Raw genomic sequence first — 46,936 nt, 5'->3', positions numbered from 1 at the left:
ACTTGGCTCTTCTTGGTCGTTGAACCAACTACCGGAGACCTCGTCGGTTATCGATCACCGCCACGCCGCAAGTTTCAAAGATCCTTTTGAAACGCGGCCTAGGCGCGAAAGGGACCACGGCTGGTGGGTCCAGCCATGGGCCCACCAGCCGTGGCCCTTTCACCACGCGAAGGTCTCACGGCTGAGACCATCCGGACCTGGAAGACCGCACAAACCGCCCTGTGGCACCATCCTGTTCGGGTAGTCTCATCAGTGAGACTATCGGAGCGGACATGGAACCTTTCATCGGCAGGACACGGGAACTGGCTGTGCTGAAGCGCGCCCTGGAGAAGACGGGCGCCAGCCGCTTCCAACGCCCCGGACGTGCGCTGCTCATCCGGGGGCGTCGGCGCGTGGGGAAATCGAGACTCGCGGAGGAGTTCATCAGGCGAGCCCGGCTCCCCCACGTCTACTACACGGCGACAGGCCAGACACTGGGCGAGGAGCTCCGCACTTTCAGCGAAGAAGTGCGCACGTCCGACCTGCCTGACGCGGCCACCTTCGGCACACAGCCGCAGCCAAGATCGTGGCTCGACGCGCTCACCCTCCTGGCGCGCACCCTGCCCGAGGACTCGCCCAGCATCGTGGTGATCGACGAGCTGCCTTATCTGATCAAGATAGATCCATCCTTCGAGAGCGTCCTTCAGAAGGTCTTCGACAAGGAGTTCTCGAAGCGGCCCGTGCTGTTGCTGCTCATTGGCTCGGATCTGTCCATGATGGAGGCGATCAATACCTACGACCGGCCCTTCTACCAGCGTGCCGTAGATTTCGTGGTCAATCCCCTCACGCCTCATGACCTCGGTCAGGCACTGAGCCTGCCGGCGGTGGAAGCGTTCGACGCCCACCTGGTCTCCGGCGGGCTGCCGATGATCTGCGAGGAGTGGCCCGTAGGCGGCTCGCTCTGGGACTACCTGGAGCAGGCGGTCGCAAACCCGCTGTCGGCCCTGATCGTCAGCGGGGAGCGAGGGCTGGCCGCGGAATTTCCCCCCGAGGCCCTGGCCCGCCAGGTCCTCACCGCGGTCGGATCGGGTCAGCGCACGCATGCCAATATCGCCGCCGCCACGCGGGACATCTCACGTGCGACGATGAACCGCGCGCTCCAGCTTCTGGTGGAGAAGCGGATGATCGCAGTAGAAAGACCGCTGTCGACCCGGCCGTCTCGGGAGACGCGCTACCACGTCATCGACACGCACCTCCGCTTCTGGATCCCGTTCATCGGCGCCCGCCTGACCGATGTCGAGCGTGGGCGTGGAGACCGGATCCTGGAACGCATCCGCAAATCGTGGACGTCGTGGCGGGGGATGGCCGTGGAGCCGCTCATCCGCGAGTCGCTGCGGCGGATGGACGGGATGCCCGAGGGCACCGGCGCCGTGGGCGGCTACTGGACCAGGACCAACGATCCTGAGATCGACCTCGTTGGCACCGACCGGGAGCCGGTGGCCAAGAAGATCACGATGGTCGGGTCGATCAAGTGGCTGGAGAACCGGCCGTTCGACCACCATGACCTGAGCGAGCTGATCGTCCACCGGTCCAAGATGCCCGGGGCCGACACCTCCACGCCGCTCTACGCGGTCTCGCGCAGCGGGTGCGACGTGGAGGGGGTCAGGCACGTGACGCCCGAGGAGTTGCTGGACGCCTGGCGCTAGGCGACGCGGACTCCTGGTCGATGACGCCGACGAGCTGGTCCGGGTGGCCGTGGCGGGTCACGGTCGTCGGGCATTGTCGTCCTCCTTCACTCACCTGTACGACGCGGATGCCCAGAACTCGTCGGCAGGCCGAAGAACGGGAACAACCGGGTGTCCAGGTAGGTCGTCGTCCCGGTGACGAAACCCCGCTCGACCTCGAGCACCACCAGGGCGAACGGCTCCTCTCGTACGTACTGGCCGAAGGCGGGCGAGCCGTTGGCCCGGACCGGGACCAGCCGGGAGCCACCGCAGGGCGCGTCGGCGCCGAGCATGGCCTTGCGGATCTCCTCGCGCCCACGCAGCCACCACGCGAACGGCGGCATCGACATCGTCGCGTCCTCGTGCAGCAACGAGACGAGCGCGTCGACGTCGTAGCGTTCGAACGCGTCCACGTAGCGGGCCAGCAACCGCTCGTCCACCTCCTGCCGCGGCTCCGGAGAGGCGGGCAGAGCGGCCCTGGCCCGCTGCAACGCGCTGTTGACCGCGGCGACGCTGCCGCCGAGCAGTCCGGCCACCTCGGCCGCGCTCCAGCGCAACACGTCGCGCAGGATCAGGACGGCCCGCTGACGAGGCGGCAGGCACTGCAGCGCGGCGACGAACGCCAGCCGTACCGTCTCCTTCGCGACGGCGAGCTCGGCGGGGTCGGCGGGCAGCACCCGGCCGTCGGGCACCGGCTGGACCCACCTGTGGTCCGGCAGCGGCGCGCCGAGGTCGGCGCCGGGCGACGAGGCGGGGCCGAGGTCCATCGCCCGCGCCCGGCGCTGGGCGCCGCGCAGCATGTCGAGGCAGACGTTCGTGGCGATGCGGAACAGCCACGGACGCAGCGGCGCACGGGCGGGGTCGTAGCCGCCGCGCCAGGCCTTGACCAGCGTCTCCTGCACGGCGTCCTCGGCCTCGAACCCGGAGCCGAGCATGCGGTAGCAGTAGCCGGTCAGCTCGGTCCGGTGCGCCTCCAGCTCGGTGGCGTCCACTAGGCCGGGACCACCTCGATCTGGAGCTCGGTCACCCACTCGTCGAGGTCGTCCGGGCAGTGCAGGGAGATCTCCCTGGCCAGGGCGACCGACCGGTAGCCGTTCTCCTCGATCCAGTGGGCCAGCGTCTGGAACGTCGTCCCGACCCCGTCCATGGAGCCGTGGTGGATGATCGTGGCCGCGGTCTCGACGCCGGGCAGGACGACCACCTCGAAGTCCTCGTCGTCGTGCGGGCCGGCGGAGACGGGGAACGCGGTGTGCACGCGCACGGTGCCGTCGTCCTCCGGGACGTAGTAGGCGATGCCGGGTCCTGTGATCGGCACGCCGGCGGACTCCAGCCGCGCGCAGATCTCGGCGAAGAGCGGCTTGATGACCGGGCCGATGTCCTCGGGCTGGTAACTCGCCGCGGTGGCGCTGAGCTGGGCGACCGTGATCGGGTCAAGCTTCTTGACCATGACTTCCTCGGGGTGCATGTATCCCTCTGTCTCGATGGTGCGGAGTCTCGCCTCGACCACGCGCAACCTGGCCAGGTCGGCGCTGATCTGCGCTTCCAGCTGGGCGCGGCGCAGCCGTACCATCCCGTGGAGCTCTGCCGCGGTCACCTTGTCGTCGAGGATCGCCCTGACCTGCTCCAGCGTGAAGCCGAGGTTCTTGATCGCGACGATGCGGTTGAGCCGGGACAGCTGCGTGGCCTGGTAGGAGCGGTACCCCGTGGCGGGGTCCACGTGCGCGGGTCGCAACAGCCCGATCGCGTCGTAGTGGCGCAGCATGCGCACCGACACGAGCCCGAGCCTGGCGAAATCTCCGATGCTGAACATGACCTCTCCAGGTGTACGGGCTCACACGGTGTCAGGGTCAACACTAGGCAGGTTCCCTTTGATGGGTTATGTTCCATTTTGTGATGACCGAACGTTCGGTAGGTACGACCCTGGAGGGTTACCTCACCGACCGCGACGCCGACGCGCGCGTGCGGATCAGGACGGCCGCCGTGCTGCTGTTCGCGCGGCAGGGCTATGCCGCGACGACCATCAGGGACCTCGCGCGGGCCATCAACATGACCAACGCCGGGATCTACCACCACGTGTCGAGCAAGGAGGCCCTCCTCGCCGACCTGATGCGGGCCGGGCACCGCGGGCTGATCGACTCGACCGACCGGATGCTGGACGGCGCCCGGCGGCCGGTGGACCGGCTCGCCCTGCTGATCAGCTCACTGACCGCCATCCACGCGCTGAATCCGATGCTCACCCGGGTGATGGACGGCGAACTCCGCTCCCTCACCCCCGGATCGACCGCCCAGGACGAGATCATCGCGCTGCGCGACGCCTACGAGGACCACTGGCGACGCGCCCTCGACGACGGGGTCTCGGCGGGCGCCTTCCGCGTCACCGACCGGAGGCTGACCCGCCTCGCCCTGATGTCCATGTGCACCGGCACCAGCGAGTGGTATCGCCCCGACGGCGACTCCACGCTGGAGCAGGTGTGCGCCGAATTCGTGGCGATCGGCCTGGCCGCGGTCCGCGCGCCCGCCCAGGCGGTCGCGACGTGCGACTTCTCCCTGCTGCCGGCCTTTCCGTGGGAGCCGCCGAATGTCTGACACGATCCCCGACTTACTCAGATACGCCGCCAGAACGTACGGGCAGCGCGAGTTCCTCCGCTTCCCGAACACGTCGCTGAGCTTCGCCGAGACCGACGAGCGGAGCGACCGGCTGGCCGGGGCGCTGGCCGCCAAGGGCGTGCGGCCGGGCGACCGGGTGGCCGTCATGATGGAGAACGTCCACGAATGGCCGCTGAGCTGGCTGGCCATCCTCAAGGCCGGAGCGGTCACGGTGCCGGTGAATGCCCGCTATCGCGCGGCCGACCTGGAGCACGTGCTGCGCGACTCGGGGGCCGTGGCCACCCTGACCACCTCCGAGCACGTCGCCCACATCCCGGGCACGGTCCACGACGTGCGGGACCTCGCCGCCGGCCGGTGGAGTCCGCCCGAAATTTCCACCGAACCGAACGATGTAGCGAATTTTCAGTACACGTCGGGGACCACGGGATTCCCCAAAGCGTGCATGCTCACCCACGACTACTGGCTCAGAACCGCCCGGATCGTCGCCGACCAGATCAGACTCCGCGACGACGACGTCATGCTGATCGCCCAGGCCTACTCCTACATGGACCCGCAGTGGACCATGCTCCTCTGCCTGCTCGGCGGCATCCCCCAGGTAGTGCTCCCCCGCTTCTCCGCCTCGGGCTTCTGGCCGTCGGTCCGCGAGCACGGCGCGACCCTGACCTACGTGCTGGGGACGATGCCGATGCTGATGTTCAAGCAGCCGCCGCACCCCCTGGACCGCGACAACCGGATGCGGCTCGTGCTCTGCTCCGGTATCGCCCTCGACCTGCACGCCACCTTCGAGGAACGCTGGGGCGCGCCCTGGCGCGAGCTCTACGGCTCCACCGAGTCCGGCGCCGACCTGCTGGTCGCCCCGGAGGCCGCCGAAACGGTCGACACCGGCGCCATGGGCCTGCCACCCGCCGGCAAGGAGGTCATGATCGCCCGGCCGGGCAGCGTCCCGCCCGAAGAGGTCCCCCACGGGCGGCAGGGCGAGATCGTGGTGCGGGGCACACCGATGATGAAGGGCTACTGGAACCATCCCGAGGCCACCGCCCAGGCCTTCCAGGGCGGCTGGTACCACACCGGTGACCTGGGCTTCCGCGACGACGACGGCTACATCCACCACTCGGGGCGGATCAAGGACATGGTCCGCAGGGGCGGCGAGAACATCTCCTGCGCCGAGGTGGAGCGGGTGCTCGGCCAGCATCCGGCGGTGCTGTCCGCCGCCCTGGTGCCCATCCCCGACGAACTCTTCGGCGAGTTGCCGAAGGCCTTCATCCAGCTTCGCCCCGGTCACGCCGCCGACCGTGACACGGCCCTGAGCGTGATCCGCCTGGCCAGGGAACGCCTGGCCAGATTCAAGATCCCGGCGTACGTCGAGTTCGTCGACGAGTTCTCGCTGACGCCGTCGGCCCGCATCGAGAAGCGCCACCTGCTGCATCCCGTACGCGACCAGCGCGCCGGAGCCATCGCCGTGGAACAGGAGACCCAATGATCGACGTGACCGTACGCGACGAGGTGGCCGTGATCACCCTGCGGCGGCCGGACAAGCTCAACGCTCTCACCGCCGACATGCGCAGGCGGCTCGCCGCCGCCGTCCGCGGCCACGGGGACGGCACGGCGGCCAGGGGCATCGTCGTCACCGGCACCGGGCGGGCGTTCTCGGCCGGCGAGGACATCCACGAGGCCGCCGGACAGTCGCTGCTCGACGAGGTCGAGCTCTTCCACGACCTGACCAGGGCGGTGCTCGAAACCCAGGTGCCGGTCGTCGGGGCGGTCAACGGCCTGGCCGTGGGCGGCGCGGCCGAGTGGACGCTCTGCTTCGACTCCCGCATCGGGACACCGTCGGCCGAGTACTTCCTGCCGGAGAACCACATCGGGCTGTCGGTCTCCAACGCCTCCAGCCAACTGCTGCGCAGGCTGGTGGGCGGCCGGGCACTGCGGCTCGTGCTCGACTCGGCCCGGCTGAGCGCGGCCGAGGCGCTGTCGGCCGGGCTCCTGGACGAGATCGTCGAGCCGGACACGCTCGTGGCGACCGCGATCGGGCTCGTCCACCGGTGGACGCTGCCCGGCACGGCCACCGCCGTCCATCTGAAACTGCTCCGGCCGTCACTGGAGGAGGTCGAACGGGCCTTCGCGGCCGAGACGGAGGCGGCCAGGCAGGTGGAGGAGGCCGGGATCGCCCAGGCGGGCATGGATCGCTTCATCAACCGGCGGACGGCCTGACGGCGGTCACCGCCGCGAGGTCAGGGCACGTCAGGGCACGACGAGCGCGGCGATCACCAGCGCGAGCGCCACGGCGAGGACCACGAACGAGTCGATCGCCCATTTCTCCCGGACCGGCGCGGCCTGCTCTCCGCGCCGGTCGGCCGCCTCGGCGCGCTCGGTGATCTGCTCGCCCAGCCAGTCGGCGTGCGTCTTGCCGGCGAACGCCTCGGCCGCGGCCTGCTCGCCCTTGGACAGGGTGGGCTCGGTCGGGAACCTGCCTCGCTGGGGCCTCGCCCCGACCCGGCGCCGCGCCTTGGCCCGCTCTCTGGCCGAACTGGTCGGGGTCCACAGGCGCAGGGTCCGGTCGCCGGCCAGGTGCACGTTGATCGAGTGCGACACGGTCGCGTCCGTCACCGAGGCCCACGGCGCGTACGTGGTGCGCAGCGGGTTGCGGACGACCAGCTCGTCCTCGGCGAGCACGGTGGCGGGCCGCAGCGCGGTCGTGTAGACGATCGTGGTCAGCACCCCGAGCACGGCCAGCGCCACCATCGACGACTTGCCGGTGAAGCGGAGGATCAGGTCGACCGTGTTGAGCGCGACGAACGCCACCCACACCCAGCCGAGGACGAAGGCGAACCGGGACCGGTAAATCTGCTTCACGACTGCCACTTGATCTGCGCGAACCCCGGCTTGATCACCCCATTGATCAGCGCCAGCCGCTCGTCGAACGGGATGAACGCCGACTTCATCGCGTTGACCGTGAACCACTGCAGGTCGTCCCACCCGTAGCCGAACGCCTCGACCAGCTTGGCGAACTCCAGCGACAGGCCGGTCGAGCTCATCAGCCGGTTGTCGGTGTTGACCGTGACCCGGAAGTAGAGGCGGCGCAGCAGCCCGATGGGGTGGTCGGCGATCGAGGAGGCGGCCCCGGTCTGCAGGTTGGACGTCGGGCACATCTCCAGCGGGATGCGCTTGTCACGCACGTAGGCGGCCAGCCGGCCCAGCTTGGCGGAGCCGTCGTCGGCCACGGAGATGTCGTCGATGATGCGCACCCCGTGGCCCAGCCGGTCGGCCCCGCACCACTGGATGGCCTGCCAGATCGACGGCAGCCCGAACGCCTCGCCCGCGTGGATCGTGAAGTGCGCGTTCTCCCTCTGGAGGTACTCGAACGCGTCGAGGTGCCGGGTGGGAGGGTAGCCGGCCTCGGCCCCGGCGATGTCGAAGCCCACCACGCCGACGTCGCGGTAGCGCACGGCCAGCTCGGCGATCTCCATCGAGCGCGCCTTGTGCCGCATCGCGGTCAGCAGGGTGCCGACCCGGATGCCGCGCCCCTCGGAGCCCCTGGCGAAGCCCTCCAGCACGGCCTCGACCACCTCGTCGAGGCTGAGCCCGGTCGTGGTGTGCTGCTCGGGCGCGAACCGTACCTCGGCGTAGACGACGCCGTCGGCGGCCAGGTCCTCGGCGCACTCGGCGGCGACCCGCACGAGGCTCTCCCGCGTCTGCATCACGCCGACCGTGTGCTCGAACGTCTCCAGGTAGCGCTCCAGCGACCCGGAGTCGGACGCCTCCTCGAACCAGGTGCGGAGGTTGTCGGGGTCGGTGGTGGGCAGCGCGCCGTAGCCGGTCTCCCGTGCCAGGTCCACGATGGTGCCGGCCCGGAGGCCGCCGTCGAGGTGGTCGTGCAGCAGCACCTTCGGCGCCCGCCGAATCTGGTCAATCGTGGGGCTCATCTCGCCATGATACGAGCCCGCCGCCGCCCTGGGGCTACGCGCGGTTGGCGGTCTCGGGAGTGAAGGCCGGGAGGCAGACGGCGATGTACTCGGCGCCTTCCGGGCCCGCGCTGTAACGGACCTTCTCGCCCGGCTCGGTGACCAGGCTCTGGCCGGCCCCGACCTCGGTGGCGCCGCCGGCGTGTTCGACGATGACCGTGCCGCGCAGGACGACGGTGTATTCGGTGAACGACGGCGTCTGGGCGGGCTCCTCCCAGCCGGGCGGCGCGACCATGTGGGCGATGGAGACCGCCTCGTCGCCACTGTTGACGCGGCCGACGTGCTCGTCGATGACCTTGCCGCCTGGCACCGGAATCCGGGTGGGCCCCTCGATCTTTCTCACCCGGTCAGTGTGCCACGTCGATGACCAGGCGGTCGGGGCCGGTGTATTCGCGGATCCGGAACGGCCTGCGCTCGGTGGCGAGCAGCGCGATGCCGACCCGGCCCTCGAAGTCGCCGGTCTTGACCACGTCCTTGATGGTCGTCAGGGAGGCCGGCACCGGGCCGCCCGTCCAGGTGGGGACGCCCTGCCCGGTGTGGGCGTCGGCGGGGGTCAGCACGAGGTGGAGGCAGGCGCGGCCATGGAGGTCGACGGGGTCGCCCGAGCCCTCCTGTAGCACCTTGTTCACCCAGCGGGCGGTGTAGCCGGGGGTCCCGTCCCGGAAGTCGATCACGACGCGGTCGAACGTGTCGTGGTGGCCGTAGCGGACTCCCGTCAGCAGGGCGGGCTCGCGGCCGTCACGCGGGACCTCCACGGCCGCGGTGCTCGTGGGAGCGGGGACCTGTCCGGCCGTCTCCCTGGCCGTCTCCCCGGGCGTCCGCGGCGCGGGGGTGCCGGGTGCCGAGCTCGTCGTGCCGGTGTCCGGCGTACCGGTGACCTGCGCACCGGTGTCCTGCGCAGCGCCGTTCTGTACGCCGCAGGCGGCCTGTGTCAGGCAGCAGATCAGCACGGCGACGCGAAGCGGCCACGCCCTGCCCGGCCTGGAGACGGGTGTCGGAGTCATGCCTGGTTGATGCCCGGCGGGCGATCGGGTGAAGCGGCGACAGATCAACGTGTGCCGCGGGCTTCCACTCCGGGTGTGCGGCGGCCCGCGCATTCCGGCGATCACGGTCGAGCTCACCGGTGCCATGCGAGACCTGGAGTTTCATGCAATGGCATTTAATGTAATCACATTAGATGCCATTGCATGAACTTTTGGGAGGTGGTAATCTCCGGCCATGGACGAGGAGGTTGTGGTCGGGACCTGGCAGTACGTCCTGTCCACGCATGCGAAGGCGATGTGCGCGCTCGAACGCGCGCTCGGCGAGCGGCACGGGCTCGGCCCCAGTGAGTTCGAGGTGCTCGACCGCATCGTCCGTCACGACCGGCAGCTACGGCTGCAGGAGCTCTGCGACGGGGTGCACCTGAGTCAGAGCGCCCTGTCGCGCGTGGTGGCCCGGCTGGAGAAGGCCGGTCTCGTCGTCCGCCACGTCTGCGACTCCGACCGGCGCGGCGTCTTCGTCTCCATCACCGACGCCGGCCGCGTCCGCCACCACGAGGCCCTGCCGACGCAGCGCGCCGTGCTCGCCGAGGTGTTCGGCGACACCCCCGCACGCATCTAGCGACCGCGACGGTGTTCCGGCCCTGCCGTTCGGGCCGGCTCAGCAGTGCTTGCTCAGCGACATGCGCTTGACCAGGTCGAACAAGTCGGGGTCGAATCGCCCCTTGGCGATCCAGCGATAGGTCCGCCGATCGTGCAGGTTCTTGACGAACTTGGTGCTGGTGCTCCCGTACACGCGTATGTCGCCCAGCAGGGCGCCGGCGCCGTCCTTCAGGTGCGCCCACATCAGCCAGGCGTCCTCGTCGCCGAGGCTGGAGACCGTGGCGTCCAGACGCGCCGTCCCGTTGGAATACAGCGTCCAGGTCGCGCCGGGCTCGATCGTGCAGTAACCCGCCGACAGGGGGCCACGCCAGATGAACCTCTTCTGTTCGAGTGCGGACGCGCCGGCCGTCGCAGTGGCGGGAAGTGCCAGCGCCAGGGCGGCCACGAGCACGCTCGCGGCCTTGCGGATGCCTCTCACGAAATTCTCCTCGAAGACTTGGCCTGAGGTCGGGGAGGTGGGGGCTCCTGGTGTACGCGGAGCGCACCCACGAGGTGAGTGCCGCGATCAGCCGCACTCTTTGTAGTCTCACTCTAGAGTCGTACTCTAAACAGGTGATGACGTCAAGACCCCGAAGCCGCGCTCGGCACAGCCCAGAAGCCAGAGGACTCCCCCTCAGCTGTGCCTTGCTCTCAACCGTCTAGGCGGTGACGCGCTCGATGACGAGGGGCAGGAGCTCCTGGCCGGTCGGGCCGACCTCGTAGCCGCCCTCCAGCGCGGCCAGCGCACGCTCGAACCTGACCGTCTCGTCGGCGTGCAGCGTCATCAGCGGCTGCCCCTCACGCACCAGGTCACCCGGCTTGGCGTGCAGCGTGATGCCCGCGCCGAACGAGACCGGGTCCTCCTTGCGGGCGCGGCCCGCCCCCAGCCGCCAGGCCGCCAGGCCGACGGCGTAGGCGTCGAGCCGGCCGAGCACGCCGGACAACGGCGCCTCGACCGTCATGGTCTCGGCGGCCCGGGGCAGGACCGCGTCGGGGTCGCCGCCCTGGGCGCCGATCATGCGGCGCCAGCTGTCCATGGCCGAGCCGTCCCTGAGGGCGTCGGCGGGGTCCTTGCCGGAGATCCCGGCCGCCTCCAGCATCTCGCGCGCCAGCCGTACGGTCAGGTCGACCACGTCGGACGGGCCGCCGCCGGCCAGGACCTCGACCGACTCCTCGACCTCCAGGGCGTTGCCCACGGCCCGGCCGAGCGGCCGGTCCATCGCGGTGAGCAGCGCGACCGTGCGCACGCCCGCGTCGGTGCCGAGCGCGACCATGGTCTCGGCCAGCTCGCGGGCCCGCTCCACGGTCTTCATGAAGGCCCCGGAGCCGACCTTGACGTCGAGCACCAGCGAGCCGGTGCCCTCAGCGATCTTCTTCGACATGATGGACGAGGCGATCAGCGGGATCGACTCGACCGTGCCGGTCACGTCGCGCAGCGCGTACAGCTTCTTGTCGGCGGGCGCGAGGCCCGAGCCGGCCGCGCAGACGACCGCGCCGGCCGAGCGGAGCACCGCCAGCATCTCGTCGTTGGACAGCGACGCCCGCCAGCCGGGGATCGACTCCAGCTTGTCGAGCGTGCCGCCGGTGTGGCCGAGGCCGCGACCCGACAACTGCGGCACGTACGCGCCGCAGGCGGCCACCAGCGGTGCGAGCGGCAGCGTGATCTTGTCACCGACACCGCCCGTGGAGTGCTTGTCGGCCGTGGGCCGGTCGAGCGCGGACCAGTCCATGCGCTCGCCCGAGCGGATCATCGCCTGGGTCCAGCCGGCGATCTCGCGCCGGTTCATGCCGTTGAGCAGGATCGCCATGGCTAGGGCGGACATCTGCTCGTCGGCGACCTCGCCGCGCGTGTAGGCGTCGATCACCCAGTCGATCTGGGCGGCCGTCAGCTCGTGACCGTCGCGCTTGGCGACGATGACCTCGATGACGTCCATCAGGTGGTCTTGGACAGGTCGTCGGGGCCGAACGCGTAGGGCAGGATCTCGGTCATCCGCCTGGGCCCGTCGACGGTCTCGACCAGCAGGTCGTCACCGCCGAACTCGAAGAGCAGCTGGCGGCAGCGCCCGCACGGCATCAGCAGCTCGCCATGGCCGTCGACGCAGGTGAAGGCCACCAGCCGGCCGCCGCCGGACGCCTGGAGCGCGGAGACGAGGCCGCACTCGGCGCACAGGCCCAGCCCGTAGGAGGCGTTCTCGACGTTGCAGCCGGTGACGATCCGGCCGTCGTCCACCAGGGCGGCGGCGCCGACGGGGAACTTGGAGTAGGGGGCGTAGGCGTGGTGCATGGCCTCGGCGGCCTGCGCCCGCAGGGCGTCCCAGTCGATGCTCATCAGTGTTGTTCCCCCCTGCGATAGCGCACGCCGTCGGCCTTGGGCATCCGCAGTCGCTGCGAAGCCACCAGCAGGACGAGCAGCGTGAGCACGTGCGGCGTGACGTTGACGAATTCGTCCGGCAGCTTGTCGACGGTCAGCCAGAGCCAGATCAGCACGATCGAGCCACCGGCGGCCGCGGCCATGAGAGTGTATTCTCTCGCGCCCCTGGTCACGGCCTCGGCGGGCTGGCCGGACGACAGCATCGCGCGCAGCTTGATGCCGATGTAGATGAGCAGCAGCACCGCCCCGAGCAGCAGGAACGACGTGACGGCGCCAGTGCTGCGCAGCCGCAGACCGTCGGCGTAACCGAACAGCGCCGCGCCCGCCGCCAGCCCACCGGGGCGCCAGTTGCCGAAGATCATGGCCGCCAGGCCGATGAACCCGCGTCCCGCCGTCTGCCCCTCGACGTACTTCGTGGTGACGAAGACCAGGAACACGCCGCCCAGCCCGGCGAAGGCGCCGGAGATGACGACCGCGACGTACTTGATCAGGGGAACGTTCACGCCCAGCGACTCGGCCGCCCACGGGTTCTCACCGGCCGAGCGGAGCCGTAGCCCGAAGGCCGTGTGCCAGAGCACGAAGAACGTCAGCGGCAGCAGCAGCACGGCCAGGATGACCAGCATGTTCACGTCGTGGGTGAGGCCGCGCAGGATGCCCGCGAGGTCGGAGAGCAGGAACCAGTGGGTTTGCTCCAGGCTGCCGAGCCAGTCCGGCCCCGAGGACAACAGCGGCAGGCTGACCTCCGGCGCCTCCGATTTCAGCGCGGGCGAGGTGGTGATGCCGGCGCCCGCCTCGCCGGCGGCGGAGCCCTCCTTGTAGAACACCTCCGACAGGAAACGGGTGACGCCGGGGCCGAGCAGGTTGATCGCGACGCCGCTGATGATGTGGTCGACGCCGAACGTCACGGTCGCGACGGCGTGGATCAGCCCGCCCAGCGCGCCCGCGATCAGCCCGGCCAGCAGCGCGGCCATGGCTCCCCACTGGTAGCCGGCCCATCCGGCGAACCAGGTGCCGAGCACCATCATGCCTTCGAGGCCGATGTTGACCACGCCGGCCCGTTCGGCCCACAGGCCGCCGAGACCGGCCAGGCCGATCGGCACCGCCAGCATCAGCGCGGCGGCGAACGTGCCGGAGGAGGTGATGTCGTTCTGCCCGGACACGATTCGCACCAGCGACATCAGCAGGATCAGCAGGGCGACGCCGATGAGCGCCAGGTGGTACTTGCGCACCTTGGTCGATGCGACGGTCGTCATGCTGCCACCTCAACGGGAGTGTTCCTGCCGAGCTGCTGCGCGGCCCGCCGTTCCTCGTGCCGCACCGCGATCCTGCTGGTGATCTCGTTGGCGATGACCACCAGGAGAACGATCGCGCCTTGCATGATCATGATGACCGAGGGGGGCACGCTGGCGAACTGCAGCGGCCCCTGCGCGCGGTCGAGGAAGCCGAAGAGCAGGGCGGCGACCGCGATGCCGGCGGGCTTGTTGCGGCCCAGCAGCGCGACCGCGATGCCCAGGAAGCCCAGGCCGGGAGTGAAGTTGGAGCCGAAGGTGTGCTTGTCGCCGAGGATCTCGGGCAGCCCGATCAGTCCCGCGACCGCGCCGGACAGCACCATCGCCGAGATGACCATCTTCTTCGGGTTGACGCCCGAGGCCAGCGCGGCCGACGGGTTGAGGCCGCTGGCCTTGACGTCGAAGCCGAACCTGGTGCGCTCCAGCAGCACCCAGATGCCCATGCCCAGCAGGATCGCCACCGCCAGGAACCCCCACAGCCCGCCGCCACGGGGCGCGGGCAGCCCGAACAGCTCGAACAGCACGTTGAGGTTGGGGAACCAGGCCGACTCGGGCAGCAGCGGCGTGTTGGTGGTGAGCTGGCCCTCGGTCCGCTGGCCGGTGAAGGGACCACGGACGAGGAAAGCGGCCAGCTGGATCGCGATGAAGTTGAGCATGATCGTGGAGATGACCTCGTTCACCCCCCGCGTCACCTTCATCACGGCCGGGATGAGCGCGTACAGGCCGCCCACTGCCGCGGCCACCACGATGATCACCAGGATCTGGATCGGGGCGGGCGCCACGAACAGCGAGCCGACGTAGGCGGCGCAGACGGCCGCGATCTTGTACTGTCCCTCGACGCCGATGTTGAAGAGGTTCATCCGGAACCCGATGGCCACCGCCAGGCCGGCGATGAACAGCGGCACCGACCGATTGAGCATGGTCGCGATGCCGTTGACCACCGAGCGCTCGGTCTCGCCGAAGTCGAAGAACGCGGCGAACGCCTGCGTCGGGCTGGCGCCCGCCGCCAGGATCGCCACGCTGGAGATGGCGATGGCCACCACGATGGCGGCGACGGCGCCTGCGACGGTCAGCAGCGCCCGGAAGAGCCCTGCGGGCATCACGTCTCCTCAGTGCCGGTGATGGCACCGGTCATGTAGCCGCCAAGCCGCTCGGGCGTGACATCGGAAGGGTCGAGCCGGGCGACGAGCCGCCCCTTGTAGATCACGTGCAGGGTGTCGGACAGGCCGATCAGCTCGTCGAGGTCCGCCGAGATCAGCAGCACGGCCAGGCCGGCGGCCCGGGCGTTGCGCAGGTGGTCCCAGATGGCGGCCTGCGCGCCCACGTCGACGCCCCGGGTGGGGTGGGCGGCGATGAGGAACGTCGGCTCGCTGCTCATCTCGCGGCCGACGATCAGCTTCTGCTGGTTGCCGCCCGACAGGGCCAGGGCCAGGGTGTCGACACTCGGTGTGCGCACGTCGTAGTCCTTGACGATGCGCTCGGTGTCGGCCTTGGAGGCGCGCCGGTTGATCCAGATGCCGCTGCGCGCGGGTGGCCTGGTCTGGTGGCCGAGCACGCGGTTCTCCCAGAGCGACGCCTCCAGCAGCAGCCCCTGGCGGTGACGGTCCTCGGGGATGTAGCCGATGCCCGACTCGCGGCGCTTCAGCGTCGACCAGGACGTGATGTCCTCGCCGCCGAGCGCGATGTCGCCGTGGGCGGGGCGCATGCCCATGATCGCCTCGATCAGCTCGGACTGGCCGTTGCCCTCGACCCCGGCGATGCCGAGGATCTCGCCCCGGTGGATCTCGAACGACACGTCGTCCAGCAGCAGCCGCCTGCCCTCGGCGCGGAGCCGGTCGGCGTAGGCGGAGACCGAGGCGCCCTTCGGGATCGGCCGGTGGCCGTCGGCTTCGATGGTCAGGCCGGACACCTTGAGCATCACGGTGTCGGTCACCGTCGACTCGCGGGTCTCCGGGGTGGGCAGCTCGCTGCCGACCATGAGCTCGGCCAGTTGCCGGGCGGTGACCTCGCGCGGATCGACGCTGGTGACCGTGGTGCCGCGCCGGATCACGGTGATCGCGTCGGCGATGCTCAGCACCTCGTCGAGCTTGTGCGAGATGAAGATGACGGTGAGGCCACCGGCCTTGAGCTCCCGGAGGGTCTCGAAGAGCTCGTCGACCTCCTGCGGCACGAGCACCGCGGTCGGCTCGTCGAGGATCAGGATGCGGGCGCCGCGGTAGAGGACCTTGAGGATCTCCACCCGCTGCCGGTCGCCGACGCCGAGGTCCTCGACCAGTCGGTCGGGGCCGACCTGCAGGCCGTGGCCGGCGGCCAGCTCCTTGACACGCTCGCGGGCCCGGCCCGAGTCGAGCACGAGGCCCTTCGACGGCTCGGCGCCGAGGACGATGTTCTCCAGCACGGTGAAGTTGTCGGCCAGCATGAAGTGCTGGTGAACCATGCCGATCCCGGCCGCGATGGCGTCACTCGGCGTACGGAAGGCGACTTCCTGGCCGTTGACCTTGATGGTGCCCTCGTCCGGCTGCTGCATGCCGTAGAGGATCTTCATCAGGGTGGACTTGCCCGCGCCGTTCTCGCCGACGATCGCGTGCACCGTGCCGGGTTCGACGGTGAGGCAGACGTCGTGGTTGGCGACGACGCCGGGGAAGCGTTTGGTGATGCCCGCCAGCTCCACGGCGGGTCGCGCCGCGGCGAGGGGGTCCGAGCTCATGGGGTCTCTCCTAGACCGGCGGGATAAGACAGAAGGCCCGGAAGCCGTGGTCTCCGGGCCTTCGGTCGAAAGTCCTGCCCTGGTTACGGCTTGGCCGGAACCGTGATCTTGCCGTCGACGATGTCCTTCTTCGCTGCGTCGAGCTTGTCCTTGATGTCGTCGATCTCGCCACCGGTGGTGGCCAGGCCCACGCCGTCGACCTTGAGGTCGTAGATGACGTTGCTGCCGCCCTTGGCGCCGCCCTGGAAGGCCTTGACGTACTCGAACACGCCGACGTCCACGCGCTTGAGCATCGAGGTCATGATGACCGACTGCAGGTCGGTCTCCTTGATGGTCTGGCGCTGGTCGGAGTCGACGCCGATGGCCTTCTTCTTGGCCGCGGCCGCCGCCTGGAAGACGCCGAGGCCGGAGTCGCCGGAGGCGTGGTAGACGACCTCCGCGCCGTCCTGGTACATCTTCTCGGCCACGACCTTGCCCTTGTCGGGGGCCTTGAAGCCGGTGAAGTCGCCGTCAGGGCTGAGATACTTCACGTCGATCTTGGCATCGCTCTTGACCGACTTGACGCCGGCCACGAAGCCCGCCTCGAACTTCTTGATCAGGTCGTTCTCGACACCGCCGACGAAGCCGACGTGGCCGCTCTCGGCCTTGGTCGCGGCGGCGACGCCCGCCAGGTAGGAGCCCTGCTCCTCGGCGAACAGCAGGCCGGTCACGTTGGCGGCGTTGGAGGCCGAGTCGACGACCGCGAACTGGATCTCCGGGTATTCCTCGGCCGTCTTCTTGATGTCGTCGCCGTAGGCGAAGCCGACGCCGATGATCGGGTTGTAGCCCGCGTCGGCCAGCTGACGGAGCAGCTCACCGCGGTTGGAGCCGTCGGACGCCGGGCTCAGCTCCTTGATCTCCGCGCCCAGCTCCGTCTTGGCCTTCTCCAGGCCGGCGTAGGCGGAGTCGTTGAAGGACTTGTCGCCGCGCCCGCCGATGTCGAAGGCCAGGCCGACCTTGAGAGCCCCCTTCGGCGCCTCGCTGGAGGCGTCTCCGCTCGGCTGAGCACTGGTCGTGGGCTCCGCCCCCGTGTTGCCGCCGCAGGCCGCGGCCGCCATGAGCATGGTGCCGGCCATCGCGCCGACGGCCATCCTGCCGAATCGCTTGCTGAGCAAGGCGACTCCTTCCGTCTTCCCCGCCGCCAAACTTCATCGCGGGCGCGAAGAAATGTACGGCAACCCTGCACGGAAGATAGTTGCTTGACCAGGGCAGACCAAACCGGCACACAGGGTCGAAACCGCTCCGTTATCGACATCACTCGTGTCCGTGACCTGAATCCATGGCCGCGTGACACGCGACACATGCGGAAGCTTTGCCCAACTTTGACGTTGGAGGGGCCCTTGCCGTCCGGTCGATCATGGCAGAGATTCCGAGCAAAGGTGGAATTTCCTCTGGAGCTCTCATGCATCCTCGTAAGGTGCTGGCCGTGCCGCTGGTAGCGGTCCTCGCACTGGCCATGACCACGACACCCGCCACAGCGGCCGCGCCGTCGATCAGCGTCGCGGACAACGCCACCCAGCCGGTCTTCTCCCGGGCCGACGCGATCAAGCAGACCGTCTACGTCGAGGTGGAGGGGACCGACAGCGACAGCGACGGCAGGCCCGACCGGGTCGCCGTCGACATCCTGCGCCCCAAGGAGACCGAGCAGGGCCTCAAGGTCCCCGTGATCATGGAGGCCAGCCCCTACTACGCGGGCGGCAACGACGTCGCCAACCACCCGGTGGACGTCGACGCGAACGGCAACCCGCTGCCCAACCTGCGCTCGGCTCCCACGGACAAGCTCGCCGCCGAGCCCTTCGACGGCCCCTTCGACGGCCCCTTCGACGGCCCCTTCGACGGCCCCTTCGACGGCCCCTTCGACGGCTACTACGACAACTACTTCGTGCCGCGCGGCTACGCGATCGCACTGGTGGAGAACCTCGGCAGCGGCCGGGCCACCGGCTGCCCCACCACCGGCGACCGCAACGAGACCGCCGGCCCGAAGGCCGCCATCGACTGGCTGAACGGCCGCGCCAAGGGCTTCACCCCCGAGGGCGAGCCGGTCTCGGCCACCTGGTCGACCGGCAAGGTCGGGATGATCGGCGTCTCCTACAACGGCACCCTGCCCAACGCGGTCGCCGCGACCGGCGTCAAGGGCCTGGAGACGATCGTGCCGATCGCCGCGATCTCCTCCTGGTACGACTACTACCGGGCCAACGGCGGCGTGCTCGCGCCGGGCGGCTTCCAGGGCGAGGACGCCGACGTACTGGCCAAGTACGTGCTCACCCGGGCCGACGGCCAGCAGGTGTGCGGCCCGGTCGTCGACCACCTCACGGCGGCCCAGGACCGGATCACCGGCGACTACAGCCCGTTCTGGGACTCCCGCAACTACCTCAACGACGTGCGCGAGGTGAAGGCCAGCGTCTTCCTGGTGCACGGGCTCAACGACTGGAACGTCAAGACCAAGCAGTTCGCCCAGTGGTGGTACGCCATCTCCCAGCGGAACGTCCCGCGCAAGATCTGGCTGCACCAGGGCACCCACATGAACCCCTTCAGCCTCCGTACCGTCGAGTGGCTGCGCCAACTGCACGGCTGGTTCGACCACTGGCTGTACGGGATCGACAGCGGCATCATGAGTGAGCCGCAGGCCGACGTCGAGACCGGCCCCGGCGAGTGGGGCCGGTACCGTTCCTGGCCGGTGCCCGGCGCCACCCCGGTCCGCCTGCGGCCGGGCGCGGGCGCGAAGCTCGGCCTGCTCCCCCGGCCGCACGGCGCCAAGGAGACCTTCACCGACCAGAAGGCGCGCACGGCCGAGGATCTGGTGCAGTCCTTCCCCGCCGCCGACCCCAACCGTCTGGCCTACGTCACCTCCGAACTACCGGCGGACGTCCGGATCTCGGGCACGCCCACGGTGTCGGTCCGGGCCTCGATGGCGGACGGCTCGTCGCCGTACCTGACGGCGCTGCTCGTCGACTACGGCACGGACGTCCGGGCGAACGGCACGCTCGTCCCCACCGGCGAGACGCTCTGCTACGGCCAGGGCGTGCCGGGTGACACGGGCTGCACCGCGCTGCGCCGGCTGGGCACCGCCACGACCCCGTACAAGATCGTCACCAGGGGTTGGCTGGACGTCCGCAACCGGAACCGCGCGGACCGGACCGAGCCCGTACGCCCCGGCCGCGAGTATTCCTTCGACTGGGACCTGCAGCCGACGGACTACGTGTTCAAGAAGGGACACCAACTGGGCCTGGTGATCATCTCCACGGACCGCGACTACACGCTGCGCTATCCGGAGGGGACCAGGATCACCGTCTCACCGTCGCGCTCGTCGCTCACCCTGCCCGTGTCGGTCGGCAAACTGACCTGACCGGGGAGCCGCCCTGGCCCGGAGTCCGGGCCAGGGCGGCGGCGCTCAGCCCGGAGCGATCGTGGCGCCGGCCCGGGGTGGTGCCGGCGCTAGGCCGGAGTGGTGATCGACTCTTCGGCGACCGTGACCGGCCGTGACTCCCACAGGGCGGTGAGCGCGGTGGCGGCCATGAGGCGGACGCCCATGCCGATCGCGTCCTCGTCCACGTCGAAGGTGCCCTGGTGGATGTCGTGCGTGAGCCCGCCCGGCGACCGGGTGCCGAGCCGGGCGAAGGCGCCGGGGATCGACTCGAGGTACCAGGCGAAGTCCTCGCCGCCCAGCGACTGCTGGGTGGCGACGACCGACCCGGTGCCCAGCGCGCGCTGGGCCGCCTCGGCCAGCATCTCGATGCTCATCTCGTCGTTGACCACCGGCGGCACGCCCCGGGTGTATTCCATCGTGGCCTCGACGCCGTAGGCGCCGGCGACGGAGTCGAGGAGGGCCTTGATGAGGTCGGGCGCGGCGTGCCAGGCGTTCTCGTCGAGGCAGCGGACGGTGCCCTCGGCCACGCCGTCGTCGGGGATCGCGTTGGCCGCCGAACCGGCCACGACCTTGCCCCAGACCAGGCTGAGCGAGCTGCGCGGGTCGACGCGGCGGGACAGGGCGGCGGGCAGCTCAGTGAGGATCTTGGCGAGGGCGAAGACGAGGTCGGCCGTCAGGTGCGGCCGCGCGGTGTGGCCGCCGGGGCCCGACACCCTGATGACCAGCTTGTCGCAGGCCGAGGTGATGGGACCGGCCTTGAGCCCGATCTGGCCGACGTCGACGCGCGGGTCGCAGTGCAGGCCGAAGATGCGGTCGACGCCGCTGATGCCGCCGTGGGCCATGACCTCGAGCGCGCCGCCGGGCAGCTCCTCGGCGGGCTGGAAGATGAGCCGGACCCGGCCGGGCAGCAGGCCGGCCGCGGCCTGCTGGGCGAGGAAGATCGAGGTGCCGAGCAGGATGGCGGTGTGCACGTCGTGCCCGCACGCGTGGCAGGCGCCGGGGGCGGTCGAGCGGTAGGACACGTCCTTCTCGTCCGCGAGGGCCAGCGCGTCGATGTCGGCGCGGAGCGCGATGGTGGGGCCGTCGCCGCTGCCCACGTCGCAGATGACTCCACTGCCTCTCGGCAGCACGGACGGCACCAGACCGGCGGCGGTCAGCCGCTCGGCGATCCGCTGCGTCGTCCGGTATTCGGCGAAGGCCAGCTCAGGATGCATGTGCAGGTCGCGCCGGAACGCCACCAGCTCCCGCTCGTGCTCCGCCAGGAACGCGTCGAGTTCCCCCCGCAGCTCACGCCCCTGCATCAGTCACCGTCCCGTCACGTGCCGTGCGACGGCCTCTACCCACCGTCACGCGGCTCATAGCAACAAATATCGTTTTTTGTCCGTCGGTGGTCTCACTTGTGGCGGCTGTCCGATCAGGGCAGCAGCCGATGAAATCGAACCCTCATCCCTGGGATCCGGTGTCAGGGATCGTCAACACGGGTCGCGGGCCTCGGCCCCCAGTGTGTGGGAGAACCGCCGCAGCCTGGACCCTGCTGGCGGTGAGCCATGAGCCCGATGGCGATGCTTCGACTTTATCGCTCTCGCGAGGTGCTTCGCCGACAACTACACCAAAAGTTAGCCGACGGCATGCCCGCAACCATGGGTCGTCACGCTGAGTGAGCACAGAGTTGATCAGGAAATAGTCATAAGGGATCATTAGTAGGTGACCCGATGAGCCCACTTCCAAACGTGCTCCACGATTCCGAATCCTGTCACCTTCCGACATGGTCATCACACTGCGGCGATGGCTGTTTCTGAGAAGAATGCGTGTTTCACTCGCATTATGATCACTAAAATCCCGTTCGGGGAGAAGTATGCACAGTTGAGCATCTTCGAGCCGAGCGAGGGGACCCTGGTGGTCGTGCCCTCGCTCTCTCTGCCGCAGGACGAGTTGCGCCGCATCACCGGAGCCAGGTGGTACGAGGAGCGTCTCCTCTTCCTCTTGCTCACGCTCCGCGAGCCCAGGGTCAAGGTGGTCTACCTCTCCTCCGCGCCCATCGATCCGGACATCGTCGACTACTACTTCGGCTTCCTGCCCGACCCGGCCGACGCCGCCGCCCGGCTGACGTTGATCAGCCTCGACGACCCCACCTCCCAGCCGCTGACCAGAACGCTGCTCTCCCGCCCCGACGCGATCGAGCGGGTGCGCGCGGCCATCGACGGCGACGCCTGGATCGTGCCGTTCGTGCTCAGCACCCTGGAGGAGGAGCTCGCCTCGTCACTCAACGTCCCCATCTACGGTCCGGCCACGTCGCTCGCCTACTACGGCTCCAAGAGCGGCTCGCGCGAGGTCGGGCTGGAGGCCGGCGTGCCGATGGCCAGAGGGTTCGGCGACGTGCGCACGGTGGCCGCGATCGAGGACGCCCTGGAGTCGCTCCCCGGCGACCGGGTCATGGTCAAGCTGAACGACGGCTACTCGGGCCTGGGCAACGCCATCGTCAGCAAGAGCGACCGGCAGGGCACCAGCTTCTCGGCCGCGGGCGAGACCTGGGAGAGCTTCACCGCCAAGATCGCCGAGCGGGGCGGCGTGGTCGAGGAGTTCATCGAGCACCGGCCGCTCTACTATCCGAGCGCGCTGGCCCGGATCACGCCGGGAGGCCACCACGACGTGGTCGCCACGCACGACCAGGTGCTCGGCGGCGTCAACAACGACGTCTACCAGGGCTGCACGTTTCCGGCGGCTCCCGAGTACCGGGCCGAGGTCGGCGACTCGGCCGACCGGATCGCGCGGATCCTGGCGGAGCGGGGCGTGGTGGGGCTGTTCGGCATGGACTTCTTCGCGATGAAGACCGACGCGGGTTACGCCGCGTTGCTCTGCGAGATCAACCTGCGCATCGGCGGCACCACCCACCCCTTCGGAGCCGCGTTGCTGACGACCGGCGCCTCCTACGACCCGGACACCGGCCTGCTGATGGTCGGCGACCAGCCGAAGTACTACACCGCGACCGACAACTGCGCCGCCGCCTGCCTGCGGGGACGCACTCCCGGCGAGGTCGTGCGGATGGCGGAGCGGCTCGGGCTCGGGTTCGACCCGGCCGGCCGCACCGGCAACGTCTTCCACCTCCTGGGAGCCATCCCCGAGCACGGCAAGCTGGGGTTCACCTCCATCGGCGACTCCCGCGAGGAGGCCGACGAGCTGCACCGGATCACTCGCCGCGCGCTCTGCGGAGACCCCTCCACCCGATGACGCCGAGCACCACCCCCAGCACGACGTTGACCACGATCAGGATGCCGTGCACCACATAGAAGCCGGTCTCATGGCCGTCTGCCAGGTTAAACCCAAGATTGATCCACTCGAAGATCATGAAAACGCCGAGAACGATGAGGAATCCGGCGATCTTTCGCGACATAACCATCTCTCTTGTATCGAGGTGTGACCTTCGGGGGATGTGTCGCCACATGGGCTATGACTCGAAGCTACTCTGAGACCCGCCATGTGGACGAAACTGGTGCCTGCCGCGGCACTCCTCACGACGGTCGCTCTCACCGGGGGCGCCCACGCCGCTCCTGCCACCCCGATCGGGGGCGAGTCGCTGAGCAGCCGTGGACTCGTCGCCCCCGACGGAGTCAAGGCCCCGCCGAAGAGCAAGGCCACCTCGTACGTGATCGCCGACGCCGAGACCGGGCAGGTGCTCGCGGCGAAGAACCCACATGGCCGTCTCCTCCCGGCCAGCACGCTCAAGGCGCTGACCGCGCTCACGCTCATCCCCCTGCTCGACAAGAAGCTCACGGTCAGGCCGAGCCGCAACGCGGCCAACCAGGAGGGCAGCGCGGTCGGGCTGACCACCAAGCCCATCTACAAGGTGGACGACCTGTTCAAGGCGCTGATGATGTCGTCCGGCAACGACGCCGCCATGGCGCTGGCCGAGACGAACGGCGGCCTGGCGAAGACGCTGCGCGACATGAACGCCGTGGCCAAGCGCCTGCAGGCGAACGACACCGTGGCCAAGACGCCCAGCGGCCTGGACCAGCCGGGGCAGAGCAGCTCGGCCTACGACCTGGCGCTGATCGCGCGGGCCGGCCTCGCCAACCCTGACTTCCGGCGATACATCAGCACCAAGACCGCCAAGTTCCCGGCGCCCAAGAACTACTACGAGATCAGCAACCACAACAAGCTGCTCTGGCGCTACAAGGGCATGATCGGCGTCAAGAACGGCTGGACGTCGAAGGCGCAGGGCAGCTTCATCGGCGCGGCCACGCGCGACGGCCACACGATCATCGTCACGATCATGCGGCACGAGGGCTACTTCTGGGACGAGGTGGCCGACCTCCTCGACTGGGGCTTCGCCGCCAGGGGCAAGGTCACACCGGTCGGCCAGTTGGTCGACCCGCTCCCCGTCAAGCCGCCGGTGCAGCGTCAGGTCACCGCGTCGCCGGCCGCCTCGTCGCCCGTCAAGCCGCCGCCGATGCTCGACGCGTCCCAGCGGACCGACACCAGCCGCCTGGTCGGCTCGGCCGTGGTCGGCGGCGGGCTGCTGCTCGGGGTGATGTGGCTCTGGTACGGCATCCGCCGCAAGCGCTCACGCCGCTGAGGAGCCGCCCGTCTGCCCAGGCGGCGCCCCGTTCTTCGAGGGTTCGTCCTCCGGCGACCCGCTGGACGGGATCGGCGAGGGCGCGGGAGGAGGGCTGAGCCCCGCCGTCGCCGTCCAGGCGGCGACGTAGAGCACGAGCCGGGCCGAGAAGTTGATCCAGAGCAGCAGCCCCACGATGACTGCGAAAGTGCCGTACAGCGGGTTGCCGAGCGTGTGGCTCAGCAGCAGCCCGGCCAGTTGCTTGAGCAGCCCGAACCCGATCGCGCCGAGCAACGCGCCACGGGCGACGTACCGGAAGGGCCCGACCGGCGGGGCGACCCAGCCCAGCACGATCACGAAGATCAGCCAGTCGGCGGCCAGCCCGGCCGCGAGCCCGGCGAGGAACAACCCTCCGGTGTTGAACCCCGTGGCGTCGAGGTTGAGGAAGCTCACCACCGTCGTCGTCGCCTGGGTGGCGAACCCGGAGACCGCCACCGAGGCCAGGATGGTCAGCCCCAGCAGGATGAGCGAGACCAGGTCGCGCAGCTTGCCGAGGAAGAAGTTGAGCGGCGGCGTGGTCGTCATCGACATCTCGCGCAGCGCTCCGCGCAGCGCGTCGACGGCGCCCAGCCCGGCGTAGAGCAGGCCGAGCAGACCGATGATCCCGGCGGTCGCCTTCGCCTGCGCGATGCCGTTGATGTCGAGCTGCTCGGCGAAGCCGGGGAACTGGTCGTCGATGGCCTGGGTCAGCGCGTCGATGGCGTTCTGGTCGTTGCTCAGGACGTAGCCGAGCACCGCGAAGGCCAGCGCGATCAGCGGGAAGAACGACAGGAACGCGAAGTAGGTGACCGCGCCCGCCAGCCGGTTGCCGCTCTGGAGCTCATAGCGCTGGGCGGTCCTGATCAGATGGTCGAGCCAGGGGCGCCGGACCCTCCAGTCTTCGACCAGGCGGCGCCCCTTGGCCTTCGCCGCCGCGATCCGCTCGGTCAGGCCTGACATGGTGCTCGTCGCCGGCCGTCAGGTGGGCAGGAAGCCGATGCGGTCGCGGACCTCGATCATGGTCTGCTCGGCGACCTGGCGGGCGCGCTCGGCGCCGATCGCCAGCAGCCGGTCGAGCTCGGCCTCGTCCGACAGCAGCTTCTCCGTACGCTCGCGGATCGGCGTGAAGGTGTCGGCCACCGCCTCGGCCACGTCCTTCTTGAAGGCGCCGTAGCCCTGGCCCTGGTAGCGGGTGACCAGCTCGGGGATCGGCGTGCCGGTCAGCGCCGACTGGATGCGCAGCAGGTTGGACACACCGGGCTTGTTCTCCTCGTCGAAGAGCACCTCGGAGCCGGTGTCGGTGACCGCGCGCATCACCTTCTTGCGCAGCGGACCGGGCTGCTCCAGCACGTCGAGGATGCCCGCCGGGCTGGACGACGACTTGGACATCTTGGCCGTCGGGTCCTGGAGGTCGGTGATCTTCTCGACCTCCTTGAGGATGTACGGCTCGGGCAGCGTGAACGTGTCGCCGAAGCGGTGGTTGAAGCGTTGGGCCAGGTCACGGGTCAGCTCGAGGTGCTGCTTCTGGTCGGCGCCGACGGGCACGCTGTCGGCCTGGTAGACGAGGATGTCGGCGGCCTGCAGGATCGGGTAGGTGAAGAGCCCGACACTGGCGGCGCTCTCCCCGAACCTGGCCGACTTGTCCTTGAACTGCGTCATCCGGCCGGCCTCGCCCATGCCGGTCAGGCAGATCAGGATCCAGGCCAGCTCCGTGTGCTGGCGCACGTGCGACTGCACGAACAGGGTCGACCGCTCGGGGTCGAGCCCGGCGGCGAACAGCTGCGCGGCGGCCACGCGGGTGCGGCGGCGCAGGTCGGCCGGGTCGGTCGGCACGGTGATCGCGTGCAGATCGACCACGCTGTAGAAGGCGTCGTGGGTCTCCTGCAGCGGAACCCATTGACGGACCGCACCCAGGTAGTTGCCCAGGTGGAAGGAGTCCGCGGTGGGCTGGATGCCGGAAAGAACACGAGGTCTGGCCATAGCAGGTAATTGTGTCAGGAATCCTGGTCGGTCGCCGACTCGATGACAGGTCGGCGTTTCACTCTCACGCGGGCGATGCGGCGGCCGTCGAGCTCGGTGACGGTCAGCTCGAACCCCGGCACCTCCACTTTCTCACCCACGGTGGGGACGTGCCCGAGCACGGCCATCACGAACCCTCCCAGCGTCTCGTACGGCCCGCTGGGCAGCTTGATGCCGGTCTCGGCGGCGAAGTCGTTGAGGTTGGTCAGCCCGTCGATCTCGATCTCGCCGGCCGGGAGGACGACCGTGTCGCCCTCGACGTCGTACTCGTCCCTGATGTCGCCGATCAGCTCCTCGACCAGGTCCTCGAGGGTGACGATGCCGGCCGTGCCGCCGTACTCGTCGACCACGATGGCCAGGTGGTGTCCCTCGTCGCGCATCTCCGACAGGGTGGTGAGCACCCGTTTGGAGGCGGGCACGAACTTGACCGGCCTGATCGGCACCAGCTCGCTGATCGGCTCGATGCGGCCGGTGAGCACCGGGTCGAGCAGGTCGCGCACGTGCACGAACCCGATGACCTCGTCGTAGGACTCGCGGTAGACCGGGAAGCGCGAGTGGGGCAGCGCCGCCACCAGCACCGCCGCCTCGGCCAGCGGGGTGTCGGCCTCCATGAACTCGACCTCGGTCCGCGGCAGCATCACCTCGCGGCACTGACGCTTGCCGGCGGCGAACACCTCGGCGATCAGGTGGCGCTCGTCGGCCGTGAGGTCGGTGTGGCCGACCACCATGTCGCGCAGCTCCTCGGTGGTCACCTCTTCGGTGTCGGCCTGCGGGTTGCCGCCCAGCAGCCTGACCACGCCGTCGGTCGACTTCGACAGCGCCCAGATGATCGGCCGCGACAGGGCGGCGATCCGGTCGAGGAAGGGCGCCACGAACAGCGCGAAGCCCTCGGCCCGCTGCCTGGCCAGCCGCTTGGGCGCCAGCTCGCCGAGCACCAGCGACACGTACGAGATGGCCAGCGTGACCAGGACGAGCGCGAGCACGTCGGCGAGCGCGGCCGGCGCCCCCCACCGCTCCAGGACGGGCGCGAGCTGCATGCCGAGCCGGTCGGCGCCGAACGCGGCCGACAGCATGGTGGCGACCGTCACCCCGATCTGCACGGCCGACAGGAACCGGTTGGGGTCACGGGCCAGTTTGGCGACCCGCTCTCCCCGGCGGCCGTGCTGGGCGAGCTTGCGCACCTGACTCTCGCGCAAACTGACCATCGCCATCTCGGCGGCCGCGAAGAAACCGCCGACCAGAATGAAGAGCAGGACCAGGACGATATTGGCGACGACGGTGTCAAACATGGTGGTTGGCAGCGTACTCAACGCCTTTCCCACGTATGCTGAACGGCGAGCCGTACAAAATCAAACATATTCCAACAGGGGTGGACATGAGACTGCTGGTGACCGGGGGTGCCGGATATGTCGGCAGTGTCGTCGCGGCGCAACTCGTCGAGGCGGGCCACGAGGTGACCGTGCTCGACGACCTGTCGACCGGGCACGCCGACGCGGTGCCGGAGGGGGCCCGGTTCGTCCAGGGGTCGATCAGCGAGCCCGGCGACACTCTGGCGGGCGTCGACGCGGTGCTGCACTTCGCGGCCAAGTCGCTGGTCGGCGAGTCGGTGGCCGATCCCGGTCTCTACTGGTCGCACAACCTCGGCGGCACGCTGGCACTGCTGGAGGCGATGCACGAGCGGGGCGTGCGCCGGATCGTGTTCTCCTCCACGGCGGCCACCTACGGCGAGCCGGAGCGCTCCCCCATCCTGGAGACCGACCCGACCCGGCCCACCAACCCCTACGGCGCCTCCAAGCTGGCCGTCGACACCGCGCTCACCGCGTACGCGGGGCTGCGCGGGCTCGGGGCCGTCAGCCTGCGTTACTTCAACGTGGCCGGCGCCTACGGCCGCTACCGCGAGCGGCACGCGATCGAGACCCATCTCATCCCCAACGTGCTCAAAGTCGCCACCGGCGAGCGCGAGTCGGTAAGCGTCTTCGGCACCGACTACCCCACCTCCGACGGAACGTGCGTTCGCGACTACATCCATGTGGCCGACCTCGCCCGCGCCCACCTGCTGGCACTGGAGGCGGTCACCGAGGGAGCGCACGCGATCTACAACCTCGGCAGCGGCGCCGGCTTCTCCGTCCAGGAGGTGATCTCCGTCTGCCGCGAGGTCACCGGTCACGAGATCCCCGCCGTCCTCGGGCCGCGCCGCGACGGCGACCCCGCCGAGCTGGTCGCCTCCTCGGCGAAAATCCAGCGTGAGCTGGGCTGGAAGGCCGAGCGGCCGGCGCTGCGCGACATCGTCTCCGATGCCTGGGCAGCGCTTTCCGGCAAATGAGGTATACAGCCGCCAGATATATGCTCTGATACCGAAATGTGAGGAGCTTTTCACCAAGGGTCACGAAGCTGCTCTTCGCCGTCCTCGTCATCCTGGGCAGCCTGAGCGCCGGAGCGGCCGTGGTCTTCGTCACGCCGATCCCGGCTCCGGCGTCGGAACCGAGCGCTCCCTGCACCGTGACGGAAAGCCCCGACTGACCGGGTCAACGGTCGGCCGGGGCCGGGGTCGTACTGCGGGGCGGGAGTCTAGATGAGGCCGAGGGACCTGACGGCGTCGCGCTCCTCGATGAGCTCGCCGACGCTGGCGTCGATGCGCTCGCGGGAGAAGGCGTCGATCTCAAGCCCCTGGATGATCTCGAACCTGCCGTCCACCGCGCGCACCGGGAACGACGAGATGAGACCCTCCGGCACCCCGTAGGAGCCGTCGGAGACCACCGCGGCGGAGGTCCAGTCGGTGCCGTTGACCCAGTCGTGGACGTGGTCGATCGCGGCGTTGGCCGCCGAGGCCGCCGACGAGGCGCCGCGCGCCTCGATGATGGCCGCGCCGCGCTTGGCGACGGTCGGGATGAACGTGTCGCGCAGCCACTCGCCGTCGACCTGCTCGGCCGCGATCTTGCCGCCCACCTCGGCGCGGTAGAGGTCGGGGTACTGCGTGGCGGAGTGGTTGCCCCAGATCGTCATGTGCCTGATCTCGGTGACCGGCACCTGGAGCTTCGCCGCGAGCTGCGACAGCGCGCGGTTGTGGTCGAGGCGGGTCATCGCGGTGAAGCGCTCGGCGGGCACGTCGGGGGCGTGCTGCTGGGCGATGAGCGCGTTGGTGTTGGCCGGGTTGCCGACGACCAGGACCCTGATGTCGTCGGCCGCGTGGTCGTTGATCGCCTTGCCCTGCGGGCCGAAGATGCCGCCGTTGGCGCCGAGCAGGTCGCCGCGCTCCATGCCGGCCTTACGCGGCATGGCACCCACCAGCAGCGCCACGTTGGCGCCGGCGAAGGCCACGTCGGGACTGTCGGTGATCTCGATGCCCGACAGCAGCGGGAAGGCGCAGTCGTCGAGCTCCATGGCGGTGCCCTCGGCCGCCTTCACCGCCTGGGGGATCTCCAGCAGGCTCAGCTTGACCGGCACGTTCGCGCCCAGCAGCTGGCCCGACGCGATGCGGAACAGCAGCGCGTAGCCGATCTGACCGGCGGCTCCGGTGACGGTCACCTTGACGGGCGTGGCCATGGCCTTCCCCTAACTCACGGGATGTTGGTTGACTTTCGGATGTTACCCGCTCGTCATCCGCAGGGCTCCATCGCGGGCACCTTCAGCTCCGGAGCGAAGTCGACCTTGCCGAAGTGCCTGGTGAGGAGCTGTTTCATGGTGCCCGAGACGTAGAGGTCGGCGATCACGGCCTTGACCGCCTTGCAGGTCTTGACGTCACCCCGCTTGATGCCGACGGCGTAGCGCTCGTCGGTGAGCTTGGCGCCGAGGATCTTGTAGCGGAGGTTCTCGCGGCCGGCGAACCCGGCCAGGATGAGGTCGTCGCCGGGCACCGCGTCGACCTGGCCGCTCCTCAGCAGGTCCATGCACTGGGCGTAGTCGCCGGCCGGCACCGGCTCCACCCGCACCTTGGCCTGCACCCTGCCGACCGACGGGCTGTCGGGGGCGCAGATCTTGCGGCCCTTGAGGTCGGCCAGGGAGTCGATGCCGGCGCCGTCGCGGACCAGGAGGTCCTGGTGGGCCAGGTAGTAGGGGCCGGCGAATCCGATCTCGCTCCTGTCGATGGAGTAGGTGGCCAGCACCAGGTCCACCGTGCCGTCGGCCAGCGTGTCGGCCCTGTCGCCGCGCGAGACCCTGACGAACGCCGTCTGTCGCGCCCCCAGCTCGGTCGCGATCCGCCTGCCCAGCTCGACGTCGAAGCCCTCGAACCCGCCGTCGCGCTCCAGGCCGATGCCCGGCAGGTCGCCCTTCACGCCGATCACCAGCTTGCCGGTCGTCGCCACCTTGTCGACCACGCTGGTGAACGGCCCCGGCGAGGTCGGGCCGCCCGTGATCCCGGACTGCCGCTGGCCGCCGAACGCCCGCTGTGGCCAGCCGTTCGCCACGGCCACGAGCACGGCGCCGGCGATCAGGAGCAGCGTGACGGCCAGCGCGGCCCACCACATCCGGCGCCGCCCCCGGCGTGCCGGAGACCCCGGCCGGGTGCCGGGCGCGGCCGGACCTTCAGACGTCCAGGGCGCCGGCGCGCCCCCGGCCTGCGCGGACGTCCCCTCCCATGGCTCGGGCGGCACGGGGTTCCGCACGGACGTCTCCGGAGACTCCGAAGACGTCCCGGACACTCGCGAGGACGTCCCCGTACCGTGCGAGGACGTCTCCGAACCGGTGGAGGACGTCCCGGCGGTGCGCGCGGACGCCCCCTGGCGTGGGGTGACGTCCGCGGGGGACTCACCCGACCTGGGGCCGGTCAGGCCGGCCCGGGGCTCGATCCGGGTCGCGGAGACCCGCTTGAACGGCGTGGTGTCGTCGCTCGCCACCTGGACGCCCCGGGTGAGCAGGGCGGTGGACGCGCTCACCGACTCGGGCTGGCCGAGCAGCCGCAGCAGGATCTGGTCGGCCGAGGGCCGCTCGGCGGGCGCCTTGGCCAGTGCCGACCGCACGACTCCGCGCAGCGGCTCGGGCATCATGCTGACGTCGACCTCGTGGTTGAGGATCCGGTTGAGCACCACGGCGATCGAGTTGCCCTCGAAGACGGCCTGCCCGGTCGCCGCGAACGCGATGGTCGCCCCCCAGGCGAACACGTCCGTGAAGGGCCCGACGTCGTCACCGGCGATCTGCTCGGGCGCCATGTAGGCGGGGGTGCCGATGGCCCGGCTGGTGATCGTCCCGGTGGAGTCGATGATCCGGGCGATCCCGAAGTCGACCACGCGCGGCCCGTCGGCGGCGATCAGCACGTTGTCGGGCTTGAAGTCACGGTGCACGATCGAGGCGTGGTGGATCGCGGTGAGGGCGGTGGCGGTGCCGATGGCCAGCCGGTCGAGCGCCGTGCCCCGCAGCGGCCCGTCGTCGTCGACGATGTCGCGCAGCGCGCGCCCGTCGATGTACTCGCTGGCGATGTACGGCGTGTCGCCGTCGAGGTCGGCCTCGATGACCCGGGCGGTGCAGAACGACGCCACCCGCTGCGCCGCCTTCAGCTCGCGGGCGAAGCGCGACCTGGCGATCGTGTCGCCGCTGAACTTGATGTGCAGCAGCTTGATGGCGGCCTGTTCGTCCTGTTCGTTGACGCCCAGGTAGACGATGCCCTGGCCGCCCTCTCCGATCCGTCCGGACAGCCTGAACGACCCCAGCTCGCCAGGGTCGCCGGCAACCAGCGGCGAGATCTGCGGCATTCGTCTTCCCCACATGTGCACATTGCCCGACGAGGCAAACTTTACGACGCCCACGAACTCATCAGTGAACTGTTAACCGTTCGTGACGTCAGGTTTTGCCGACTCTCTGTCAAGAATGATGACGCACCCGTCCTAATTCGCCAGAATCACGCATCGCGAGGAGCCCCCGAAAATGGACCGCGCATATGACATCGTGTTGTTCGGAGCGAGCGGGTTCACCGGCGCCCTTACCGCCGCCTACCTGGCGAAAAACGCCGGACCCGAGGTGCGGTGGGCGCTCGCCGGCCGCAACCCCGCCAAACTGCGCGAGCTCGGCGTCGACGCGCCGATCCTGGTCGCCGACGCCACCGACCCCGCCTCGCTGGCCGAGGTCGCGCGCCAGGCCCGGGTCGTGGTCACGACCGTCGGCCCCTACCTCACGTACGGCGAGCGGTTGGTGGCGGCCTGCGCGGAAGCGGGCACCCACTACCTCGACCTGACGGGCGAGCCCGAGTTCGTGGATCGCGTGTACGTCGACCACCACGCCACGGCCCAGCGCACCGGGGCGAAGCTCGTCCACGCGTGCGGCTTCGACTCCATCCCGTACGACCTCGGCGTGCTCTACACGGTCAACCGGTTGCCCGAGGGAGTCCCGCTCAGGGTCAGCGGCTTCATGCGGGCCGACCTCCGGATGTCCGGCGGCACCCTGCACTCGGGCCTGACGGTCTTCTCCCGCCCGCTCCAGATGATCGCGGCGGGCGCCCGGCGCCGGTCGGCCGAGGCCAGGCCCTGGGGGCGGCGGATCAGCTCCCGCGCGGGTGGCCTGCGTTACGTGGGCGGCTGGGCGCTGCCGATGCCCACCCTCGACCCGCGGATCGTCGGCTACTCGGCCCGCCTCCTCGACAGGTACGGCCCCGATTTCGAGTATCGCCAGTACTACGCGGTCAGGCGTCTCCCGGCCGCGCTGACGGCTGTGGCGGGGGCCGGCGCGCTGGTCGCGATGGCCCAGCTCCCCCCGGCCCGTGACTGGCTGTTGAGCCGCCTGCGACCGGGTGACGGGCCCTCTCCGGAGCAGCGGGCGAAGAGCTGGTTCAACGTCACCTTCCTCGGCGAGGGCGGCGGCGAACGCGTCGTCACCGAGGTCGCGGGCGGCGACCCGGGCTATGACGAGACCGCCAAGATGCTCGCCGAGTCGGCTCTCTGCCTGGCCTTCGACGACGTCCCCGAGCGGGCGGGCCAGCTCACCACGGCGAGCGCCATGGGCACGCGCCTCATCGACCGCCTCGACCGGGCGGGCATCACCTTCCGAACTCGCACGCCGACCGGAACATGACCTCCTGCCAGGGGCCCTCCACCTCGCCCTGCGCCGCGGTAACGGCAGTGGTCCCCCACCAGTGATCGACCTCGAACACGACCGGGACGATCTCCGAGTCGAAGAGCTCACAGTCGATGATGTCCAGGCCGAGCGTCAGCTGGAGCTGCCCGCCGGCCCGGATCGTGTGGGGGAACCGGCCGCCGCCCATCGAGGCGGGCGTGAAGCCGTCGACGGTCACCGAGGCGAGCCTGAGGCTGTCGGCGCGGACGCCGACCCCGGTGACCGTGACGGGCAGCCAGCCGTCGTTGACGAAGCGCAGTCGCGCCTCGGCCCTCGGATGCCGCGGCCGGCCGAGGTCGTCCTTGCCCCAGAGCAGGTCGCTGCCGCTTCCCCCGGCGTGTGACAGGCGGGGCACGATCCCGCCGACCTGCCATCCGCCCCCCACGAGGAGGGCGACCAGCGCGAGCGCGCACACCGCCTCGATCAAGCGCCTGCTCTCGCGCCTGGAGGCCAGGCCCGCCCTCTTGTCGAGCCGCTCCCACACGTCATCCCGGATCACGCATTCCCCCTGTCAGGCGTTTCCGAATTCTGCTACTTTTTCCGGCGTGACGAAAGCGGATACTTGTTACTAATCGTATTCATGGCCGGTTTGGTGCTGGCGCTTCGACTCGCGTTGACGAGTGTTGACACGCCAATGGACCGCACGGCCGCGGAACGGTTCGCCCGCCGCCAACGGGTGGATTTAACCATTTTCAATGGTGACCGGATCCTGCTTTATCTGCAGGTCAGGCGTCGATACCGGTGGCTGGGCGCGGCAACGGGACTGGTGTGCTGCGTCGCCACTTTCACGCAGGGCGCGATTGTCATAAGCGCCTATCTCCCCCTGGCCGGTTGGCTGCTCGGGTCGATCGTGGCCGAAATCGGATTCGCCCGGTCCAGGCCTCGGGTGCGTCGCCGTCTCGACGTCCGGCTCGCTCCACCGAGACTCACTTCCCTGTGGCGGCTGGGCGCCTCGATCTCGGTTGCCGTCGCGCTCAGCGCCGTCGCGCGTTCGTACGGGATGGAGGTGGGGGTCAGGGAGCGGCTCTACGCCGTGCTCACCCTCGGCGTGGTGCTCACCGTGCACCTGATCGTCAGGGACCTGCACCGCCGGGCACTGGTGGCGGGCCCGGCGGACCTGGTGGGGGCCGAGCTCGCGATCCGCTCCGGATCCGCCCGCTCGCTGCTCGCGACCGGCACGACCATCGCCCTGTGGACCGCGTCGGGCAGCCTGCCCGACCTTCCCGATCTGGGGCAACCGGCCGTTGTGCTGATCGCGCTCGGCCTGCCGCTCCTCGTCCTGGGCACCGTCACGGACACCTGGCAGGTCACGTACGCGTTGAGCGGACGCCCGGCCTGGCCCGCGCCGGCCGCGACCCTGCTCGCCGCGGCGCTCACGGCGACGCCACTCGTCTGGGCGCCGCGGGAAGCGGGTGAAACCCGGCTGGACAACTGGTACGCCCTCCCCCACGCCCGGTTCGCCGACCTGGACCAGCGCTCGGGCGCCTGGCGGCTGTGGGGCCCGGAGGGCGGGATCCAGGTCGGACAGGCCAGGGCCTACCTCTCGGGTGACGGGACCGCCGCCAGACCGGCGCCCCTGGCCCTCAGCGGCGACGGCCGGCACGTCGTCTACCTGGACCGTGCCTCGCGCCGCCTCGTTCTGGCCCACCTGCTGAGCAGGCGGGAGCGGCACCTCACCGGCCCCCTCGCCGACGAGGCCGTACCTGAGCCCGCCCTCTCCCATGACGGCCGGCACGTGAGCCTCACCACGGCCGCCGGCGTGGAGCTGATCGACGCCACCACCGGCGCCCGAACTCCCCTCCCGGGCGTCCGGCGCGTCCTCGGCCTCGGCCCGGACGGCGGCGTGGCCACGACGGGGCTCGCCGCCCTGCCGGGCGCGCCCGACACCGAGCTCGTCACGTTCGACCACTCGGGCAAGGTGCGAACCCGTGTCCGCTTCGATCCCACGCTGCGCGTGCGGCTCTCCCCCGACGGCCGCACGCTGGCCGTCGTCACCCGGAACGAGATCGTGACCATGGATCCCGGCACGGGCGAGGTGCGCGGACGCGCCCGCCTGCGGCTGCCCACGCACCCCGACGCCCCTGAGCCGCTGGGCTGGGACGAGGAGAGCCACGTCCTGGTGCGGATCGACCGTTATGGACAGGACAAAGGCACCTACCACCTCGTCGATCCGGTCACGGGCAAGAGCCGGCCGCTCAGGGACATCCCCGACGACCTGTGGAACCCGGTGTTCGGCAAGGTTCCGTCCGGCGAGGACTCATGAGGAGCCCGTGGCTCTACGCCGTCGCCGCGCTGGCGATCCTGGCCGTCGCCTGGGTCGTCGCTCCCCTGCGAGCCGAGCCGCCGCCCCGGTTCGTCCGCCCCTCGACGGAACAGCCCGCGTCCGCCCCCGCCGTGCGCGAGCTCACCGGACCGGTGCCCGCCCCCATCCGGTACGCGTACGCGCCCTCCTGCCAGGACGGCGACGCGTGCCGTCACTGGATCCTGGTGTCGGCCCGAGGCGAGCGCTGGTGGCTGCCCGGCGCCGGAGACGAGGTGTCCCTGGGGCTCAGCGCCGACGGCCTGCGCGTGGCCTATCGCAGCGACGCGGCAGGGGGGTTCGTCGTCCGCGACCTGAAGACGGGAACGACCAGATCCCTCACGGTGAAGCCGGAAGCCTCCATCGGTGAGTTCATCGGAGTTCGGCCCCCGCTGCTGTCTCCGGACGGCCGTCATCTGCTCGTCCAGAACGACCACCTGGACAAGAACGACGAGGTGGTGCTGGAGAGACCACTGATCGTGGACACCGAACGGGGCACCGTGACCCGGCTGCCCGGCGGCGAGACGGTCATCGGCTGGACGGCGGCCGGGCTCGCCCTGGTGCGCGAGCGGAGCACGGACTCCCTGCCCGGGCATGTCTCCACGGCGTCGTTCGTCATCCGCTCACCCGGAGGCAAGGCCGTCCGCCGGACGGTCGTGCCGGGCAACCAGTCGCGGGCCTGGTTCTCCCCCTCGGGGCGCACCCTGGCCTCGCTGGCCAGGGAGGTCACCCCCGACGACCTGGTCACCACGGGTGTGGTCCTCGTCGGCACGTCGAAGGGACACCCCACGCGCACGGTCACGCCGCGACAGCCGGCCGGCCGGCGGATCGCGGAGATCCTGCGCTGGGAGGACGAGAACACGCTCGTCGTCAGGACGGCCGACGCCGGCGACACCGGCAACACCGGCTCCTACCATTTCCTCGATCTGCGGGACGGAGCCACGCGCCCGATCGAGATCAGCGTCCCGGTCGGTGACGACCTGCGGGAAACCGCGCCCGTGCTGGGCAGCGTCCGTTAGTACGCCAGCGCCCAGGTCTTGTACGAGGTGCGCAGGAACGGATCCTTGAACTTGGGATAGGCCACCGTGCTGACGTCGCCGTCGGAGGTGTAGCGCATGTCGGGGTTGCTCTTCAGCCAGTCGAGCCAGGCGGTGGAGCAGAACTGAGCGCAGTCGCCCTTCTTGTCCATGGCCCGGATGCGCGGGATGCCGAGCGGCTCGAACGACTTGCTGAACGGCGACGGCGACGGCGTGTAGCCGGCCAGGAAGACGCCGCTGTGCTTGTAGGTCGTGTCGTGGAACTTGCCGCGCGCGGCCCACTCCTTGGTGTTCGGCTGGTTGCCGTACGGCAGGGCGATGGTGACCGGTTTGACGCCCGCGAGCGAGCCGACCTCCTGGGCGATGCTGCCGATCTGCTCCATGACCTGCTCGCGCGGGCGTCCGCGCAGGTTGAGGTGGTCGCGGGTGTGGTTGCCGATGTCGAAGCCGTTGGCCTTGAGCCACTGCAGCGTCTGCGCCTGCTCCTCCCTGCCGACCTTGCCGAACATGTCGCGGGTCACGTAGAACGTCGCCACCGGCCGGAAGCCGGGATTCTTGGCCGCGACGTCCTGCAGGATCGCGATCGCCGTGTCGGGCTTGACCTGGCCCATCTCGTCCAGCGTGAGCTGCGAGGGCGAGGAGTCGTCGAAGGTGAGCACGACGGGGTGCTTGCCCGCCGGAATGTTGATCTTCCCGGTGACGAACTCGGCCGCGGTGACGGGCACGTACCCGTCGCGGACCAGCCGTTCGAGGTCCGAGCGGAACTGGCTGGGAGTGCGGTCGTCGGTCGTCGCCGGCTTCTCGATGATCCGGTGGAACATCAGCACGGGCACCTGTCCGAGCTCGTTGGCCTTGACCTTGGCCGCGGCGGCGAGCTTGGCCGCCTGCGCCTTCTGGGCCTTGGCCGCCGTGTCGGCCTTGGTGCTCTTGGCCTGGATGACCGGCTCCTCCGCGCAGCCGCTCAGCATCGCGGCGGCCGCGATCAACCCGACCCCACTCATCAAACGCAGTCGCATCCGAACCCCCCCGAGACGCGCACGACTGTTACGGGAAGGCTCCTACCCAGTTGATCAACTACGCCACGCCCGTGACCTCCCAAGAGATGTCCCGGACAACGAAAAGGGCCGCCCTCGGGCGGCCCTTCCCACAGCGGACGATCAAGCCATCTTCTTCTTGAGGTTCTCGTCCAGCGCGGCGAGGAAGTCCTGGGTGGTCAGCCACTTGGCGTCGCCGCCGACCAGCAGCGCGAGGTCCTTGGTCATCTGACCGTTCTCGACGGTCTCGACGCAGACCCGCTCCAGGGTGTCGGCGAACTCGGTCACCGCGGGGGTGTTGTCGAGCTTGCCCCGGTGGGCGAGGCCCCGCGTCCACGCGAAGATCGACGCGATCGGGTTGGTGGAGGTGGGGTTGCCCTTCTGGTGCTCGCGGTAGTGACGGGTCACGGTGCCGTGAGCGGCCTCGGCCTCGACGGTGCGGCCGTCGGGCGTCATCAGCACGGAGGTCATCAGGCCGAGCGAGCCGAAGCCCTGCGCGACGGTGTCGGACTGGACGTCGCCGTCGTAGTTCTTGCACGCCCAGACGTAGCCGCCCTCCCACTTGAGCGCCGCGGCGACCATGTCGTCGATGAGGCGGTGCTCGTAGGTGATGCCGGCCTTCTCGAAGTCGGCCTTGAACTCGGTCTCGTAGACCTCGGCGAAGATGTCCTTGAACCGGCCGTCGTAGGCCTTGAGGATCGTGTTCTTGGTCGAGAGGTAGACCGGGTAGTCACGGGCGAGGCCGTAACGCATGGAGGCGCGGGCGAAGTCGCGGATCGACTCGTCCAGGTTGTACATCGCCATCGCGACGCCGGCGCCCGGGAAGTCGTACACGTCGAGCTCGATCGGCTCCGTGCCGTCCTTGGGGGTGAACGTCAGCGTGAGCTTGCCCTCGCCGGGGACCTTCAGGTCGGTGGCGCGGTACTGGTCGCCGAAGGCGTGACGGCCGACGACGATCGGCTTGGTCCAGCCGGGGACGAGCCTCGGCACGTTGGACATGATGATCGGCTCGCGGAAGATGACGCCGCCCAGGATGTTGCGGATGGTCCCGTTGGGGGACTTCCACATCTTCTTCAGGCCGAACTCCTCGACCCGGGCCTCGTCAGGGGTGATCGTGGCGCACTTGACGCCCACACCGTACTTCTTGATGGCATTGGCGGCGTCGATCGTGACCTGGTCGTCCGTGGCGTCGCGGTGCTCGATGCCGAGGTCGTAGTACTTCAGGTCGACGTCGAGGTAGGGAAGGATCAGCTGGTCCTTGATGAACTGCCAGATGATCCGGGTCATCTCGTCGCCGTCAAGCTCGACGACCGGACCCTCCACCTTGATCTTGGGCATGCGAATGGTTCCCCTTCAATGAATCGATGCTTTGAGGCTATCGGACCGCCTCATCAACGGGCGAAAAGGGACATCAGTAGCCCCTTGAGCGCGTTGTTCTCCAACAGCAGTGCGGTCAGCACGAGTACGAAGCCGAAGACGCCGAGCGTGACGGAGTCGGTCCGCCGGCTGCGTACGGCGAGCTGCCCGCCGAAGCCGGAGAAACGGAGCGCGGCGCCGATCATCACGACGCCGCCGAGGGCGAACCCACCCCACCGCGGGTCCACCAGCAAGGTCACGGCAACGGCGACGACCGCACCCGCCAGGATCAGCGGGTACGGCCCCCAGCTCTCGGAGCTACGGCTCAAAGCCCTGCTCACTCACGCTCATCGCTCCTCGATGGGCTTCCACTTCTGGTCACGCTCTCCGATGTATTCGCTGTCAGGGCGAATCAGGCGGTTGTCGGCATGCTGCTCGATCACGTGGGCCGTCCATCCGGACATGCGGCTGATCGAGAATACCGGCGTGAACAGGTCTGTCGGTATGCCCAGGTAGTGATAGACGGACGCGGCGTAGAAGTCGACGTTCGGGTAGAGGCCCTTCGTCTCGAAGACGACCTCCTCCATCTCCTTGGACATCCGGAAGTAGGTGTCGTCGCCGGTCGACTCGGCCAGTTCCTGTGACATCCGTCGCAGGTGCGTGGCCCGGGGGTCCTCGGTCTTGTAGACGCGGTGCCCGAAGCCCATGATCTTCTCGCCGGCGGCCAGCTTGTCGCGGACGGCCTGGGCCACGCCCGTGGGCGAGATCGACTCCAGCGTCTTCATGACCTGCTCGTTCGCGCCGCCGTGCAGCGGGCCCTTGAGGGTTCCGATGGCGGCCACGATGGCGGAGTGCATGTCGGACAGGGTCGCCGCGCACACCCTCGCGGCGAAGGTGGAGGCGTTCATGGTGTGGTCCGCGTGCAGCACCAGGCAGGTGTCGAAGATGTCGACCTCGCGCTGCGCGGGGGTGCGCCCGGTGACCTGCAGGAGGAAGTTCGCCGCGATGCTGAGGGAGGGGTCGGGGTCGGGGACGCTGCCGCCCGTGCGGGCCGCGTGGTAGCGGGCGACCAGCAGGGGCTGCTGCGCGGTCAGTCGCGCGGCCTTGCCCAGGTTGGCCTCGGGCGCGATGGAGTCCTTGTCGGGGTCGTCGGCGCCGGACAGGGAGACCAGCGAGCGCAGCGCCTCCATCGGCTTCTGCTTCTCGGCGATCTCGCCGATGTTGGCGGCGACGAGCGCGCCGAGCTCACGTCCGCGCACCAGCTCGGCGCCGTAGGCCTCCAGTCCCTCACGGTCCGGCAGCTTGCCCCGCTGCAGCAGGTAGGCGGTCTCTTCGAACGTCGCTCGCCCGGCCAGGTCGTGGATGTCGTATCCACGGTAGAAGAGCCGGCCGGCCTTCCCATCGATGTCGCTGAGCGCTGTGGACGCTGCTACGACGTCGGCCAGGCCTTTGGTGGGCTTGTCAGCCACTGTCGGGGGCGCTCCGCCTCCCGAGGCCCCCTCGCCCGAGGAATGCTGTTTCATGGTGTTTCCTCCGCTTTTCTCCGCTGGAAGTCTACCTGTGAGCAGGCAAAACCGTCCGCAAAGGTCCAGACCAATTTCATGCGGGATTCTGCTTATGGCAAAGGAGATTCCGCATCCCCTCGGTTGGGTAAGCCGGAGCTGTAGTAATAGTTACGGCGGGCTACCTGGGGAGGAACTGCCGTGGAGGGGCCGTTCATACGCATCGAGGACACTGGCGAGGTGGTCCCGTTGCGCCCCGAGATCACAACGGTGGGGAGGGGCCGCGGTGTCGACATCCGGCTGACCGATCCGAGTGTGTCTCGACTCCATGCCGAGTTCGTCAGGCGAGGACCCTACCTGTACGTCGTTGATCTGGGCCTGTCCCGCAACGGCACACGGGTGAATGGCAGGCCGATCGCCCGGAGGGTCCTTGACGACGGCGACGTCGTCTCCTTCGGAGCGGCGCGCGGTCGGGTCGGCGGGATTCCTCGCGAGGACTTCACGCCCGAAGTCGAGCTCCGCAGGGCGGCGGCGCCCGAGCTGACCAGACGCGAGGTCGACGTGCTGACCTCGCTCTGCCGGCCGGCACTGTCCGACGAGGCGTTCGTGGCGCCGGCGACCGCACGCGAGATCGCCGACGACCTGGTCGTGACCGAAGCCGCGGTGAAGCAGCATCTGCTGCGGCTCTACCAGAAGTTCCGCATCCCGGAGGGCACCAACCGGCGTACGCGACTGGCCAACGAGGTCGTCGCGCTGGGCCTGGTGCGTCCGACCCCTGTGGTGCCACCGCAGCGGACGGGCACGCCTCCGGCCGAGCAGCAGGCGTCGGCGGCCGGCCGCAGGGCCTCCTAGCGAGGGGCGCCGTGCCCGGGAACCCGGGCACGGTGACACCCGGGTTCCCGTCACGCTCGTACGAGCAGCGGTCTACTAGAGGACGCGGAAACCGTTGCTCGGCGCGCTGGTGCGGTTGGCCCGGTCGACGGCCACGGCGTAGTAGTGGTCGCCCCGCTTGCCTTCCGGGTCCAGCCAGCGCACCTGCCGGTCACCGGGGACGACCGCGACCAGGTTGCGGGCGTCGCCGAACGCGTCCGGGGCGGCCCGGCCGGTGAAGCGGAAGATGGCGAACTGGAAGGGCTCGTTCCTGCCGGTCGCCACGGCCCGCACCTCGACCCCGCCGGAGCGGCGCAGCGCGTACGCGATCACGGGCCGCTTCGGTGGCTCGCCCCCGGCCAGGCGGGGCAGCACCGGCGCGAGCGCGGGGCGCGTGTAGTGGTCGTTGACGGCGGTGCTGATGGACGCGATCCGGTCGACGCGCAGGTCGTTGGCGTTGTACCAGATGTCGCCCGAGATCTGCGGGTGGCTCTGGTTGAGCGTGAGGTGCCTGGACAGCTCGGCCGGGTTCTGCCACTCCGCCGCCTGCGCCGGGTCGCCCGCCTTGTACGCCGCCTGCCCGATCCACAGCAGCGTGCCGGTGCCGTCGGCGACGTCCGACCACCACGGGACGAGCTTGGAGTAGTCGGCCGGCGGCTGCCCGATGTACCAGTAGAGCTGCGGCGCGATGTAGTCGAGCCAGCCCTTCTTCACCCAGCCGCGGGTGTCGGCGTGCAGGTTGTCGTAGGACTGGCCGCCGTTGGTCTCGGAGCCGAGCGGGTCGGTGCCCTTGTTGCGCCAGATGCCCGACGGGCTGATGCCCCAGGCGGTCTCCGGCTTGACCTCGCGGACCCGCTGCTGCATCTCCGAGACCATCAGGTCGACGTTGTGCCGGCGCCAGGTGGCCAGATCGGGGAAGCCGCCGCCGTGCTCGGCGAACGCGGCGCTGTCGTCGAAGGCCGTGGTGTTGGTCGGGTAGAAGTAGTCGTCGAAGTGCAGGCCGTCGATGTCGTAGCGGATGAGCGCGTCGAGCATGGCGTCCTGGCAGAACTTACGGACCTCGGGCATGCCCGGGTTGTAGTAGAGCTTGCCGCCGAACGGCAGGATCCAGTCGGGGTTTCGGCGGCCGGGGTGGTCGGGGTGCAATTGCGCCGGGTCGGCCTGCATGGAGACCCGGTAGGGGTTGAACCAGGCGTGGAAGGCCAGGCCACGCTTGTGCGTCTCCTCCACGGCGAACGCGAGCGGGTCGTAGCCCGGATCCTGTCCCTGGGTGCCGGTCAGCCAGTGCGACCACGGCTCGTACGTGGACGGCCAGAACGCGTCGGCGGTCGGCCTGATCTGCACGAACACCGAGTTGAGCTTGCGCTGCTGGGCGAGGTCCAGCCAGGCGAGGTATTCGGCCTTCTGCTCGTCGGCGGTGAGCCCCTGCTTCGAGGGCCAGTTGATGTTGACGACCGAGGCGATCCACATGCCGCGCATCTGGCGCAGCGGAGGTGCCTGATCGGCGGCGGCGAAGGCGGGCAGCGGCACGGCCGATGCGGCGACGGCCAGAGCGAGGCCCTTGAGGACGGTCCTTCTGCTGGGCATGGGGGGTGCCTCTCGAACTGTGGTTGTGTCCAGGGCGACGATGGCAGAAAATTACCTTCAGATCAATAATGGTGAAAGAAAATGCCGACCGACCGATCGGGGTGAGGGCGTCACCGGACACCGCCTCTTGGTCACGAGGCCGACCAAGGAGAGCTCATGACGGCTGACCTGCGCCGACTCGCGCTGACGGTGCTCCAGCCCGGCTACCAGGGCACCACGCCGCCCGACTGGCTGCGCAGGGCCCTGGGCGAGGGGCTCGGGGGCGCGGTGCTGTTCGCCCGCAACCGCCCGGACGCGGCGCACGTCCGGGAGCTGCGGGCGGCCAATCCCGAGGTGATCGTCGCGATCGACGAGGAGGGCGGGACGGTCACCAGGCTGGAGGTCGAGACAGGGAGCTCCTTCCCCGGCAACCGCGCGCTGGGCGTGGTCGACGACGTGAATCTGACCGAGCGGGTGGGCCGGCAGATCGGCCGGATGCTCGCCGAGGCCGACATCACGCTCGACTACGCGCCCTCGGCTGACGTCAACTCCAACCCGGCCAACCCGGTGATCGGTGTCCGCTCGTTCGGACCGGCGCCCGACCTCGTCGCCCGCCACACCGTCGCCTACCTCGCCGGGATCCAGGGCGCCGGGGTCGCCGCCTGCGCCAAGCACTTTCCCGGTCACGGTGACACCACCACCGACTCGCATCTGGCCCTGCCGACCGTGCACGCCTCCAGGGAGTCGCTGGCCGAGCGCGATCTGCCGCCGTTCCGCGCCGCCATCGAGGCCGGGGTCCAGTCGATCATGTGCGGGCATCTGCTGGTCCCCGCGCTCGACCCCGGCACGCCCTCGACGTTCAGCCGGGCCATCCTCACCGAGCTCCTGCGAGACGAGCTCGGCTTCGAGGGCCTGCTGGTCACGGACGCGATCGAGATGGAGGCCGTGGCGGCGATGTACCCGCCCGGCGAGATCGCGGTGCGGGCGCTCGGCGCGGGCGCCGACGCCATCTGTGTGGGCCTGACGACCGAGGAGGGCCTGAGCGAGATCACCGGCGCCATCGTGGCAGCGGTACGCGACGGCGTCCTGCCCGAGGAGCGCCTGGCCGAGGCGGCCGCGCGGGTGCGCGCGCTCTCCGGCTGGTACGCCCGCCAGGCCGCCCGGCGCGAGCAGGCCGTGGCCGACGTGGATCCCGGCGTGGGCCTCGACGCCGCCCACGCCGCGCTGACCGTGACGGGCACCGCCCGGCTGACCCGGCCGCCGCTGGTCATCGAGGTCAACACGCGCTTCAGCCAGGCCGTGGACCAGTCGATGCCGACCGGCCTGGCGGCGGAGCTCGCCCGGCTGCTGCCCGGCACCGAGCGGGTGCGGCTGGAGCCGGGCGGCGAGCTGCCCCCGCTGGACGAGCCGGCTCCGGGCAACGCGGCGCCGTCGCCCGGCGGGCGGCCGGTGGTGCTCGTGGTGCACGACGCCGCCCGGCACGCCTGGGTGCGCGACAGAGTGGCGCAGGCCGTACGGTCGCGGCCGGACACGATCGTGGTCGACACCGGCATTCCCGGCGTCCCCTCGGGTGCCGCCCACCTCGCCACGCACGGGGTCTCCCGGGTCTCGGCGCGAGCGGCCGCCGAATGGCTGACCCGATGACCGACCAGGCCGGCGAACCCGCCAACCCGGTCGCGGCGGTGCGGGCGGTGCTGCCGTCGCTCACCCCGGCGGCGCAGGCCATCGCGCACATCATCCTGGCCGACCCGAGGGTGGTCGTGCGGAGCACGATCACCGAGTTCAGCGCGGTGTCGGGCACCAGCGAGGCGACGATCGTCCGCACGGCCCGCGCGCTCGGCTTCACCGGCTACTCGCAGCTGCGCTTCGCGCTGGCGGCGGCCGTGGCCAAGGAGCCCGAACGCCTGGTGCCCGGCGACCTCGGGCCCGACGACCCGCTCACGGACGTGATCGCCAAGGTGGCGCGGGCCGAGTCGGAGGCGCTCGCCGACACGGCCGCCCAGCTCGACCCCGACAAGCTGGGCGAGGTGGTGAGCGCCATCGCCGCGGCCCGGCGGGTGGACGTGTACGGCGTCGCGGCCTCGGGGCTCGTGGCCGCCGACATGTCGCAGAAGCTGCTGCGGATCGGCCTGTCCAGCCACCCGTTCAGCGACGCCCACCTGGCGCTGACCAGCGCCGCCCTGCTGCACGACGGCGACGTGGCGGTGGCCATCAGCTGCGGCGGCGAGACGCCCGACGTGCTGGTCCCGGCCCGCACCGCGGCCGAGGGCGGCGCCCTGGTGGTGGCGATCACCAACAATCCGCGCTCCTCGCTGGCGGACCTGGCCCACCACACGCTGGTGTCGGCGGGCCGCGAGACCGCGTTCCGGCCCGGGGCGCTGGCCAGCCGGATCAGCCAGCTGCTGATCGTCGACTGCCTGTTCGTCGGTCTGGCCCAGCGCACCTACGACAAGGCCGACGCCGCCATCCGCGTCACCCGGGAGGCGACGGACCGCTACCGGCGCCGCTGAGGGTGGCGACCGGCGCCGCTGACGGTCGCCACCGGGAAGGCCGCGGGTCGCGACCGGCCCGCTGACGGTCGCCACCGAGAAGGCCGCGGGTCGCGACCGGCCCGCTGACGGTCGCCACAGGCGGCGGGTCTCGACCGGCGCCGTCTACCTCTCGGCCCGGGTCACGGTCTGCGCGGCGAGGTCGGCCTCGATCCGGCCGGCCGTGGCCAGCAGCGGCGGCAGCAGCTCGCGCCTGGCCCGCTGCACCGTCGTACGGCTGGCGTGGGTCGAGACGTTCACCGCGGCGACGGTCCGGCCCGTGCGGTCGCGGATGGGCGCGGCGATGGACCGCAGTCCCTCTTCGAGCTCCTGGTCGACCATCGCCCAGCCGCGGGCGCGGACCCGGTCGAGCTCCGCGCGCAGCGCGGCGGGCCGGGTGACGGTCCGCGACGTCAGCCGGCGCAGCTCGGCCCCGTCGAGGAACTCGTCCAGCCGCTCGGCCGGGAGCGCGGCCAGCAGCACGCGGCCCATCGAGGTGCAGTGGGCCGGGAAGCGGGTGCCGATGCTGATGGTCACGCGCATGATCCGGGCCGTGGCGACGCGGGCGACGTAGGTCACGTCCTCACCGTCGAGCACCGCGACCGAGGCCGACTCGTGCACCTCGGCGGCCAGGCGTTCGAGATGGGGGGCGGCCACCTCGGGCAACGAGAGGCTGGACAGGTAGGCGTAGCCGAGCTCCAGCACCCGGGGCGTGAGCGCGAAGAGCCGGCCGTCGCTGCGCACGTAGCCGAGGTCGGCGAGCGTGATCAAAAAGCGCCTGGCCGCGGCCCTGGTGAGGCCGGTGGCGCGGGCCACGTCGCTGAGGGTCAGCTCGGGCGAGGTGGCGCTGAACGCGCGGATGACGGCGAGGCCCCGGGCCAGCGACTGCACATGATCAACCAATTGAGCATCCTTGACAAGGGCCGACGAGAGTGTAGGTTCCACGACATCGGGGGCGTTCGGTTAGAGAATACATGTGCGCATCGCGAACACCTGGAGAAGATGTGCGTCGCAAGATCCCGCGTCACCGCGAACACATCATGATCGAGGTGTGTTCCGGGGCGGAGCCGGTCGAGTTCAACAGCGGGGGAAATCGCGTGCACCTGCTCGTGCACTACCCACCCAAAATCGCCCTCTCGACGCTGGCGAACAGCCTCAAGGACGTGTCCGCCCGGTTCCTGCGTACCCGGCACATATCCGTAAGTACCTGTGGAGCGGACATTTCTGGTCGCCGTCCTACTTCGCCGCCTCCCGCGGCGGCGCACTCCAATCGATCATCAAGGAGCACATCGACCATGTCAGCTTCTCGGCCGTAAAGACCGAGCTTGCAGCTCCTCGCCGTCGGTGGCTTCGACGGTCTGGTCCGCGTCAGGCAGCGTGACTCACTGCCCAGCCCGTCTCACCGCGTGCGGCGATGTTGCGGGCT

Annotated in this window: 43 protein-coding genes; 16 read left to right on the top strand and 27 right to left on the bottom strand. The window is 69.9% G+C overall.

Annotated elements, in window-relative coordinates; genetic code table 11:
- Positions 1–272 precede the first annotated feature (272 nt).
- Complete coding sequence (locus tag IEY82_RS36725; protein WP_189128903.1) at positions 273–1,685, top strand: ATP-binding protein; 1,413 nt, start codon at positions 273–275, stop codon at positions 1,683–1,685.
- An 86-nt stretch (positions 1,686–1,771) separates the two neighbouring features.
- Here IEY82_RS36725 and IEY82_RS36720 read toward each other — a convergent pair whose 3' ends face one another.
- Together IEY82_RS36720 and IEY82_RS36715 are read right to left on the bottom strand one after the other, a co-directional pair.
- Entirely contained in the window at positions 1,772–2,695 is a 924-nt protein-coding gene (locus tag IEY82_RS36720) for a sigma-70 family RNA polymerase sigma factor (protein ID WP_225264058.1), read from the bottom strand.
- Positions 2,695–3,513, bottom strand: a complete 819-nt coding sequence (locus tag IEY82_RS36715; protein ID WP_189128901.1) for a MerR family transcriptional regulator — start codon at positions 3,511–3,513, stop codon at positions 2,695–2,697. The genes IEY82_RS36720 and IEY82_RS36715 overlap by 1 nt, the downstream gene beginning before the upstream one ends.
- An 83-nt stretch (positions 3,514–3,596) precedes the next feature.
- Here IEY82_RS36715 and IEY82_RS36710 point away from each other — a divergent pair, with 83 nt between their 5' ends.
- The 3 genes from IEY82_RS36710 to IEY82_RS36700 are packed head-to-tail and all read left to right on the top strand — an operon-like array spanning position 3,597 to position 6,521.
- On the top strand, positions 3,597–4,289 hold the full coding sequence (locus IEY82_RS36710) for a TetR/AcrR family transcriptional regulator (RefSeq protein WP_189128900.1): 693 nt from the start codon (positions 3,597–3,599) through the stop codon (positions 4,287–4,289).
- On the top strand, positions 4,282–5,790 hold the full coding sequence (locus IEY82_RS36705; RefSeq protein WP_189128899.1) for a class I adenylate-forming enzyme family protein: 1,509 nt from the start codon (positions 4,282–4,284) through the stop codon (positions 5,788–5,790). Before IEY82_RS36710 ends, IEY82_RS36705 begins: the two co-directional genes overlap by 8 nt.
- Entirely contained in the window at positions 5,787–6,521 is a 735-nt protein-coding gene (locus IEY82_RS36700) for an enoyl-CoA hydratase/isomerase family protein (protein WP_189128898.1), read from the top strand. The genes IEY82_RS36705 and IEY82_RS36700 overlap by 4 nt, the downstream gene beginning before the upstream one ends.
- Positions 6,522–6,551: 30 nt before the next feature.
- Here the strand turns inward: IEY82_RS36700 and IEY82_RS36695 are convergent, their stop codons facing one another.
- The 4 genes from IEY82_RS36695 to IEY82_RS36680 are packed head-to-tail and all read right to left on the bottom strand — an operon-like array spanning position 6,552 to position 9,276.
- Positions 6,552–7,163, bottom strand: a complete 612-nt coding sequence (locus IEY82_RS36695; protein ID WP_189128897.1) for a PH domain-containing protein — start codon at positions 7,161–7,163, stop codon at positions 6,552–6,554.
- A complete protein-coding gene (locus IEY82_RS36690; protein ID WP_189128896.1) occupies positions 7,160–8,233 on the bottom strand; it encodes an adenosine deaminase in 1,074 nt (357 codons plus the stop codon). The genes IEY82_RS36695 and IEY82_RS36690 overlap by 4 nt, the downstream gene beginning before the upstream one ends.
- Positions 8,234–8,267: 34 nt before the next feature.
- On the bottom strand, positions 8,268–8,615 hold the full coding sequence (locus tag IEY82_RS36685; RefSeq protein WP_189128895.1) for a cupin domain-containing protein: 348 nt from the start codon (positions 8,613–8,615) through the stop codon (positions 8,268–8,270).
- 4 nt (positions 8,616–8,619) lie between these two features.
- Positions 8,620–9,276, bottom strand: a complete 657-nt coding sequence (locus tag IEY82_RS36680; RefSeq protein WP_189128894.1) for an AMIN-like domain-containing (lipo)protein — start codon at positions 9,274–9,276, stop codon at positions 8,620–8,622.
- 214 nt (positions 9,277–9,490) lie between these two features.
- On the opposite strand from IEY82_RS36680, the gene IEY82_RS36675 reads away from it, so the two are divergent.
- A complete protein-coding gene (locus tag IEY82_RS36675) occupies positions 9,491–9,874 on the top strand; it encodes a MarR family winged helix-turn-helix transcriptional regulator (RefSeq protein WP_189128893.1) in 384 nt (127 codons plus the stop codon).
- 39 nt (positions 9,875–9,913) lie between these two features.
- Here the strand turns inward: IEY82_RS36675 and IEY82_RS36670 are convergent, their stop codons facing one another.
- From IEY82_RS36670 to IEY82_RS36640, 7 genes are all read right to left on the bottom strand, one after another.
- Positions 9,914–10,333 (bottom strand): DUF6294 family protein, encoded by a 420-nt coding sequence (locus tag IEY82_RS36670; RefSeq protein WP_189128892.1) that lies wholly within the window; start codon positions 10,331–10,333, stop codon positions 9,914–9,916.
- 220 nt (positions 10,334–10,553) lie between these two features.
- Positions 10,554–11,828 carry a thymidine phosphorylase gene (locus IEY82_RS36665; protein WP_189128891.1) on the bottom strand — a complete coding sequence of 425 codons (1,275 nt, stop codon included), beginning with the start codon at positions 11,826–11,828 and terminating at the stop codon, positions 10,554–10,556.
- Entirely contained in the window at positions 11,828–12,223 is a 396-nt protein-coding gene (locus IEY82_RS36660) for a cytidine deaminase (protein ID WP_189128890.1), read from the bottom strand. The genes IEY82_RS36665 and IEY82_RS36660 overlap by 1 nt, the downstream gene beginning before the upstream one ends.
- Positions 12,223–13,518 (bottom strand): ABC transporter permease, encoded by a 1,296-nt coding sequence (locus tag IEY82_RS36655; RefSeq protein WP_189128889.1) that lies wholly within the window; start codon positions 13,516–13,518, stop codon positions 12,223–12,225. Before IEY82_RS36655 ends, IEY82_RS36660 begins: the two co-directional genes overlap by 1 nt.
- Positions 13,515–14,654: an ABC transporter permease gene (locus IEY82_RS36650; protein ID WP_189128888.1), complete on the bottom strand. Its 1,140-nt coding sequence runs from the start codon at positions 14,652–14,654 to the stop codon at positions 13,515–13,517. The genes IEY82_RS36655 and IEY82_RS36650 overlap by 4 nt, the downstream gene beginning before the upstream one ends.
- A complete protein-coding gene (locus IEY82_RS36645) occupies positions 14,654–16,261 on the bottom strand; it encodes an ABC transporter ATP-binding protein (RefSeq protein ID WP_189128887.1) in 1,608 nt (535 codons plus the stop codon). The genes IEY82_RS36650 and IEY82_RS36645 overlap by 1 nt, the downstream gene beginning before the upstream one ends.
- An 83-nt stretch (positions 16,262–16,344) precedes the next feature.
- Positions 16,345–17,415: a BMP family lipoprotein gene (locus tag IEY82_RS36640; protein ID WP_189128886.1), complete on the bottom strand. Its 1,071-nt coding sequence runs from the start codon at positions 17,413–17,415 to the stop codon at positions 16,345–16,347.
- A 287-nt stretch (positions 17,416–17,702) separates the two neighbouring features.
- Here IEY82_RS36640 and IEY82_RS36635 point away from each other — a divergent pair, with 287 nt between their 5' ends.
- On the top strand, positions 17,703–19,646 hold the full coding sequence (locus tag IEY82_RS36635) for a Xaa-Pro dipeptidyl-peptidase (protein ID WP_189128885.1): 1,944 nt from the start codon (positions 17,703–17,705) through the stop codon (positions 19,644–19,646).
- Between the two features lie 89 nt (positions 19,647–19,735).
- Here IEY82_RS36635 and IEY82_RS36630 read toward each other — a convergent pair whose 3' ends face one another.
- Positions 19,736–20,968, bottom strand: coding sequence for an amidohydrolase (locus IEY82_RS36630; RefSeq protein WP_189128884.1), 1,233 nt, complete (start codon positions 20,966–20,968; stop codon positions 19,736–19,738).
- 562 nt (positions 20,969–21,530) lie between these two features.
- Here IEY82_RS36630 and IEY82_RS36625 point away from each other — a divergent pair.
- Positions 21,531–22,895 (top strand): peptide ligase PGM1-related protein, encoded by a 1,365-nt coding sequence (locus IEY82_RS36625; RefSeq protein WP_225264060.1) that lies wholly within the window; start codon positions 21,531–21,533, stop codon positions 22,893–22,895.
- Here IEY82_RS36625 and IEY82_RS36620 read toward each other — a convergent pair.
- Positions 22,855–23,058 (bottom strand): SCO4848 family membrane protein, encoded by a 204-nt coding sequence (locus IEY82_RS36620; protein WP_225264062.1) that lies wholly within the window; start codon positions 23,056–23,058, stop codon positions 22,855–22,857. The genes IEY82_RS36625 and IEY82_RS36620 overlap by 41 nt on opposite strands.
- Before the next feature lie 84 nt (positions 23,059–23,142).
- Between IEY82_RS36620 and IEY82_RS36615 the strand changes: the two genes are divergently transcribed.
- Entirely contained in the window at positions 23,143–24,240 is a 1,098-nt protein-coding gene (locus tag IEY82_RS36615; RefSeq protein WP_189128881.1) for a D-alanyl-D-alanine carboxypeptidase family protein, read from the top strand.
- On the opposite strand, the gene IEY82_RS36610 is transcribed toward IEY82_RS36615, so the two are convergent.
- From IEY82_RS36610 to IEY82_RS36600, 3 genes are read right to left on the bottom strand one after another with little or no spacing between them, the layout of a single operon-like run.
- A complete protein-coding gene (locus IEY82_RS36610) occupies positions 24,229–25,218 on the bottom strand; it encodes a YihY/virulence factor BrkB family protein (RefSeq protein WP_189128880.1) in 990 nt (329 codons plus the stop codon). The genes IEY82_RS36615 and IEY82_RS36610 overlap by 12 nt on opposite strands.
- Before the next feature lie 18 nt (positions 25,219–25,236).
- Positions 25,237–26,238, bottom strand: a complete 1,002-nt coding sequence (gene trpS, locus IEY82_RS36605; RefSeq protein WP_189128879.1) for a tryptophan--tRNA ligase — start codon at positions 26,236–26,238, stop codon at positions 25,237–25,239.
- 14 nt (positions 26,239–26,252) lie between these two features.
- The gene (locus tag IEY82_RS36600; protein ID WP_189128878.1) at positions 26,253–27,566 is read right to left on the bottom strand and encodes a hemolysin family protein; all 1,314 of its coding nucleotides are present in this window, start codon (positions 27,564–27,566) and stop codon (positions 26,253–26,255) included.
- Between the two features lie 86 nt (positions 27,567–27,652).
- Between IEY82_RS36600 and galE the strand changes: the two genes are divergently transcribed.
- Positions 27,653–28,600: a UDP-glucose 4-epimerase GalE gene (galE, locus tag IEY82_RS36595; RefSeq protein WP_189128877.1), complete on the top strand. Its 948-nt coding sequence runs from the start codon at positions 27,653–27,655 to the stop codon at positions 28,598–28,600.
- 245 nt (positions 28,601–28,845) lie between these two features.
- Here the strand turns inward: galE and IEY82_RS36590 are convergent, their stop codons facing one another.
- Together IEY82_RS36590 and IEY82_RS36585 are read right to left on the bottom strand one after the other, a co-directional pair.
- Positions 28,846–29,820 (bottom strand): malate dehydrogenase, encoded by a 975-nt coding sequence (locus IEY82_RS36590; RefSeq protein WP_189128876.1) that lies wholly within the window; start codon positions 29,818–29,820, stop codon positions 28,846–28,848.
- Between the two features lie 53 nt (positions 29,821–29,873).
- Positions 29,874–31,964 carry a serine/threonine-protein kinase gene (locus tag IEY82_RS36585; RefSeq protein WP_189128875.1) on the bottom strand — a complete coding sequence of 697 codons (2,091 nt, stop codon included), beginning with the start codon at positions 31,962–31,964 and terminating at the stop codon, positions 29,874–29,876.
- A 172-nt stretch (positions 31,965–32,136) separates the two neighbouring features.
- On the opposite strand from IEY82_RS36585, the gene IEY82_RS36580 reads away from it, so the two are divergent.
- Complete coding sequence (locus tag IEY82_RS36580) at positions 32,137–33,276, top strand: saccharopine dehydrogenase family protein (protein WP_189128874.1); 1,140 nt, start codon at positions 32,137–32,139, stop codon at positions 33,274–33,276.
- Here the strand turns inward: IEY82_RS36580 and IEY82_RS36575 are convergent.
- Positions 33,242–33,817: a hypothetical protein gene (locus tag IEY82_RS36575; protein WP_189128873.1), complete on the bottom strand. Its 576-nt coding sequence runs from the start codon at positions 33,815–33,817 to the stop codon at positions 33,242–33,244. The two genes, IEY82_RS36580 and IEY82_RS36575, sit on opposite strands and share 35 nt — an antisense overlap.
- A 387-nt stretch (positions 33,818–34,204) precedes the next feature.
- On the opposite strand from IEY82_RS36575, the gene IEY82_RS36570 reads away from it, so the two are divergent.
- Positions 34,205–35,581, top strand: coding sequence for a hypothetical protein (locus IEY82_RS36570; RefSeq protein WP_189128872.1), 1,377 nt, complete (start codon positions 34,205–34,207; stop codon positions 35,579–35,581).
- Positions 35,578–36,636, top strand: coding sequence for a TolB-like translocation protein (locus tag IEY82_RS36565; RefSeq protein ID WP_189128871.1), 1,059 nt, complete (start codon positions 35,578–35,580; stop codon positions 36,634–36,636). Before IEY82_RS36570 ends, IEY82_RS36565 begins: the two co-directional genes overlap by 4 nt.
- On the opposite strand, the gene IEY82_RS36560 is transcribed toward IEY82_RS36565, so the two are convergent.
- From IEY82_RS36560 to IEY82_RS36545, 4 genes are all read right to left on the bottom strand, one after another.
- Positions 36,633–37,670, bottom strand: coding sequence for a polysaccharide deacetylase family protein (locus tag IEY82_RS36560; RefSeq protein WP_189128870.1), 1,038 nt, complete (start codon positions 37,668–37,670; stop codon positions 36,633–36,635). The genes IEY82_RS36565 and IEY82_RS36560 overlap by 4 nt on opposite strands.
- Positions 37,671–37,811: 141 nt before the next feature.
- A complete protein-coding gene (locus tag IEY82_RS36555; protein WP_189128869.1) occupies positions 37,812–39,026 on the bottom strand; it encodes an NADP-dependent isocitrate dehydrogenase in 1,215 nt (404 codons plus the stop codon).
- A 53-nt stretch (positions 39,027–39,079) separates the two neighbouring features.
- Positions 39,080–39,373, bottom strand: a complete 294-nt coding sequence (locus tag IEY82_RS36550) for a DUF3017 domain-containing protein (protein WP_189128868.1) — start codon at positions 39,371–39,373, stop codon at positions 39,080–39,082.
- 18 nt (positions 39,374–39,391) lie between these two features.
- Entirely contained in the window at positions 39,392–40,513 is a 1,122-nt protein-coding gene (locus tag IEY82_RS36545) for a citrate/2-methylcitrate synthase (protein WP_189128867.1), read from the bottom strand.
- Positions 40,514–40,747: 234 nt separating this feature from the next.
- Between IEY82_RS36545 and IEY82_RS36540 the strand changes: the two genes are divergently transcribed.
- Positions 40,748–41,398: an FHA domain-containing protein gene (locus IEY82_RS36540; protein WP_189128866.1), complete on the top strand. Its 651-nt coding sequence runs from the start codon at positions 40,748–40,750 to the stop codon at positions 41,396–41,398.
- A 75-nt stretch (positions 41,399–41,473) separates the two neighbouring features.
- Here IEY82_RS36540 and IEY82_RS36535 read toward each other — a convergent pair whose 3' ends face one another.
- The gene (locus IEY82_RS36535) at positions 41,474–43,003 is read right to left on the bottom strand and encodes a glycoside hydrolase family 10-like protein (RefSeq protein ID WP_189128865.1); all 1,530 of its coding nucleotides are present in this window, start codon (positions 43,001–43,003) and stop codon (positions 41,474–41,476) included.
- A 156-nt stretch (positions 43,004–43,159) separates the two neighbouring features.
- Between IEY82_RS36535 and IEY82_RS36530 the strand changes: the two genes are divergently transcribed.
- Positions 43,160–44,626, top strand: a complete 1,467-nt coding sequence (locus tag IEY82_RS36530; protein WP_189128864.1) for a glycoside hydrolase family 3 protein — start codon at positions 43,160–43,162, stop codon at positions 44,624–44,626.
- Entirely contained in the window at positions 44,611–45,492 is an 882-nt protein-coding gene (locus tag IEY82_RS36525) for a MurR/RpiR family transcriptional regulator (RefSeq protein ID WP_229697782.1), read from the top strand. The genes IEY82_RS36530 and IEY82_RS36525 overlap by 16 nt, the downstream gene beginning before the upstream one ends.
- A gap of 144 nt (positions 45,493–45,636) precedes the next feature.
- Here IEY82_RS36525 and IEY82_RS36520 read toward each other — a convergent pair whose 3' ends face one another.
- Complete coding sequence (locus IEY82_RS36520) at positions 45,637–46,413, bottom strand: IclR family transcriptional regulator domain-containing protein (RefSeq protein ID WP_189128863.1); 777 nt, start codon at positions 46,411–46,413, stop codon at positions 45,637–45,639.
- 71 nt (positions 46,414–46,484) lie between these two features.
- Between IEY82_RS36520 and IEY82_RS40485 the strand changes: the two genes are divergently transcribed.
- A complete protein-coding gene (locus tag IEY82_RS40485; RefSeq protein WP_373291479.1) occupies positions 46,485–46,826 on the top strand; it encodes a transposase in 342 nt (113 codons plus the stop codon).
- Positions 46,827–46,936 lie beyond the last annotated feature (110 nt).

The organism is Nonomuraea cavernae, assembly GCF_014646355.1.
Lineage (GTDB): Bacteria > Actinomycetota > Actinomycetes > Streptosporangiales > Streptosporangiaceae > Nonomuraea > Nonomuraea cavernae.
The sequence above is the reverse complement of the archived record's forward strand: the minus strand, read 5'-3'. Positions and strand labels throughout refer to the sequence as shown.

Bases quoted from the DNA above. Each gene is read 5' to 3' on its own strand.
- IEY82_RS36725 (WP_189128903.1), top strand. From the start codon at position 273: ATGGAACCTTTCATCGGCAGGACACGGGAACTGGCTGTGCTGAAGCGC.
- IEY82_RS36715 (WP_189128901.1), bottom strand. From the start codon at position 3,513: ATGTTCAGCATCGGAGATTTCGCCAGGCTCGGGCTCGTGTCGGTGCGC.
- IEY82_RS36710 (WP_189128900.1), top strand. From the start codon at position 3,597: ATGACCGAACGTTCGGTAGGTACGACCCTGGAGGGTTACCTCACCGAC.
- IEY82_RS36705 (WP_189128899.1), top strand. From the start codon at position 4,282: ATGTCTGACACGATCCCCGACTTACTCAGATACGCCGCCAGAACGTAC.
- IEY82_RS36700 (WP_189128898.1), top strand. From the start codon at position 5,787: ATGATCGACGTGACCGTACGCGACGAGGTGGCCGTGATCACCCTGCGG.
- IEY82_RS36690 (WP_189128896.1), bottom strand. From the start codon at position 8,233: ATGAGCCCCACGATTGACCAGATTCGGCGGGCGCCGAAGGTGCTGCTG.
- IEY82_RS36680 (WP_189128894.1), bottom strand. From the start codon at position 9,276: ATGACTCCGACACCCGTCTCCAGGCCGGGCAGGGCGTGGCCGCTTCGC.
- IEY82_RS36675 (WP_189128893.1), top strand. From the start codon at position 9,491: ATGGACGAGGAGGTTGTGGTCGGGACCTGGCAGTACGTCCTGTCCACG.
- IEY82_RS36665 (WP_189128891.1), bottom strand. From the start codon at position 11,828: ATGGACGTCATCGAGGTCATCGTCGCCAAGCGCGACGGTCACGAGCTG.
- IEY82_RS36660 (WP_189128890.1), bottom strand. From the start codon at position 12,223: ATGAGCATCGACTGGGACGCCCTGCGGGCGCAGGCCGCCGAGGCCATG.
- IEY82_RS36655 (WP_189128889.1), bottom strand. From the start codon at position 13,518: ATGACGACCGTCGCATCGACCAAGGTGCGCAAGTACCACCTGGCGCTC.
- IEY82_RS36650 (WP_189128888.1), bottom strand. From the start codon at position 14,654: ATGCCCGCAGGGCTCTTCCGGGCGCTGCTGACCGTCGCAGGCGCCGTC.
- IEY82_RS36645 (WP_189128887.1), bottom strand. From the start codon at position 16,261: ATGAGCTCGGACCCCCTCGCCGCGGCGCGACCCGCCGTGGAGCTGGCG.
- IEY82_RS36635 (WP_189128885.1), top strand. From the start codon at position 17,703: ATGCATCCTCGTAAGGTGCTGGCCGTGCCGCTGGTAGCGGTCCTCGCA.
- IEY82_RS36630 (WP_189128884.1), bottom strand. From the start codon at position 20,968: ATGCAGGGGCGTGAGCTGCGGGGGGAACTCGACGCGTTCCTGGCGGAG.
- IEY82_RS36620 (WP_225264062.1), bottom strand. From the start codon at position 23,058: ATGTCGCGAAAGATCGCCGGATTCCTCATCGTTCTCGGCGTTTTCATG.
- IEY82_RS36615 (WP_189128881.1), top strand. From the start codon at position 23,143: ATGTGGACGAAACTGGTGCCTGCCGCGGCACTCCTCACGACGGTCGCT.
- IEY82_RS36610 (WP_189128880.1), bottom strand. From the start codon at position 25,218: ATGTCAGGCCTGACCGAGCGGATCGCGGCGGCGAAGGCCAAGGGGCGC.
- trpS (WP_189128879.1), bottom strand. From the start codon at position 26,238: ATGGCCAGACCTCGTGTTCTTTCCGGCATCCAGCCCACCGCGGACTCC.
- IEY82_RS36600 (WP_189128878.1), bottom strand. From the start codon at position 27,566: ATGTTTGACACCGTCGTCGCCAATATCGTCCTGGTCCTGCTCTTCATT.
- galE (WP_189128877.1), top strand. From the start codon at position 27,653: ATGAGACTGCTGGTGACCGGGGGTGCCGGATATGTCGGCAGTGTCGTC.
- IEY82_RS36590 (WP_189128876.1), bottom strand. From the start codon at position 29,820: ATGGCCACGCCCGTCAAGGTGACCGTCACCGGAGCCGCCGGTCAGATC.
- IEY82_RS36585 (WP_189128875.1), bottom strand. From the start codon at position 31,964: ATGCCGCAGATCTCGCCGCTGGTTGCCGGCGACCCTGGCGAGCTGGGG.
- IEY82_RS36580 (WP_189128874.1), top strand. From the start codon at position 32,137: ATGGACCGCGCATATGACATCGTGTTGTTCGGAGCGAGCGGGTTCACC.
- IEY82_RS36565 (WP_189128871.1), top strand. From the start codon at position 35,578: ATGAGGAGCCCGTGGCTCTACGCCGTCGCCGCGCTGGCGATCCTGGCC.
- IEY82_RS36560 (WP_189128870.1), bottom strand. From the start codon at position 37,670: ATGCGACTGCGTTTGATGAGTGGGGTCGGGTTGATCGCGGCCGCCGCG.
- IEY82_RS36555 (WP_189128869.1), bottom strand. From the start codon at position 39,026: ATGCCCAAGATCAAGGTGGAGGGTCCGGTCGTCGAGCTTGACGGCGAC.
- IEY82_RS36535 (WP_189128865.1), bottom strand. From the start codon at position 43,003: ATGCCCAGCAGAAGGACCGTCCTCAAGGGCCTCGCTCTGGCCGTCGCC.
- IEY82_RS36530 (WP_189128864.1), top strand. From the start codon at position 43,160: ATGACGGCTGACCTGCGCCGACTCGCGCTGACGGTGCTCCAGCCCGGC.
- IEY82_RS36525 (WP_229697782.1), top strand. From the start codon at position 44,611: ATGGCTGACCCGATGACCGACCAGGCCGGCGAACCCGCCAACCCGGTC.
- IEY82_RS40485 (WP_373291479.1), top strand. From the start codon at position 46,485: ATGTGCGCATCGCGAACACCTGGAGAAGATGTGCGTCGCAAGATCCCG.